Annotated in this window: 51 protein-coding genes, 15 pseudogenes and 1 CRISPR repeat array (1 of these 67 running past the window's edge); of the genes and pseudogenes, 59 read left to right on the top strand and 7 right to left on the bottom strand. The window is 39.2% G+C overall.

The window, feature by feature from the left end:
* The 21 genes and pseudogenes from mobQ to WMO38_RS12190 all read left to right on the top strand — a co-directional run.
* Positions 1-331: the final stretch of a MobQ family relaxase gene (gene mobQ / locus WMO38_RS12290; protein ID WP_112116288.1), read on the top strand. It extends 1,166 nt beyond the left edge of the window; 331 of the gene's 1,497 nt are visible here — the last part of the coding sequence; its start codon lies off the left edge, out of view; its stop codon occupies positions 329-331.
* Positions 328-2,199, top strand: a complete 1,872-nt coding sequence (locus WMO38_RS12285) for an AAA family ATPase (protein ID WP_118570783.1) — start codon at positions 328-330, stop codon at positions 2,197-2,199. Before mobQ ends, WMO38_RS12285 begins: the two co-directional genes overlap by 4 nt.
* 142 nt (positions 2,200-2,341) lie before the next feature.
* Positions 2,342-2,500 carry a transposon-encoded TnpW family protein gene (locus WMO38_RS12280; RefSeq protein ID WP_006428300.1) on the top strand — a complete coding sequence of 53 codons (159 nt, stop codon included), beginning with the start codon at positions 2,342-2,344 and terminating at the stop codon, positions 2,498-2,500.
* A 41-nt stretch (positions 2,501-2,541) separates the two neighbouring features.
* Positions 2,542-3,126: pseudogene (locus tag WMO38_RS12275) on the top strand (VirD4-like conjugal transfer protein, CD1115 family); the annotation flags it as partial.
* A pseudogene (locus WMO38_RS12270) lies at positions 3,093-3,686 on the top strand (hypothetical protein); the annotation flags it as partial. The pseudogenes WMO38_RS12275 and WMO38_RS12270, both read left to right, overlap by 34 nt.
* Positions 3,667-4,041, top strand: a complete 375-nt coding sequence (locus WMO38_RS12265; RefSeq protein WP_001129922.1) for a TnpV protein — start codon at positions 3,667-3,669, stop codon at positions 4,039-4,041. The pseudogene WMO38_RS12270 and the gene WMO38_RS12265, both read left to right, overlap by 20 nt.
* Before the next feature lie 366 nt (positions 4,042-4,407).
* Positions 4,408-6,327 carry a tetracycline resistance ribosomal protection protein Tet(O) gene (tet(O), locus tag WMO38_RS12260; protein WP_117477955.1) on the top strand — a complete coding sequence of 640 codons (1,920 nt, stop codon included), beginning with the start codon at positions 4,408-4,410 and terminating at the stop codon, positions 6,325-6,327.
* 51 nt (positions 6,328-6,378) lie between these two features.
* The gene (locus WMO38_RS12255) at positions 6,379-6,552 is read left to right on the top strand and encodes a cysteine-rich KTR domain-containing protein (RefSeq protein ID WP_002779755.1); all 174 of its coding nucleotides are present in this window, start codon (positions 6,379-6,381) and stop codon (positions 6,550-6,552) included.
* Positions 6,553-7,042: 490 nt separating this feature from the next.
* Complete coding sequence (locus tag WMO38_RS12250; RefSeq protein WP_105116765.1) at positions 7,043-7,552, top strand: sigma-70 family RNA polymerase sigma factor; 510 nt, start codon at positions 7,043-7,045, stop codon at positions 7,550-7,552.
* A gap of 94 nt (positions 7,553-7,646) precedes the next feature.
* Positions 7,647-8,072 carry an RNA polymerase sigma factor gene (locus tag WMO38_RS12245; protein ID WP_349162895.1) on the top strand — a complete coding sequence of 142 codons (426 nt, stop codon included), beginning with the start codon at positions 7,647-7,649 and terminating at the stop codon, positions 8,070-8,072.
* Positions 8,073-8,155: 83 nt separating this feature from the next.
* Positions 8,156-8,630: pseudogene (locus tag WMO38_RS12240) on the top strand (RNA polymerase sigma factor).
* A 154-nt stretch (positions 8,631-8,784) separates the two neighbouring features.
* Positions 8,785-9,817: pseudogene (locus tag WMO38_RS12235) on the top strand (AAA family ATPase).
* 517 nt (positions 9,818-10,334) lie between these two features.
* Complete coding sequence (mobV, locus tag WMO38_RS12230; protein WP_001820668.1) at positions 10,335-11,300, top strand: MobV family relaxase; 966 nt, start codon at positions 10,335-10,337, stop codon at positions 11,298-11,300.
* A gap of 8 nt (positions 11,301-11,308) precedes the next feature.
* The gene (locus tag WMO38_RS12225; RefSeq protein ID WP_000743700.1) at positions 11,309-12,163 is read left to right on the top strand and encodes a ParB/RepB/Spo0J family partition protein; all 855 of its coding nucleotides are present in this window, start codon (positions 11,309-11,311) and stop codon (positions 12,161-12,163) included.
* A 45-nt stretch (positions 12,164-12,208) separates the two neighbouring features.
* Positions 12,209-12,439 carry a YdbC family protein gene (locus tag WMO38_RS12220; RefSeq protein WP_001206986.1) on the top strand — a complete coding sequence of 77 codons (231 nt, stop codon included), beginning with the start codon at positions 12,209-12,211 and terminating at the stop codon, positions 12,437-12,439.
* A 71-nt stretch (positions 12,440-12,510) separates the two neighbouring features.
* A complete protein-coding gene (locus WMO38_RS12215) occupies positions 12,511-12,702 on the top strand; it encodes a hypothetical protein (RefSeq protein WP_001820669.1) in 192 nt (63 codons plus the stop codon).
* A gap of 54 nt (positions 12,703-12,756) precedes the next feature.
* On the top strand, positions 12,757-14,613 hold the full coding sequence (locus WMO38_RS12210) for a recombinase family protein (protein WP_001820670.1): 1,857 nt from the start codon (positions 12,757-12,759) through the stop codon (positions 14,611-14,613).
* Positions 14,606-15,553, top strand: a pseudogene (locus WMO38_RS12205) (LPD25 domain-containing protein); the annotation flags it as partial. The gene WMO38_RS12210 and the pseudogene WMO38_RS12205, both read left to right, overlap by 8 nt.
* A 59-nt stretch (positions 15,554-15,612) precedes the next feature.
* On the top strand, positions 15,613-15,960 hold the full coding sequence (locus WMO38_RS12200) for a DUF6664 family protein (protein WP_349162893.1): 348 nt from the start codon (positions 15,613-15,615) through the stop codon (positions 15,958-15,960).
* A gap of 118 nt (positions 15,961-16,078) precedes the next feature.
* On the top strand, positions 16,079-17,284 hold the full coding sequence (locus WMO38_RS12195; RefSeq protein ID WP_349162892.1) for a TRADD-N-associated membrane domain-containing protein: 1,206 nt from the start codon (positions 16,079-16,081) through the stop codon (positions 17,282-17,284).
* A gap of 142 nt (positions 17,285-17,426) precedes the next feature.
* The gene (locus tag WMO38_RS12190) at positions 17,427-18,023 is read left to right on the top strand and encodes a hypothetical protein (RefSeq protein WP_349162891.1); all 597 of its coding nucleotides are present in this window, start codon (positions 17,427-17,429) and stop codon (positions 18,021-18,023) included.
* Between the two features lie 236 nt (positions 18,024-18,259).
* Here the strand turns inward: WMO38_RS12190 and WMO38_RS12185 are convergent, their stop codons facing one another.
* The 3 genes from WMO38_RS12185 to WMO38_RS12175 form a co-directional block, all read right to left on the bottom strand.
* Positions 18,260-19,198 carry an Abi family protein gene (locus WMO38_RS12185; RefSeq protein WP_349162890.1) on the bottom strand — a complete coding sequence of 313 codons (939 nt, stop codon included), beginning with the start codon at positions 19,196-19,198 and terminating at the stop codon, positions 18,260-18,262.
* 159 nt (positions 19,199-19,357) lie between these two features.
* Positions 19,358-20,050, bottom strand: a complete 693-nt coding sequence (locus WMO38_RS12180; RefSeq protein ID WP_349162889.1) for a hypothetical protein — start codon at positions 20,048-20,050, stop codon at positions 19,358-19,360.
* Positions 20,047-20,412, bottom strand: a complete 366-nt coding sequence (locus WMO38_RS12175) for a hypothetical protein (protein WP_349162888.1) — start codon at positions 20,410-20,412, stop codon at positions 20,047-20,049. The genes WMO38_RS12180 and WMO38_RS12175 overlap by 4 nt, the downstream gene beginning before the upstream one ends.
* Before the next feature lie 460 nt (positions 20,413-20,872).
* On the opposite strand from WMO38_RS12175, the gene WMO38_RS12170 reads away from it, so the two are divergent.
* The 11 genes and pseudogenes from WMO38_RS12170 (at position 20,873) to WMO38_RS12115 (ending at position 30,380) form a co-directional block, all read left to right on the top strand.
* The gene (locus WMO38_RS12170; protein ID WP_349162887.1) at positions 20,873-21,016 is read left to right on the top strand and encodes a hypothetical protein; all 144 of its coding nucleotides are present in this window, start codon (positions 20,873-20,875) and stop codon (positions 21,014-21,016) included.
* Between the two features lie 56 nt (positions 21,017-21,072).
* Positions 21,073-22,599 (top strand): recombinase family protein, encoded by a 1,527-nt coding sequence (locus tag WMO38_RS12165; RefSeq protein ID WP_349162886.1) that lies wholly within the window; start codon positions 21,073-21,075, stop codon positions 22,597-22,599.
* A 112-nt stretch (positions 22,600-22,711) separates the two neighbouring features.
* Positions 22,712-23,065, top strand: a pseudogene (locus WMO38_RS12160) (RNA methyltransferase); the annotation flags it as partial.
* A 98-nt stretch (positions 23,066-23,163) separates the two neighbouring features.
* Positions 23,164-24,048 (top strand): DUF2971 domain-containing protein, encoded by an 885-nt coding sequence (locus WMO38_RS12155; RefSeq protein WP_025580485.1) that lies wholly within the window; start codon positions 23,164-23,166, stop codon positions 24,046-24,048.
* Positions 24,049-24,113: 65 nt separating this feature from the next.
* Positions 24,114-25,793: an ATP-dependent nuclease gene (locus tag WMO38_RS12150; RefSeq protein ID WP_349162885.1), complete on the top strand. Its 1,680-nt coding sequence runs from the start codon at positions 24,114-24,116 to the stop codon at positions 25,791-25,793.
* Positions 25,790-27,289 carry a UvrD-helicase domain-containing protein gene (locus tag WMO38_RS12145; RefSeq protein ID WP_349162884.1) on the top strand — a complete coding sequence of 500 codons (1,500 nt, stop codon included), beginning with the start codon at positions 25,790-25,792 and terminating at the stop codon, positions 27,287-27,289. The genes WMO38_RS12150 and WMO38_RS12145 overlap by 4 nt, the downstream gene beginning before the upstream one ends.
* Positions 27,290-27,328: 39 nt before the next feature.
* A pseudogene (locus WMO38_RS12140) lies at positions 27,329-27,760 on the top strand (SpaA isopeptide-forming pilin-related protein); the annotation flags it as partial.
* A 1,143-nt stretch (positions 27,761-28,903) separates the two neighbouring features.
* A complete protein-coding gene (locus WMO38_RS15300; RefSeq protein WP_435391020.1) occupies positions 28,904-29,065 on the top strand; it encodes a hypothetical protein in 162 nt (53 codons plus the stop codon).
* A gap of 74 nt (positions 29,066-29,139) precedes the next feature.
* Positions 29,140-29,433: a hypothetical protein gene (locus tag WMO38_RS12130; RefSeq protein ID WP_095906015.1), complete on the top strand. Its 294-nt coding sequence runs from the start codon at positions 29,140-29,142 to the stop codon at positions 29,431-29,433.
* Between the two features lie 225 nt (positions 29,434-29,658).
* Positions 29,659-30,009: pseudogene (locus WMO38_RS12120) on the top strand (VirD4-like conjugal transfer protein, CD1115 family); the annotation flags it as partial.
* A 14-nt stretch (positions 30,010-30,023) separates the two neighbouring features.
* Positions 30,024-30,380: a hypothetical protein gene (locus tag WMO38_RS12115; RefSeq protein ID WP_055229522.1), complete on the top strand. Its 357-nt coding sequence runs from the start codon at positions 30,024-30,026 to the stop codon at positions 30,378-30,380.
* Between the two features lie 43 nt (positions 30,381-30,423).
* Here WMO38_RS12115 and WMO38_RS12110 read toward each other — a convergent pair whose 3' ends face one another.
* On the bottom strand, positions 30,424-31,662 hold the full coding sequence (locus WMO38_RS12110; RefSeq protein WP_349162883.1) for a hypothetical protein: 1,239 nt from the start codon (positions 31,660-31,662) through the stop codon (positions 30,424-30,426).
* A gap of 177 nt (positions 31,663-31,839) precedes the next feature.
* Between WMO38_RS12110 and WMO38_RS12105 the strand changes: the two genes are divergently transcribed.
* From WMO38_RS12105 to cas2, 21 genes and pseudogenes are all read left to right on the top strand, one after another.
* The gene (locus WMO38_RS12105) at positions 31,840-32,676 is read left to right on the top strand and encodes a VirB6/TrbL-like conjugal transfer protein, CD1112 family (RefSeq protein ID WP_349162882.1); all 837 of its coding nucleotides are present in this window, start codon (positions 31,840-31,842) and stop codon (positions 32,674-32,676) included.
* 14 nt (positions 32,677-32,690) lie between these two features.
* Positions 32,691-33,140, top strand: a pseudogene (locus tag WMO38_RS15295) (PrgI family protein).
* Positions 33,124-33,474: pseudogene (locus WMO38_RS12095) on the top strand (VirB4-like conjugal transfer ATPase, CD1110 family); the annotation flags it as partial. The pseudogenes WMO38_RS15295 and WMO38_RS12095, both read left to right, overlap by 17 nt.
* The gene (locus WMO38_RS12090; RefSeq protein WP_349162881.1) at positions 33,443-33,883 is read left to right on the top strand and encodes a DNA recombinase; all 441 of its coding nucleotides are present in this window, start codon (positions 33,443-33,445) and stop codon (positions 33,881-33,883) included. The pseudogene WMO38_RS12095 and the gene WMO38_RS12090, both read left to right, overlap by 32 nt.
* A 158-nt stretch (positions 33,884-34,041) precedes the next feature.
* Positions 34,042-34,266 (top strand): helix-turn-helix domain-containing protein, encoded by a 225-nt coding sequence (locus tag WMO38_RS12085; protein WP_055200294.1) that lies wholly within the window; start codon positions 34,042-34,044, stop codon positions 34,264-34,266.
* 12 nt (positions 34,267-34,278) lie between these two features.
* Positions 34,279-34,983, top strand: coding sequence for a hypothetical protein (locus WMO38_RS12080; protein ID WP_349162880.1), 705 nt, complete (start codon positions 34,279-34,281; stop codon positions 34,981-34,983).
* An 11-nt stretch (positions 34,984-34,994) separates the two neighbouring features.
* Positions 34,995-35,600 carry a hypothetical protein gene (locus tag WMO38_RS12075; RefSeq protein ID WP_349162879.1) on the top strand — a complete coding sequence of 202 codons (606 nt, stop codon included), beginning with the start codon at positions 34,995-34,997 and terminating at the stop codon, positions 35,598-35,600.
* Between the two features lie 46 nt (positions 35,601-35,646).
* The gene (locus tag WMO38_RS12070; RefSeq protein WP_349162878.1) at positions 35,647-36,447 is read left to right on the top strand and encodes a peptide arginase family protein; all 801 of its coding nucleotides are present in this window, start codon (positions 35,647-35,649) and stop codon (positions 36,445-36,447) included.
* Positions 36,448-36,633: 186 nt separating this feature from the next.
* Positions 36,634-37,032, top strand: a pseudogene (locus WMO38_RS12065) (L-arabinose isomerase family protein); the annotation flags it as partial.
* A gap of 110 nt (positions 37,033-37,142) precedes the next feature.
* Positions 37,143-38,732 (top strand): xylulokinase, encoded by a 1,590-nt coding sequence (locus WMO38_RS12060; protein WP_022431225.1) that lies wholly within the window; start codon positions 37,143-37,145, stop codon positions 38,730-38,732.
* Between the two features lie 100 nt (positions 38,733-38,832).
* Positions 38,833-39,528 carry an L-ribulose-5-phosphate 4-epimerase gene (locus WMO38_RS12055; protein WP_349162877.1) on the top strand — a complete coding sequence of 232 codons (696 nt, stop codon included), beginning with the start codon at positions 38,833-38,835 and terminating at the stop codon, positions 39,526-39,528.
* A 46-nt stretch (positions 39,529-39,574) separates the two neighbouring features.
* Positions 39,575-39,706 (top strand): annotated as a pseudogene (locus tag WMO38_RS12050) (alpha-galactosidase); the annotation flags it as partial.
* Positions 39,707-39,806: 100 nt separating this feature from the next.
* Entirely contained in the window at positions 39,807-40,244 is a 438-nt protein-coding gene (locus tag WMO38_RS12045) for a hypothetical protein (protein ID WP_349162876.1), read from the top strand.
* 11 nt (positions 40,245-40,255) lie between these two features.
* On the top strand, positions 40,256-40,507 hold the full coding sequence (locus WMO38_RS12040; protein ID WP_349162898.1) for a CRISPR-associated endoribonuclease Cas6: 252 nt from the start codon (positions 40,256-40,258) through the stop codon (positions 40,505-40,507).
* Between the two features lie 42 nt (positions 40,508-40,549).
* Positions 40,550-42,313, top strand: a complete 1,764-nt coding sequence (locus WMO38_RS12035) for a CRISPR-associated protein (protein WP_349162875.1) — start codon at positions 40,550-40,552, stop codon at positions 42,311-42,313.
* A gap of 2 nt (positions 42,314-42,315) precedes the next feature.
* Positions 42,316-43,260 (top strand): type I CRISPR-associated protein Cas7, encoded by a 945-nt coding sequence (locus WMO38_RS12030; protein ID WP_349162874.1) that lies wholly within the window; start codon positions 42,316-42,318, stop codon positions 43,258-43,260.
* Between the two features lie 3 nt (positions 43,261-43,263).
* Positions 43,264-44,007, top strand: a complete 744-nt coding sequence (gene cas5b, locus WMO38_RS12025; protein WP_349162873.1) for a type I-B CRISPR-associated protein Cas5b — start codon at positions 43,264-43,266, stop codon at positions 44,005-44,007.
* 39 nt (positions 44,008-44,046) lie between these two features.
* A complete protein-coding gene (gene cas3, locus WMO38_RS12020) occupies positions 44,047-46,722 on the top strand; it encodes a CRISPR-associated helicase Cas3' (RefSeq protein WP_349162872.1) in 2,676 nt (891 codons plus the stop codon).
* A 184-nt stretch (positions 46,723-46,906) separates the two neighbouring features.
* Positions 46,907-48,758: direct repeats of the CRISPR family, unit length 30 nt; unit sequence GTTAAACAGTAACATAGGATGTTTTGAAAT.
* 155 nt (positions 48,759-48,913) lie between these two features.
* Complete coding sequence (locus WMO38_RS12015) at positions 48,914-49,408, top strand: CRISPR-associated protein Cas4 (protein WP_349162871.1); 495 nt, start codon at positions 48,914-48,916, stop codon at positions 49,406-49,408.
* 55 nt (positions 49,409-49,463) lie between these two features.
* Entirely contained in the window at positions 49,464-50,462 is a 999-nt protein-coding gene (gene cas1b / locus WMO38_RS12010) for a type I-B CRISPR-associated endonuclease Cas1b (RefSeq protein WP_349162870.1), read from the top strand.
* A pseudogene (cas2, locus tag WMO38_RS12005) lies at positions 50,462-50,751 on the top strand (CRISPR-associated endonuclease Cas2). The gene cas1b and the pseudogene cas2 overlap by 1 nt, the downstream one beginning before the upstream one ends.
* Before the next feature lie 233 nt (positions 50,752-50,984).
* Here the strand turns inward: cas2 and mobC are convergent.
* Positions 50,985-51,185 (bottom strand): annotated as a pseudogene (gene mobC / locus WMO38_RS12000) (plasmid mobilization relaxosome protein MobC); the annotation flags it as partial.
* Positions 51,186-51,300: 115 nt separating this feature from the next.
* On the opposite strand from mobC, the pseudogene WMO38_RS11995 reads away from it, so the two are divergent.
* A pseudogene (locus tag WMO38_RS11995) lies at positions 51,301-51,636 on the top strand (hypothetical protein); the annotation flags it as partial.
* 152 nt (positions 51,637-51,788) lie between these two features.
* Here the strand turns inward: WMO38_RS11995 and WMO38_RS11990 are convergent.
* Entirely contained in the window at positions 51,789-53,084 is a 1,296-nt protein-coding gene (locus WMO38_RS11990) for a tyrosine-type recombinase/integrase (protein WP_014080634.1), read from the bottom strand.
* An 86-nt stretch (positions 53,085-53,170) separates the two neighbouring features.
* Positions 53,171-53,800, bottom strand: coding sequence for a helix-turn-helix domain-containing protein (locus WMO38_RS11985; protein WP_003505395.1), 630 nt, complete (start codon positions 53,798-53,800; stop codon positions 53,171-53,173).
* 174 nt (positions 53,801-53,974) lie between these two features.
* On the opposite strand from WMO38_RS11985, the gene WMO38_RS11980 reads away from it, so the two are divergent.
* The 5 genes from WMO38_RS11980 (at position 53,975) to WMO38_RS11960 (ending at position 57,354) form a co-directional block, all read left to right on the top strand.
* Positions 53,975-54,205 carry a helix-turn-helix domain-containing protein gene (locus tag WMO38_RS11980; RefSeq protein WP_003505382.1) on the top strand — a complete coding sequence of 77 codons (231 nt, stop codon included), beginning with the start codon at positions 53,975-53,977 and terminating at the stop codon, positions 54,203-54,205.
* A gap of 144 nt (positions 54,206-54,349) precedes the next feature.
* On the top strand, positions 54,350-54,664 hold the full coding sequence (locus WMO38_RS11975) for a relaxasome subunit MobC (protein ID WP_015559870.1): 315 nt from the start codon (positions 54,350-54,352) through the stop codon (positions 54,662-54,664).
* Positions 54,664-54,969, top strand: a complete 306-nt coding sequence (locus WMO38_RS11970; protein ID WP_349162868.1) for a hypothetical protein — start codon at positions 54,664-54,666, stop codon at positions 54,967-54,969. Before WMO38_RS11975 ends, WMO38_RS11970 begins: the two co-directional genes overlap by 1 nt.
* On the top strand, positions 54,945-56,666 hold the full coding sequence (locus WMO38_RS11965) for a MobA/MobL family protein (RefSeq protein ID WP_117874908.1): 1,722 nt from the start codon (positions 54,945-54,947) through the stop codon (positions 56,664-56,666). The genes WMO38_RS11970 and WMO38_RS11965 overlap by 25 nt, the downstream gene beginning before the upstream one ends.
* Complete coding sequence (locus WMO38_RS11960) at positions 56,644-57,354, top strand: DUF6040 family protein (RefSeq protein WP_349162867.1); 711 nt, start codon at positions 56,644-56,646, stop codon at positions 57,352-57,354. The genes WMO38_RS11965 and WMO38_RS11960 overlap by 23 nt, the downstream gene beginning before the upstream one ends.
* Positions 57,355-57,671: the final 317 nt, after the last annotated feature.

Raw genomic sequence — 57,671 nt, 5'->3', positions numbered from 1 at the left:
GCAGAAAATCAAGTTTGAGAAGCCCAGAGCCAAGTACAAGGCAGAGCATGAAGCGGAACTGAAACAGTTCTACGCCGCCAGACGCAAGCTGACTGGGGAGTTCCCGGACGGCAAGGTGGATATGAAAAAGCTGACCGAAGAGTATGACGAGCTGGAACAGGCGCACAACACCACCTATGGCGAGTTTAAGACCGTCAGAGACGATTTACACCGCCTTTGGAAGGTCAAGTCATGTGTAGATACTGCCGCCCGATTTAACGAGCGCACAGAGGAACAAATGCTCCAAAATCGACCCCAAACACGACACAAAAAGGAGGAACTATCCCGATGAATTATACCCAAGCACAGATTGACCGGGCAAACGCCGTCAGTCTGGAAGATTTTCTCCGCACACAGGGAGAGACACTTATCAAAAGCGGACGGGAATACCGCTGGAAAGAACATGACAGCCTGACCGTCCGGGGAAACAAATGGTTTCGCCACAGCCAGAGCAAGGGCGGCTATCCCATTGATTTTGTCATGGAGTTTTACGGCAAGTCCTTTCCCGAAGCAGTCCAGCTCTTAACCGGCGAAAGCGCCGAGGGACAGAGCGAAGCCAGCACAGCACCGCCCACAGCGTTTCACTTGCCCTTGCACAACAGAACAGCCGACAGAGCAATTCAATATCTTTGCGAAAGCCGAGGTCTCAACAAAACGCTTGTTGAGGCTTTTCTTCTTTCCGGGGATATTTACGAGGACGCAAAGCGGCACAATGTTGTGTTTGTCGGCAGAGACCGAAGCGGTACGCCGAGATACGCCCATGTGCGAGGAACGGCAGACCCATTCAGGCAGGACATTGCCGGGTCTGACAAGTCCTATCCGTTCCGCTATGAGGGAAACGGCAACCAGCTCTTTGTCTTTGAAGCGCCGATTGACCTTTTGTCCTTTATCTGCCTTTATCCGCAGGACTGGCAGACAAGGAGCTACCTTGCCCTGGGCGGCGTTTCAGGCAAAGCCCTTGACCGTTTTCTTTCTGAACGCAAGGACACCCGAAAAGTGTTCCTCTGCCTTGACAGCGACACCGCAGGAAGTGAAGCCTGCACCCGGCTGGCACAGGACATTCCCGGCGAGATCGCCGTCATTCGCCTTGTCCCGGCAAGAAAAGACTGGAACGATGTTCTCCGTCAGCAAGGGGACATTCCCAGCCGCAAATTCATAGCCGAGACAATCACGCTGCGAGAGTTGCCCACCGCCCAGCCTGTCCCAATGCTCCGTATGGCAGATGTGGAGCTGACGAGCGTGGATTGGCTATGGTTTCCGTATATCCCCTTTGGAAAGCTGACGATCATACAGGGCAATCCCGGCGAGGGCAAGACCTACTTTGCCATGCGTCTTGCGGCGGCTTGCACCAACCGAAAGCCCTTGCCCGGTATGGAAACCCTTGAGCCGTTCAACATCATCTATCAAACCGCCGAGGACGGTCTGGGCGATACCGTCAAGCCCAGACTGATGGAAGCGAACGCAGACCTTGAAAGAGTGCTTGTCATTGACGATAGAGACACGCCGCTGACCCTTGCCGATGAGCGCATAGCAAGGGCAATCCGGGAAAACAACGCAAGGCTGGTTATCATTGACCCGGTGCAGGCGTTTCTGAGCGCAGATGTGGACATGAACCGGGCAAATGAAGTCCGTCCCATCTTCCGCAGTCTGGGAGACATTGCACAGGCTACCGGGTGCGCTATCGTGCTGATCGGACACCTCAACAAAGCCGCAGGAACGCAAAGCACCTACCGGGGATTGGGGTCTATCGACATTACGGCGGCAGTCCGCAGTCTGCTGTTTATTGGCAAGCTGAAGGACAGTCCGACAACGAGGGTGCTTATCCATGAGAAAAGCTCCCTTGCGCCGCCCGGACAGTCCCTTGCCTTTTCTCTGGGAGACGAGAAAGGCTTTGAATGGATAGGAGCTTATGACATTACCGCTGACGAGCTTCTTGCCGGGGCAGACACCGCCAAGACCGAGAGCAAGACCGCACAAGCACAAATGCTCATTCTGGAACTGCTGGCAGATGGAAAGCGTATGCCGAGCGCAGAGCTGGAAAAGGCAGTCAATGAGCGTGGGATTTCTTCACGCACCATGAGAACGGCGAAGAGCCGTATCGGGGACAGACTTGTGACCGAGAAAGATGGCACAGCATGGGTCTGCTATCTCCGCAACTGACAACAGGAACACGGCAAGCGTGGCAAAGACGGCAAGGTTTTTATAGATACCTTAATGTTGCCGCCTTGCCTTGTTCCCTCATACCGACGCCGCCCGATGATGAACAGTCACCGGGCATTTTTCATTTACAGGAGGATTTTGAATGAACAATACCGCAACCAACACCGCCACTTGCCCGACTGTCAGAAAGCAGATCGGCAAGACCACCTATATCGTCCGTGTGCATTTCAGCCAGACCGCAAAAGAGACGATGGAGGACAAAATCAAGCGTCTGCTCCGTGAGGAAGTCCGCAAAATGTGACTTCTTTTTGAATTTGATAAAAAAGTCCTTGACTTTTCGTCTCTGGAAAGACAGCAAGATCAATTCTGATTAGCTGTGGTGCGAGGTTAGCACCATTTGATATTAAGGAGCTGCGTGACCTTATGGAATATGACGAGCTGGAGCTTGATACTCTGGGAGAGGAAAAGACAGCATTATTCGTTATTATTTCCGATACCGATGCCACATTTAATTTTGTGGTATCAATCATGTATTCACAGATCTTTAACCTGCTTTGTGATAAAGCAGATGATGTTTATAACGGAAGGCTCCCGGTTCATGTGCGTATGCTCCTTGACGAGTTTGCGAACATCGGGCAGATTCCACAGTTTGAGAAGCTGATCGCTACAATCCGTAGCCGTGAAATATCAGCTTCTATTATTTTACAGTCAAAATCCCAGCTCAAGGCGATATATAAGGACAATGCTGACACCATAGAGGGCAACTGTGATACCACCTTATTCCTTGGAGGAAAGGAAAAGACCACGTTAAAAGAATTGGTGGAAGTATTGGGTAAAGAGACAATTGACCTTTATAATACCTCGGATACAAGAGGTACGAGCCAGTCCTACGGTCTGAATTACCAAAAGACCGGAAAAGAGCTTATACGAAGCGGGCTGAGAAAGTCAGGGCAAGGCTTGTCGAGCCGAACATCGACAATATGCTCAAGATAACCAATGACGGGCGGAAACTGGCTCTTGACCAGAGAATAATTGACCCGATGCTGCCAGATGACCCAGACAGTAAAGTCAATGCCTGCGTGGATAATGTGTACCGTATCTGGGAGGAACACGCCGATACCAAAGCGACACAGCTTGTGTTCTGTGACCTGTCCACCCCGAAAAATGACGGTATTTTCAATGTTTATGACGATATGAGGGAGAAGTTGATAGCCCGTGGTATCCCTGCAGAACAGATACGCTTTATTCACGAAGCGACCACCGATGCACAGAAAAAAGAGTTGTTCGGCAAGGTCAGAAGCGGCGAAGTCCGTGTGCTGTTCGGTTCTACTCCGAAGATGGGAGCAGGTACGAACGTGCAGGACAGGCTCATAGCAATCCATAACCTTGATTGTCCGTGGCGTCCTTCCGATGTAGGACGGATTTTGCGGACATTCAAAATAAAAAAGAATGTGGAGGTAACAGACAATGGCAAAATCATTATTTGAGGAACTGGGCGGCAAATACGAAAGGCAAGGGGATTATTTGATACCGTGCTTAACTGTACCCGCCGAAGAAGAACAGGCAATAGGCATCTGGGGGCAACGGCATTTAGATTATCTAAAACAGTACCGTAAAGTTACATACACCAATCTTCTTACAAGCGGCAGGCTAAACGCCTACCTTGCCGACATCAACAGACAGGCACAGGAACGCTTTGAAAGGCTCATAGAGGGTATGAAACAGGCACAGGGCATAACGGAACAGCTAAAGGCAGAAAACGCCTTAGAATGGACAGGATGCCTCAATAACATAAGGGCTTGTGCGAGGGAGATTGTGGAAAAGGAAATTATTTTTGCATAAACAGATGATTAGTGGCAGGGGGAAATCCTGCCGCTTTTTCTGCTTTAGTTTGTCAGCTTGACAAATAAAGGGTTAAGGAATATAATTAGATTCAGTTTTATACAAGGAGTTAATAAATATGCGGCAAGGTATTCTTAAATAAACTGTCAATTTGATAGTGGGAACAAAAAGTAGCAGTCCCGTTTCACTTTTAATATGGGGCTTAGTTTTTTGTACCCAGTTTAAGAATACTTTTATCATGTAATTTTATATGCCCGAAAACATATAAGTGTTTTGGGGCTATTGGAGTTATTTACCCAGTGATAGGAGTATTTATCACTGGGTATTTTTATGCCCTTTTTTGGGTGTTGATAGGAGGAAAATCACATGAAAATAATTAACTTAGGCATTCTGGCTCACGTTGACGCAGGAAAGACAACATTAACGGAAAGTTTATTATATACCAGTGGTGCAATTGCAGAACTAGGGAGCGTAGATGAAGGCACAACAAGGACAGATACAATGAATTTGGAGCGTCAAAGGGGAATCACTATCCAGACAGCAGTGACATCTTTTCAGTGGGAGGATGTAAAAGTCAACATTATAGATACGCCAGGCCATATGGATTTTTTGGCGGAAGTATACCGTTCTTTATCCGTTTTAGACGGAGCAGTATTATTAGTTTCTGCAAAGGATGGCATACAGGCACAGACCCGTATACTGTTTCATGCACTACAGACAATGAAGATTCCGACAATCTTTTTCATCAATAAAATTGACCAAGAGGGGATTGATTTGCCAATGGTATATCGGGAAATGAAAGCAAAGCTTTCTTCGGAAATTATAGTGAAGCAAAAGGTTGGGCAGCATCCCCATATAAATGTAACGGACAATGACGATATGGAACAGTGGGATGCGGTAATTATGGGAAACGATGAACTATTAGAGAAATATATGTCAGGGAAACCGTTTAAAATGTCAGAACTGGAACAGGAAGAAAACAGGAGATTCCAAAACGGAACGTTATTTCCCGTTTATCACGGAAGCGCTAAAAACAATCTGGGGATTCGGCAGCTTATAGAAGTGATTGCCAGTAAATTTTATTCATCAACGCCTGAAGGTCAATCTGAATTATGCGGGCAGGTTTTTAAGATTGAATATTCAGAGAAAAGGCGGCGTTTTGTTTATGTGCGTATATATAGCGGAACATTGCATTTGAGGGATGTTATTAGAATATCTGAAAAAGAGAAAATAAAAATCACAGAGATGTGTGTTCCGACAAACGGTGAATTATATCCATCCGATACAGCCTGCTCTGGTGATATTGTAATTTTACCAAATGATGTTTTGCAGCTAAACAGTATTTTGGGGAACGAAATGCTGTTGCCGCAGAGAAAATTTATTGAAAATCCTCTCCCTATGCTCCAAACAACGATTGCAGTAAAGAAACCTGAACAGCGGGAAATATTGCTTGGGGCACTTACAGAAATTTCAGATGGCGACCCTCTTTTAAAATATTATGTGGATACTACAACGCATGAGATTATACTTTCTTTTTTGGGGAATGTGCAGATGGAAGTCATTTGTGCCATCCTTGAGGAAAAATATCATGTGGAGGCAGAAATAAAAGAGCCTACTGTTATATATATGGAAAGACCGCTTAGAAAAGCAGAATATACCATCCACATAGAAGTCCCGCCAAATCCTTTCTGGGCTTCTGTCGGGTTGTCCATAGAGCCGCTCCCTATTGGAAGCGGAGTGCAGTATGAAAGCAGAGTTTCACTTGGATATTTAAATCAATCGTTCCAAAATGCGGTTATGGAGGGGGTTCTTTATGGCTGCGAGCAGGGGCTGTATGGATGGAAAGTGACAGACTGTAAAATCTGTTTTGAATATGGATTGTATTATAGTCCTGTAAGTACCCCCGCAGACTTTCGGCTGCTTTCCCCTATCGTATTGGAGCAGGCTTTAAAAAAAGCAGGGACAGAACTATTAGAGCCATATCTCCACTTTGAAATTTATGCACCGCAGGAATATCTCTCACGGGCGTATCATGATGCTCCAAGGTATTGTGCAGATATTGTAAGTACTCAGATAAAGAATGACGAGGTCATTCTGAAAGGAGAAATCCCTGCTAGATGTATTCAAGAATACAGGAACGATTTAACTTATTTCACAAATGGGCAGGGAGTCTGCTTGACAGAGTTAAAAGGATACCAGCCAGCTATTGGTAAATTTATTTGCCAACCCCGCCGCCCGAATAGCCGTATAGATAAGGTTCGGCATATGTTCCACAAGTTAGCTTAACAGCTTGCAAAAGTCATATAAAATGAGATTTGAAAGGATTAGAGACTAATTATGATGAAATGCGAATGGATATTGTGTCCTGTTTGTGGGAGCAAAACCCGTAATAAAATTAGGAAGGACACTGTTTTGGAGAATTATCCCCTTTATTGTCCAAAATGCAGACAAGAAAGATTGATTAAAGTTGACAACTTGAAGATAACTGTCATCAAAGAGCCAGACGCTTAAGACGCAGAGCCGATGAAATTGTGGAACAATTCACGAATCATCGGCTCTTTTTGTTTCGTATTTGAAAGAACAAACTCACCAAATAAAAAAAACGATATTCGGGTGGGTTATTTTGTTATACCCTAAATTACCCTCTGAATTTGTTTTTAAATTTGGAGGGATTTTTTTATGTCCTTTTTTCGGGCAGTTATCTATCTGCTCATACGAAGCAAAATTTATCAATACATAGCATATCAGAGAACGGCAGGAAACCAGTTAAAAAAATTTCTGCCAGTGCAACGGTACTTCTCACCTTGAAAGTAGAAGTACAATCTCCATACAATAGAATTACTATTTCCTATAACCGTAAAGGTCACAGAGCCTTTGCGGTTTTTCTTTTGTCGATTTTTGTTGGAAAGTGCCGTAGGGCTGTTTCTGATATGCGGTGTCGTTCTCCGCCTCTCCATCTGGATTTTTTACATTTCAAAAATTCAGATGGGAGGTATTTATGGTGAAATATGCACCAAGAAAGGTATATATCAGAGAAAGTGGCGGCTATGTGGAATTATCCTACACGGAGTTCTGCCGTTGCAGGGAATCCGACCAGACCTATATGGACAAGCTGTTTATCCCCATTCAAGGCTGTCTGCTTGAAGTCGTGAGGGAGCAATACACAGACTTCTACCGTGACAAGGAACGGTGGCGTTATCTGCAAAAATTAGATACAAAGAATAGACTGCTATCTCTCGACGGATTTACGGACAGCGAGGGGAATCCTCTGGACTTTATCACTGATGAAGCGGTGGACATTGCAGAAACCGTTGTCAATGCGGTCATGGTGGACAGGCTGAAAGCCGCCCTGCCTTTGCTGTCGGATAGTGAACAGGAGCTGATACAGGCAATCTTTTTTGACGGACTTTCCGAGCGTGAAGTCGGGGCGAGGTTGGGCATAACCCAGAGCGTTGTAAACAAACGCAAAGCCAGAATCCTAATAAAACTAAGAAAGATAATAGAAAATTAAAATTTAAGGCGTTCAGCCCCCTTGTTTTTTCCTTTGGGAAGATGAGGGGGCTTTTCTCTGCCCTCTCAATCAATTCTGATTGGAGGAAGTAAGAATGGCATACAACCACGGACGGGAGGACAGGAAATGGCGTATCTGGAAAGAAGCGGAGGAAAAGCTGCTGCGTGAGTGCGGCGTTGATGAAGCGACCATTGAGCAGATACGCATGGCGGACAGGGCAGACTTCAATTCCAACATGCGGTTTTACCGATGGACGAATGACGTTGCGGAATATCTTGAGGACATGGCAGGCAGGGAGCGGCAGGCGGAAGTGGGTACGGTTGCGGAGTTACTGGAAGAGATTGAGAGCGAAAATCTCTATCAAGTATTAGTCACGGTGGACGGGCGTACCTTGAAAATCGTCCTGCTGAAAATGCAGGGGTATTCCACAAAGGAGATTGCCCCGCTTGTGCATTTGACGACTGGTGCCATCTATGCGAGGTTAGACCATCTGCGGAAGAAGCTGCGGAAAATTTTATAGCTTCTAAAACAGCCTGCCATCCTGCGGGCTACTGGGTGAGGGATGGAAATCCCCTCACTCATTTTTTGCAGGAGGACAACAGGATGGCATACAGGGTTAAGGCATACACGCTTCGGGAGGAATCCACGGAAAGCGGCACAAGGTATTTTATCAGCTTTAAGGACGGGCAGGGCAAATCCCACGAGTTGGAAGTGTCGGAACAGTTCTTTATGGAGTTTCGGCAGATGGAGCGCAGGAACAGGAATCTTTTCTAATGGGACGAGCGGCACAGGGAGTTTAACGAGGTATGGGACGAAACCCTTTACAGACGGGCGTTGCGTGTGCCTAAGAGCCTTGATGAACGCATGGTTGAGGAAGAACGGAATGAAACGCTCTATAAGGCGGTTGGGAGCCTTCCAGAGATACAAAGGCGGCGTTTCCTGCTCTACTACGAGTATGAGTTCAATTTTTACCAAATCGCCGCTATGGAGCATTGCACCGCTTCGGCAATACAGAAATCTGTTGCGATTGCAAAGGAGAAAGTAAAGGCGGAAATTGAAGAAATATCTCCAACCGTGACCGACACCGCCCGAAAAAGAAATCTGTTTTTTATTTGTGTGGGATTGGCGGCATTACATACTCTCACTTTTTTCCGTGGGAGTAAATCTATTTTTAAGGAGGTCAACGCCTATGTGCAACGAAAACAAAGACACCGCCCGAAAGGAGGAAAGCCATGCAGAAGTTACAGACAGTCAACGCCGAAACGCTCCTTTATGAACCGCTTGAGAAACCATCCTTTGTGGTGGACAGCCTTATCCCGACAGGCTTATCGCTGTTCTGCGGCTCACAGAAGATAGGCAAAAGCTGGCTCATGCTGAAGCTATGCTTATGCGTGTCGCAGGGAATCCCTTTATGGGATATGCCGACAATGGAGGGCGATGTGCTTTACCTCTGCCTTGAGGACACGTTCTGCCGCATACAGGACAGGTTATTTCGTTTGACGGACGAAGCAAGCGGGCGGCTCCACTTTGCCGTGGCAAGCTGCAAGCTGTCAGACGGTCTTATCGTGCAGCTTGAAGATTATCTGAAAGATTACCCAGACAGCAGGCTCATTGTCATTGATACCTTGCAGAAAGTCCGTACAGCTTCAAAAGACAATGCCTATGCAAGCGACTATGGGGACATCTCCCTCATCAAAGACTTTGCCGACAGGCACTCTCTGGCGGTCATTGTCGTACACCACATCCGAAAGCAGAATGACAGCGACGTGTTCAACAAGGTGTCTGGGACGACAGGATTAACGGGGAGTGCGGACGCTACCTTTGTTCTGGAAAAGGAGAAACGTGCGTCTGACACCGCCAAGCTGTATGTGACGGGCAGGGACACGCCTTATCAGGAATACACGCTGCGTTTCCGTGATTGCCGTTGGGAGCTTGTGGAGCGGAAAACGCAGGAGCAGCTTGCGAAAGAAACGATACCAGATGTCCTTTTTCGGTTGGTGGATTTTATGAGGGATAAGGAAGAATGGATAGGCACGGCAACGGAACTGTTAGCCGCTATGGGGGAAACGGAAACCATACCCACGGTGATTACGAAATGGCTGAATGAATACCGCACCACATTTTTAAGCGAGAACCGTATCTGCTACCAGTACAGCCGCAGGAAAGACGGCAGGCGGATTGCCCTTGCAAGGAGGGCGGGTGACAGCGGTGATGGTGGTGACAGCGATATTAGGATACCCCCCTGTTACTGTCATTGACGCTTAAAGCCATGTAAAGCTGGCGGCTCTGCCCTGCGGGTGACAGCAGTGACGGTGGTGACAGTGATTTTAGGATACCCTGCCGCTGTCATCCCTACGGGAGAACACCCCGTAAACGCAAAATGCAGGCGTGAGATTTACTCGCCCTTTTCGGTCGTGTAAAACCACCCCTGCGGTCAGAAAAATCATTCCGATTTTTCCGACTGCGTTTACAGGGTGTAACACACTACACTTTGCCCTGCAAAGTCGTGTGCCAGACGTTCCCTCTGGACTCCCTTAAGGCAGGGCTGTGCCCTGCTATCCTACGCCTTACGGCTTCGGATAAAAGAATGGCGGCATGACGGTGACGGCTCTTGCGAGGGGGGTATCCCAAAAACACCGTCATCATCGACATGACCGTCATGCAGGGGGTGAGGGTGACAGTTGCGGCAGTCGGCAGGGGGTATCCCAAAACTGCTGTCACCACCGTCACCGCTGTCACCCCAAAGGACGGTCACCCGCCGAAAGAAAGGAGGAATCCGCCTATGCCTTATGCAATCCTGCGTTTCCAGAAACGAAAAGCGGGCGGCGTTGCGGCTTGTGAACGCCACAACGAGCGGAAGAAAGAAGCCTACAAAAGCAACCCAGATATAGATATGGAACGCTCTAAAAACAATTACCATCTCATAGCACCACCAAAGTACACCTACAAGAAAGAGATTAACCGCATGGTAGCCGAAGCGGGGTGCAGGACAAGGAAAGACAGCGTGATGATGGTGGAAACGCTCATCACAGCTTCACCAGAATTTATGAACCAGTTACCGCCCGAAGAACAAAAAGCGTATTTCCAGACGGCTCTTGACTTCATTTCGGAGCGTGTTGGAAAGCAGAATATCCTCTCCGCTGTCGTCCATATGGACGAGAGAACGCCCCATATGCACCTCTGCTTTGTGCCGATTACGCCAGACAATAAGCTGTCAGCGAAAGCTATCTTAGGCAACCAGAAATCATTATCCGAGTGGCAGACCGCCTACCATGAGCGGATGTCCTCACGGTGGAATCAGCTTGAACGGGGGCAGTCCTCAATGGAAACCAAGCGGAAACACGTCCCCACATGGCTCTATAAATTAGGCGGCAGGCTTGATAAACAGTATGAAGAAATCGTGTCTGCCCTATCCGACATCAACGCCTTTAACGCAGGGAAGAAAAGGGATAAAGCGTTAGATTTACTCTCTGCATGGCTGCCAGACGTGGAGAAATTCTCTAAGGAAATCGGGAAACAGCAGGCGTATATCGACAGTTTGAAAGAGAGAATTGGGCAGGAATCAGACTATGCGGGGCGTATGCGTGATGAAAAGTACGAGCAGGAACTAAAGGTGCAGAAAGCGAATCAGAAGATATTTGAATTGCAGAGAACCAACGAGCAGATGGGGCGGCTGCTGTCAAAAATACCGCCCGAAGTGTTGGAAGAATTGCAGAAAAATCATAGAAGCAGAGCGAAAGAAAGGTAGATATGTGAATGAAGAAACAGGATTTTAAGGTGTTAAAGACCAAAGACTTGTACCCGTTCCCCGACAATCCGTTTCATGTGGCAGAAGATGAAACACTGTCAGAGTTAGCGGAAAGCATCAAGGAATTTGGCATTGTCACGCCGATAATCACACGCCCGAAAGAGGACGGGGACGGTTATGAAGTGATTGCAGGACAGCGGCGTGTCCGTGCTTCTGAACTTGCAGGGATAAATACCGTGCCTGCGTTTGTCCTGCCCTTAGACCGTGACCGAGCCATCATCACCCTTGTAGACAGCAATTTGCAGCGTGAGAATATCCTGCCATCGGAGCGGGCGTTTGCTTACAAGATGAAATCCGAAGCCATGAAGCGGCAGGGTTTCCGCACAGACTTAACCTCGTCACAAGTTGTGACGAAGTTGCGGACGGACGACAAGGTGGCACAGGGCTTCGGCGTGGGCAGGATGACCGTGCAGCGTTTTATCCGCCTGACGGAACTGATACCGCCGATTTTGCAGATGGTGGACGAGGGGAAAATCGCCCTCACGCCTGCGGTGGAACTGTCCTTCTTGAAGAAAGACGAGCAGGAAAACCTCTTTGCCACGATGGAGAGCGAAGAAGCAACGCCCTCACTCTCACAGGCACAGCGGATGAAACAGTTAAGCCAGAGCGGGCGGCTTGACATGGATACGATATTTGCGATTATGACGGAGGAAAAGGGCAACCAGAAAGAAACCTTGAAAATCAACACAAGCAAGCTGAAAAAATACTTTCCGAAGAACACAACGCCGAAGCAGATGGAGGAAACCATCATCAAACTTTTGGAGCGTGAGTTGCAGAGGAAACGCAACCGTGACAGCCGCTAATCTTCTTTTTTCGGGAAGTAAATACAGAGAGTTGAGGTATGGAGAATGAGAGAAATCCAGTATGAAATCGTAAAGGAAATCGCAGTATTGTCTACGGGCGACAGTGGCTACACAAAGGAAATCAATCTCATTTCATGGAATGGGAAAGAGCCGAAGTATGACATCCGCAGCTTTTCCCCGAACCGTGAAAAGTGCGGCAAGGGAATCACGCTGAACGCTGATGAAGCGGCGGCACTCCTTAAAGCATTACAGAAAGAATTAAACAGCGAGGATTAATGGTATCTGATTGGCAGGGCGGGGACATTTCCAAACTCTTCCCTGCCCTGTCTGGAAAGGAAGATTTAAGTATGGGCGAGGATAAGAAAGCAGATAAAAAGAGAAAGCGTATCGTGCCAAAAGCACCAGTGCAGATGATAATCAGCCGTGAATATGTCGGCACACAGACCGTTACAGAAGCGTTTGTCCCGATTATCTCCGAGGATATTCGGAAGAAGATTGCCGAGGGCGACACCTTCGACAATGAGGGGCTGTCCGCTTAGAATGTACGCAATGGGACATGAAAACAGATAGGACAGATACGGAGGTTTTACAGTATGGCAGGAATCAAAGAAGAAAAGAAAATCTATTTAGTCGGCATTTATTGCCGCTTATCTAAAGACGATGGTACGGATAACGAGAGTGCGAGCATTGCGACACAGAAATCCATCCTCACGGATTATGTGAAAAAGCAGGGATGGCACATAGCAAAAACGTATGTGGACGATGGTTATTCTGGTACAAATTTCCAAAGACCAAGTTTCCAGAATATGATAAAAGACATTGAAAGCGGTCTGATAAACTGCGTGATTACGAAAGATTTATCCCGTCTGGGGAGAAACTATCTTGATTGTGGGTTATATCTGGAAGTTTTCTTCCCAGAGCATAACGTGAGGTATATAGCGGTCAATGACGGCGTAGATACCTTGAATAAATCTGCTATGGACATCACGCCTTTCCGCAACATTTTAAACGAAATGTATGCCGCTGACATATCTGTTAAGATAAAATCGGCATATCGGGCGAGGTTTCAACAGGGGAAATTCATGGGAACTACCGCCCCTTATGGCTATATCAAAGACCCTGCCGACCACAACCATCTGCTGATAGATGATAAAGTGGCACATGTTGTAAAAGAGATATTCGACCTTGCATTAAAAGGGAATGGAGTTGCCAAAATTTGCAGACATCTTAATAAACAGCATATCCTACGCCCTGCCGCTTATGCGGCGGAGCGTGGCGAAACAGGCTTTGAACGTCATTTTGAGGGGAACGAGGACAAACGCTATATTTGGAGTGGGAACAGCGTGAGGAGCATTTTAAGAAGCCCGATATATGCGGGAAATCTTGTAGGCTACAAACGGATTGCCGCCAATATGAAAAGCAAGAAACGCCCCTCTAAGCTGCCCGAAGAATGGGAAGTGATACCCAATACCCATGAGGGAATAGTCACGCAGGAGGAATTTGATATTGTCCAACAGCTTATTACAAGTCGTAGGCTTCCACAGAACAAGGGAGGATTTGTAAATATTTTTGCAGGCGTTATCAAGTGTGTGGACTGCGGATGTGCTCTGCGGGCAATGAACGTACACAGGAGGAAACGCCCAGAGATTATCGACTGTGTACAGTATTCATGTAATAATTATGCAAGAAACGGAAGAAGCGAGTGTAGTGCCCACAATATAGAAGCAAGGGATTTATTCAATGCCGTTCTTGCCGACATCAACTGTTTTGCGGATATGGCAGTGAATGATGAAAAGGCGGTCAGGGCCATAGAAAAGCGGCTCACGGAAACAGACCAGAGCAGGGCGAAAGCATTAGAGAAAGAACGTAAGAAGCTGAACAAACGCCTTGCGGAACTGGACAGGCTGTTTTCCTCTCTCTACGAGGATAAGGTCATGGAGCGTATTACCGAGCGGAATTTTGAGATGATGTCGGGGAAATACCAGAAAGAGCAGCTTGAAATTGAAGCAAGGCTGAAAGAGGTGACGGAAACTCTTAATGAAAGCTACGAGAAATCACGGGGAATCCGTGACTTCCTCGCCCTTATCCGAAATTATCAAGGCTTAAAAGAACTGGATGCAACAGTTATAAACGCACTCATAGACAAGATACTTGTTTCGGAGCGTGAGAAGATGGCAGACGGAACAGTGAAGCAGGAAATCAAGATTTACTATAAATTCATCGGCTTTGTCGATGAATTACATATCATACCTACAAAACGGTGGGCAGCAATGCCCGCTAAAAATTGTACGGTGTGCGGCGTTGAATATGTCCCGGGCTCTGGTGCATCAAGGTATTGTCCTGCTTGTGCCAAGAAGATACGGAGGGAGAAATCAAACGAGAGCAAACGCAGGAGCAGAGAACAGAAAAGGATAGCATGTATGAACTGTCCGCAAAAAATGACCGACTGACCTTGAACAAAGGCAGGGGCGTATTGAACGGCAGGGAAATATGTTCCCAGAGGTGGAGGTTTACCGCTATGTGACCGAGCAGACTTTTGATGCTTACCTCTATCAGTTGGTGGAGAGCAAACAGAAATTTATCAGCCAGATAATGACGAGCAAAAGCCCTGTCCGTTCTGCCGAAGATGTGGACGAGGTTGCTCTGTCCTTTGCCGAGGTTAAAATGCTTGCCACAGGCGATGCATGTTTTAAGGAAAAGATGGATTTGGATATACAGGTTTCCAAGCTCCGAGTGTTAAAGCAGAGTTATCTTTCCGAGCATTACGACCTTGAGGACAGAGTGCTGAAATACTATCCCCAGACTATTAAAGAGTATGAGGAACGCATTGCAGGCTATGAAAATGATGCAGCTCTTGCCGAGCAGCACAAGCCGCAGGGCGAGGATAAGTTCTGCCCGATGACCCTAAAAGGCGTGACCTACACCGAAAAGGCAGCCGCAGGCGAAATGCTTCTTGCAATCTGCAAGGATTATCCGATGTCTGCACCTACCGATATTGGCAGATACCGAGGTTTCCGAATGGAGATTTATTATGACACCGTCAATGCCCATTACTGTATGAACCTCTGCGGAAAGGCAAAGCATAAGGTGGATTTAGGTGCTGATGCCTTCGGAAATCTGACCCGAATTGAAAACGAGCTGTCAAAGCTCCCTGCCAGACTGGAAGTTGCCAAGATCAAAAAGGCGGAAACTATCGCACAGCTTGAAACCGCAAAGGAGGAAATCAAGAAGCCTTTTGCCTTTGAAGATGAGCTGAAAGAAAAAACAGAACGGCTGAACGCTCTTAACATTGAGCTGAATCTAAATGAAAAAGATACTTCCGTTATGGATACCGAGCCAGAGCAGACAGAAGAACAGCCCGAAAGAAAATGTGCAAGTTGGGAGAGATAATGTGGTTTGCATATTTGTATTGCTGATTTCTGGGAAGTATAAGAGGTGTAGATTAGTAAATGTCGGAGGTGAAAGGTGTGCTTGATAATTTCAGATTTGAAACCTTTGTTGATGTGCATAGCAACATCTTTGCTGAATATCTAAGCTCCGTTATCGCAAAGCTGCCCAAAGAAAATCCAGAATACCGTTCTATAGAGGAAAGGATAGAGGAACTCTACAAAGAGTATCCAAAAGTTATGGTAGTTCTGGATACGGAAAAGCCGAGCGATTTGTCCGAGCAGGAGTGTAAGGTTTTGATAGAAGTTTTGGAGCTTCGGAACAGGCTCAGCGATATGCAGCAGGAAGCAATCTATTTCAGAGGGTGCTATGACAGCGTTGGGTATCTCAAAAAGGCAGGAATTTTATAACCAAGAACGGCGGCATTGGCGTTGAGCTGATGCCGTCTTTTGCATAGCGGCACAGGTAGAAAAATATGTCGTAATATGCTATAATATAATACAAGGTTTGGTCGAAAGGATTGTGAATATGAAAGTTTATATCTTAGCTTCGCTTGATAATATCTCATTTGCAGAAAAACTTTTAAGCAATATAAGAAATGCAAAGATTATTTCAAAGCCATCAATAAATGAAATTGGTTCAAATATTAATGTAGCTCTAAAACGAAAAATGGAGAGTGCAGATGTCGTTTTAGCGATAATAGATGAAAAATTCTCTGATAGTGTATCTCTTAATTTGGAGTTGCAGTTGGCACAAATGTCAGTACGAGAAAATAGAAATAAAGTGTTAATTCCAGTTGTTTTGAATAAGGCAGATGTTCCTAAATGTATAGAAGGAACATTATATATCGACTGCATTTCTGATTCTGAGCAAGATTTATGCAAAACACAATTGATGATAGAAAAGGTGTTGACACATAGAAAATATATTATAAGAAAGGGCAATCTAAAGGGAAAAAACAGTAGAACATCTTCTATGATAATTATGACTCTTGCTATTGAAATGTTTGCAATGCTTTTCATTGTTCTATTATTTAAGGAAAATCCTTTTCAAATGGGAAGTATTGGGGACGAGAGTATTATTACTATAACATTCGGAATAGCCTCTGTGATGTTAGCTTTTGTAGCTCTTTTAACGAGCTATTTATCAATTATGAAAAGACGATGGCAAGAAGATGATGAAGAAGAATTAGAGTCTTATTCAAGACGATTAAAACGGGCTATAGTTCCAGAAGAAATAAAACAAGAGGAAAAAAAGAGTTCTGGAAATGAAGGTAAGAAAAAGGAAATTGATGCTTTAGAGCGTATGATGATTAACCTTGAGGATATTAAAGAGTTTTATACTTGGAGTCAAAAGCAGGCTAAAGCATCATTCATTTTAGCTGTAATAATGTGTATTTCTGGATTTGGTTTAATGATAGTTGCAATACTGATACCTATTGTATTCAGATTGAGTTTTCAGATGTCAATTATCCCAGCTATTGGAGGAGTTATAACAGAGTTAATTGCAGGAACAGCACTGGTAGTATATCGTAATTCGTTATCACAACTCAATCACTATCATAAAGCCTTACACGAGGACGAGCGTTTTTTATCAAGTGTAAATTTGCTTGGAAAATTCAGTTCAGTTGAGGCACAAGATGATATGTTACGAGAAATAATAAGAAGTGAAATACAAATGAATTTAGCCGAATTGCAAGAAAATGAAAATAGGGAAGCAGGCAATTCAAAATAGTATTTTAAAGTGTCTAATTGCAGAAAGAACATATTAAAGTGGTATTTGTTGGTATCTAATGTTTCCTCATGGTTGTATGGGGAATAATTAGTAATTATGTGATATGATTTTCAGTGGGATTTTTCAATTGAGAGGAAAAGATATGTCTGATTTTAATAAAATAATGGCATTTCAACAAATGATGCCATATCTAAATAAAGAGCAGCAAGATAATTTAGCAACGACTCTTGGAATGGAGTTACAGGAAATTGAAAGACGGTTGGTGGGAAAAAATAAGGAAGATGAATTTATTTTAATTCTTCTTTTTATGGAAGTGTGTAAAAGTATTACTGCATTTGATGAGGGGGTATCTCAATTATTAAAGACGGCAACCTCCGATTTACTTGTAGAGTTACAGAATGAAAAGAAGTTCATGTTGGAGATAAAGCATACTGGCAAAGAACGGTATTCTATTAGTATGGGAAATCTCCAAAAAAGAATTGATTATGCGAGTAAATATGGATTGGAAATGTTTTTTGCCATCTCAATTAAAGGATATTGGATGCTGTTTAATGCGGAATATTTGAAAGAGGAAAAAGGAAAGATAGATATTTCTGATTTAATGAAATCTAAATTGGATGAAATGCTTGATTGTATTAGCTATGTCTTTCCAAAAGGGTTGAGGATAAAAAGTGTTTATTGCTTGATAGGAATATTAATGTATATAAAAATAAATTATCTGGTTTTGAGGCGAAATTGAGAGTTACAGAGCAGGAGAACACAGAAATAAAATCAAGTTTTTGGTACAAGCTATTTGGTAAAAAGTAAATAAAGGATGATATAAAATAAGGTTTGCCCCACAATTTAGGGCAAACCTCAACTTTTACAAATTCTATAATAGAGCGGAGTTCACGCATGAAGCTCCATCGGCCGTGCACCTCGCAAGCAACGCAACACAACCATACATACTGTAAATCATAAATGACGCAAAAGCAACTATTTTTTATAGCAAACAATTTTTTCCCAGTTTTCAGGAAAACCCATTTTGGAAAATAGCAGTTCCTGGCTGATGTGTGGGCAGTTCTTGAGAATGGAATGAATCAATCGTTTGAGCTCAGCTTTAAATTGTTTAAATTCCTGATTGTCAATAAGATAACGCAAAGCAATCACTACTGCAAATAAATCCTTCTTTCCAATAGCATATTGTCCTTTTTTCTGTGGTAGTTGTAATTTGCTATGTAAAACAGTATCAGGGATTGCTTCATTTACTTGAAATGAATAAAGTCTTTCGTTGTGAGCACATACATTCCTACAGCTTGCAAGGATACGGATGAGCTGATGCAACTGAACCTCTGACATATTGGCAAAATTCAGACTAATCTTGGTGCGGATATCAGAAGTCGTATATTGATACATTTTTGAAATTTGTCCAAACGTAAGTGCATTGGTTGCTACCCATAAAGGGACATTTCCATACACTGTTGCATGATGAGTGATATAACTATAGTTGCTTGGCAAGGCGATAGTTTTACTTAAGGTAGTAATCAGGCGATTTATTTTGCTTTGATTTCTGCGAGTATAGTTATAATTACCTGCAGTTAAATATGCCGTCTGTTGTTCTCCATATTTTTCGCAAAAGTAATAGGAAAGCATGGATTTCAACTGTCTTTCCACATGTAAGATATATTTTAGAAAGAGCGTTCTTAATTCTTCATCAAAGTAATAGAAAGCGGTAATTTCTTCAAAAGTAACACCATGTAGATAATTACCGGATGGTTTATGTTTAAATAAATCCTTATAACCGCCGATTAATGAAAAATAGCTTAACTTTTGTAAAGTGGTTTTGGCAAATTCAGGATCAGAAATAACAAGCTGTTTTTCTTTTTCCAGCTTTTCAATTTGCTCATCATATGTGAAAAATGTTTTATTAGCCATCTCTGAATCCTCCTTTATTTTGGCATAAAAAAAGTGGAGCCCACGCATGGAACTCCACTGGCTGCGGGCATCGCAAGTTTCCGCAGCGCAACCACTAGAGATACTATACCATTGATATCTAGCGATGTCAAACAGTATTTTTTTAGTGGCATTAATAGTTTATGCGTTTCTGTGTGTGATATTCTTATTTTGTTGATTTCTGGCATTCAGCCATTTTTCTTTATATTTCTGTGCTTTCTCAGGCTTGTGCCATCTGGCATACAGATTATTCAGATATCCGTATACAGATTTTAGATAGCCATTCTTAGAAACATAATTATCATATGATGAAATAGCAGTATCAGACGAAGCTGAATCAGAATCACTGGTATCCATAGCAGCATTGATAATACTCTCTGCTGCCAGTAGATTCTTTTCTGCTTCTATTGGTATACCTTCCTTTAATGCAATTATTCCGGCGGCAAGCCGGCAGTAGCCATAATCCAAAGTGCTGTTGCCTTCGTTATCTGTCACAAGAGTATCATATTGATTAAGGACAAGCCGTGCAAGCTCTAAATCACCAGCAAGTATTAGCATATTTACAAGGTTAAGCATCTGTTGAAGCATATCGTGCGTTTCAATTATGCCGGTGTCAGCATATGAAATTCTTATCTCAAATGCCTTGTGTAAGGCTTCGGTCGCTTTATCAGCTTTTTTAAGTGCAAGATATACATTGGACAGATTGTTGTAAAGATTTGAGAGTAGATTGATATAGCGTTTCTGATTCATGGTGTTCATAGTGTCATCTTCATTTTCAAGCAGGTGTATAGCTTTTTCACGCTTTTTTACAGCCACATCATAATCCTTTCTCATGTATGCAAGCTCTGCTTTATGCCAATTATTTTTCGGCTGTTATTAATCATATCTTCCATTAAATATCTTGCATTAGAAACATTTATAAGATTAGGAATAATCTTATTTTCAAAGTCCGTAATCATCTGATTATGCCCGGTATCATTTTTGTATTCATTCAGAATATCCACAGGAACAGGCCTTGCTCCATTACACCAGCGGCTGAATGTGATGTTATCTTCTGAGACTTCACCATAGTCTGAGGCTTCATCCGAAAGGCAGAGCGAAAAAAGGTCACGCACGAGCCGGTGTTGCGGGTAAGTCTTTATTTTATTGTCAAGTAATGCACCTGTCACATGTGCAAATGTCAATTGATTTTTCATACTTTCTCCATGTCTATGTCAACTTCCAGTCAACATGTTGTCAATGTGTTTCGTTCTCAAAATTCACTATCATTATCACAACAAAACATAGCCAGCAGACATCAGAAGATATCTGAAATGGCTATAAATATTATAACATAGAACAAACATATGTTCTACAACTTTTTTGTACATTGAAAACTAAATGAGCTTTATTATATGCCAACAGAACCAGCGAAGATGTTTCCGGTAGGAAACGGAGCGGGTGAAGACACTTCCGTCAAGGGTGGGAAACGGACTCGAACAGGAGTAGCCTACAGGTCACGAAGAGATTCGTGGGACTAAAGGTCAGTTGTGAGACTGACAGCATGTGGTATGTAGAAAGCCAAATGAAATATCTTTCAACAGTATGATTATCACAATTGAGATTTCGGTAAAAGAAGGTGATATGTTTAGTATTTTAAGAAGGGGGTGTTTACACATGGCAAAAGAATTAGAATTAGCCAAGAAGCTGGCTGTACTTGGGTGGATTTTCCGCAAGGGACTGATTACCGAAGATGAGTACAGTAGAACAAGAATTCATATTATAAGTGAATATGATGTTATAACTTTTATGACAGTATAGCCACACGTTCGTTAACATTTATATTTTGAATTATAGTGTAGGCAGTAGCAGAAATGATGTTACTGCCAATTTATTTTATACAGACAGATTTTAGGAAAGTAGTGTTTTGTATAGAAGAAAAACAGGTAGAAGTAATAAAGAAAGTGGATGGTCCTGTTATCAGAGACCGCAGAAAGATGGGCAAGCCACTTACCATTACAAGAAAAAGAGTGGCAGCATATGTCCGTGTCAGTACGAATGGAGAGGAGCAGATACAGAGCTTTAATTCACAGAAGCAGTACTATCAGGATAAGATAGATTCCAATAAAGAGTGGGTTATGGTTGGGATATACGCTGATGAGGGTATCACAGGAACCAAAACAACGAAAAGAGAGCAGTTTCTTAAGATGATTGATGATTGTATGAATGGTCTTATAGATATTGTAATTACGAAGTCAGTATCAAGATTTTCACGAAATCTTGTTGATACACTGCAATATACAAACAAGAGTATAACTATCAATGAGGCAGAAGCAGAGACTGTCCGCCTGATTTATGATTTGTATCTGCAGGGATATGGTGCATATAGAATTGCGAAGGAGCTTACGAGACTTGGCAAGGTCAATAAAAAGGGCAATGTTAAGTGGACAGACAGCGGTGTCAGGGGAATTCTTAAGAATGAAAAGTACAAGGGCGATTTACTTATGGGAAAAACTTACACAGTAGACCCGATATCAAAGCGGCGTCTGGATAATCATGGTGAATCCAACAAGTATTATACAAAGAATCATCATGAAGCCATTATTTCAGAGGAAGAGTGGGATAAAGTTCAGGATATTTTAAAAAGCAGATATCGTACTAATGAAAATGTATCAGATGCGGAGAGAATCAAGTTTGCAAGAAAATACGCTTTTAGCAGTATGTGTCAGTGTGGCTTTTGTGGAACTAATCTCACCAGGCGTTCCCATAATCAGGATACAAAGCATAAAAAGCCGGTATGGAAATGCCGGACGGCAACGAATAGGGGAATTGCAAACTGCCCACATAGCAAAGCTGTAGATGAAGTGGTTATCGAAAATGCGTTTCTTGAGATGTTTAAGCTTCTTGCAGAGAATTTTGATGATGTACTTGAATCTGTGTTGTCATCAGTGGAAGAAACATTATCCAAAGACGACAGTACAGAAAAATTGAAGCGTATTGAAAAAGAGATTTCCTCTCTTGAAAAGAAGAGAAAGAAATTGACCGATATGTATCTGGATGATAAAATTTCTAAAGAAGCCTATGACGATAAATATAGTGAGCTTGGCAATAAGCTAGATAAATGCGAAGAAGAAAAGCATTTATTTTCTGATTGTGCATTATCACAGAAGAATATTGCTGATAAGATGAAACTCATTAGGCAGAAGATTAAAGGGGCTGATGTACTTGATGAATTTGACAGAGTAGTATTTGAAAGTATTGTGGAGAAAGTAGTTGTCGGTGATATGGAAGAGGATGGCACAGCTGATCCGTATAAGCTGACATTTGTACTAAAGGGTATGGATGATAGAAGCATACCATATGCCAGAGACCGATATATGAATTTTCGTGAAAAGGCTGTGTAGACAACAAGGAGGAGCTTAAAAATGAGCGATAATCATGACTTGTTGAATGATAAAGATGTGTGTTCTTTTGAAGAACACGAGGCAGAAAATGTGTGTTCCAACAAAGATGCCGTTGCATGTGGAGACGGTAGTACTGCTTTCCCACAAAAAGCCAGACGGACATATCAACGTAAAAGTTGAGTTTGGTGAGGGTGAGGGAAAAGTTCCGCTTGATAATATCGCAAAAAGAGCCGAAACATACAAGCCCAAAGAGCGAGTGACCTACAAAATGATAAAGGAGTACATAGAAGCTAAATACGGCTTCAAAGTACATACCGCATATATTGCAGAGGTAAAGAGAGATTTAGGCTTGCCGATGTACGATGCTCCTAATGCGGTAGAGGAATTGAAACAGCCGAGGAAGCATCCGACTCCAGAGAAGGTTGAAGCAATAAAGGATGCATTGAAACATTTTGAGGTGATTTAATGACAAAGCCGCTTGCTTATTGAATGGGTAAGCGGCTGCTTTATTATAATTAGTGTAATATAATAAAGCTTGTTCGAGAGTAAAGGGAGAGGATACGTATGAGAAGAACATTATTCAGGTACAGGTCATTTAATACCGAAAAACTGAATGATTATAGCTATATTCATCAGAGGATAATTAACATTGAAAAATGGAAGTTTGAAGCTTTTGAAGGATTAGTATATCCATCATCACCACTTTATTTCAACGACCCCTATGATTGTGAATTTTGCTTTCAGTCAGATGCATTGGAAGGTGTACTTGATAGAGAAACATATATACATCTTTTGGAAAGAAGATTTTCACTTAAACAGGAAGAAAAAAATAGAATTCTTTATTCTGACAATATTGAAAGGGCGATGCAAATAGTTTTGCAGGCTCATGGAGGAAGGCTTTCTGACTCTTGGATGAATATTTTGCAAAATGGATTAAATGATTGTATGAGTACAATCAAGGATGCTGTAAGAGTTGTCTGTTTATCTGAGGTGTATGACTCTATGCTTATGTGGAGCCATTATGCTCAGAATCATACTGGATTTTGTATAGAGTATGATTTTAAAGAAAGTGATATGCTTTATAAACATTTATACCCAGTAATATATACAAAGGATAGATATGCTGTTTCTAAAGCAGATATGTTAAGTGAAAATACAGAATGGATTTATAAGACGACTTGTCGTAAATCCGATGTTTGGTCGTACGAGAAAGAATGGCGAATTGTGACGGCTAATTTCAATAAAGTAATGCCAGAAAAATTGAAATGTCCAAATGGAAAATATGTCTTGGATTTGAAAGAAAATATAAAAGCGTTTTATTTAGGAGCGAAAATCTCTGAGAATTTTAAAGAAGAGATAATTCAATTTGGAAAAAAGAATAGTATTGATATTTATCAGATGGTTTTATCACCCAGTACATATGAGCTAAATGCAAAGAAAATCATATGATTAATTATGGAATAATGGTATAATTTTCTTATTATACAAACAAGATGGATGGTGAAAGAACATATATGAAATTTGAAAAAGTAGTTATTAAAAATTTTAGAAATTTTGATAATGTTGAACTTGACTTATCAAATAAAAACATATTTTTTGGTCTAAATGATGTGGGGAAAACAAATTTCTTGTACGCTCTACGATATGTATTTGATAAAGATATTCGTAAACAAAACCTTTTAGATTCGGATTTTCATAATAAGCAGCTTGATAAACCAATTGAGATTGTTGTTACTATAGATATTAGTGATGTTGCTGACAGCGATTGTCAAAAACTCCGTGCACAGCTAAAAGGTGCATTGCTAAGTGAGCATAATAAGGTATGTATAAAGCTTTTTGCAGAATATAGCAAAACAGAAATGCTCGCTCTACCGATATTATCGTGGGGTGGCGATGTTAATCATCTTTACGAAATGAAGCAAAGAGGATATCTATATGAAATAGACTATGTATTTAATGTCATTTATATTGACTCTTATGTTGATTTGTATTCCCTATTTAAAAAGAATGTGAGCCAGCTTGTCAGAAATGAAAAGGACGAAGATAAAGATATTCTGGCAAAAATTCAAAATACAGTTGATGATTTGAATGGTCATATTGCTTCTCTGTCTGGAATTAAAGAATTTGAGGATAAACTTACGCCAGAATATCAAAAATTCCATGATGAAGGGATATCTGTTTCAATAAAATCCGAAATCGCAGTAAAGGGATTGTACTCAAATATTATCCCATATATTAAACAAGATAATGATGATAATTTATATCCTACTGCTGGGGAAGGTAGGAAAAAGTTATTGGCATATTCAATATACGACATACTGTCAGATGAAAATGCGGAAAAGAAAATCAATTTGTTTTTAATTGAGGAGCCTGAAAACCATCTTCATAAGTCTATGCAGATTGCATTATCACAAATACTTTTTACCGATAGCAAATACACATACTTGTTTGTAACAACTCATTCGCCTTTTGTTCTTTATGAAATGGATAATGTAAATTTAGTTCGAATATATAGTGAGCGAAAAATCAATAGTATTAGCACATTTTATAAAGTGCCTGATGCTTATGAGAAAAACAGGAAAATGTTAAACCGTTGTTTGTCAGAAGCAATCTTTGCTAACAAAGTACTTTTGGTTGAAGGACCATCTGAATATATGCTATTTAGCAAAGTCCTTTCAGTAGTGCATCCTTTTTATGAAGTAGATGGAATATATATTTTACCAGTTGATGGTGTGGGATTTGAAACATATTTTTCTATCCTGGATGAACTTGAAATTTTTAATGTGGTAAAAACTGACAATGATTTGAGAGCGGTAACAGGAAAAGGTACATATAGCGTTTTAGGCTTTTCACGCTGTAATAATTATATTGGGGAAAAGCGTCTGCCTACTAAACAAATTCAAGAGAATTCTGTTTCTGCCAAGAGGAGTTTATATAATTCAAATATAAATACTTTGGATAAAATACGAAGTGACTTTCATATTTTCTTATCAAAAGTGGATTTAGAAAATGATTTAGACGAGTTTTTGCATGATAGATTATCAGCTTTATTGGATAATGATAATCCTGTTAAATATTTACAAGATGCAAAGCACTATCATATGGTGGAGTTGATTGAGAAACTTTCGGATACAGATTGCAGAACAATCTATAATCATTACAACTTTGCATGTTTGAAGGAGGTTGCCGAATGAAACTATCTCCAATTCAAGAGAAAATAGTAGAAACTCCCGGTAACTTAATAGTAAGGGCAAGTGCAGGAACAGGAAAAACCCATACAATGGTTAATAAAATTGCTAAGGAAATTGATGATAATCATACACATAAAGTTATTGCTGCAATTACTTTTACAATAAAAGCAGCACAAGAAATAAAGGATAGATTGTCTGTCGATGTAGTTCAACACTTCATTGGAACAAATAACAGTTTCGTTATTGAGGAAGTTATAAAGCCTTTTATGAAGGATGTCTATGGTGCTGATTTCGATTTGGACATGAGTACGGACTATTCAGCTAAAGTTGATACTTTTCAAGAAGCTATTGAAAAAATAAGGAATGAAGGTATCCTCTGCTCGTATCGAGATAATAAAAGGAACTTTGTTTTTGATTTGGCTCAAGAAATTGTAGAAAATTCTTCGGCTTGTAGGCTTTATCTTCAAGCAAAATATTTTAAAATATATATCGATGAATATCAAGATTGCGACAAATCAATGCATAAATTCTTTATGTATTTATGTGATGAATTGAATATCGAAACCTTTGTTGTGGGAGATGAAAAACAATCGATTTATATATGGAGGGGTGCTTATCCAGAGGCTTTTAAAAGCATCTGGAACAAACCCAATTTTAAAAAGATATTTATGGGAGATAATTTTCGCTCTTGTCAACAAATACAGAATTACTCTAATCTATTATGTGATGAGACAAGAAGTCTTTACAATCCTACGGAAAATATAGATAATATTGTGTGGCTTTCTCCTACAAAGGCAAATTGGGCAACAGAAGTATTGTCTAATATTGTTCCCGATAAAAAGTCAGCATTATTGCGGTTTTCTAATGATAACGCACGAATAGGAGCAAGCGAATTAACAACAAACGGTTTAGAGTATGTTTATATCCCACAGACTCCTATTGCTGATATTACAACAGATACAGCGTGGCTTTATACAGCAATTGCTAAATACCTTATAATTGAAAAGTATTCTGCATATGATGTAATTTCAGAAATACCTGTTGAAGGAAATGAAAGTCGCAAAACAGTATCCACCGTAAAAAGATTACTCAAAAGAATTGAAGAGACTATAGATGATGAGCAGTCTTTCGGCTCGTGTGTCACAGCATTGGCTGAATATCTTGGATATGATACTCGCCCTGATCACATAAACAAATTATTCAAAACAATTTCTGATACCAGTTTTCATGTGGCATTTGAAGCGGATAAATACAAACACATCGCAATTACATTCCACTCTTCAAAGGGATTGGAGTTTGAACAGGTAATTGTATTTGCAGAGGATTATCGATTGTCTGATATGTCGAGTATATACAACCATTATGTAGCGGTTACACGTGCAAAAAGCAAATTGATTATCGTTAAGTTAAACAATTACAATGCGAATTGTTTTCAGAATAATTTACAAAAGATATTTTCTGAAAGCGGTCATAATATAGAAGATGTCGTTTTATTTTGAACAGAATAGATTATTTATAAACCAATAATACAGGCAGCTATTACGAATGGCGACCCGAACTTGCAGGACTTGGTAACAGGTGTGGAGAATGCTGATACCGTGTCTGCATATATCAATATCGAAACGCCGACAGGCACGATTGCCCTCAAAAAGACTTCGGAGGACGGAGTTGTGGAGGGCATTTCTTTTACAATCAAAGGTGATAACTTCAATAAGACAGTTAAGACAGGAAAGGACGGCTCTGTCTCCGTGGAGGGATTATTCCCTGGCACTTATACTGTCACAGAACAGTCCATTGACCGTTATGAGCCGCAGAAAACCCAGACCGTGCCCCTTATTGGAGGAAAATCCTCTACTGTGACCTTCAGCAATACTTTGAAGCGTGGCAGTCTGGAAATCGTCAAGACTTCCAAGGACAATCTGGTGGAGGGAATGAAATTCCACCTTTACGGCACATCTTTAAGCGGCTTGTGTGGTATAATCAAAAAAAACAAGGAAGTAAATCATATGGAATATAAAATCATTGCGGTAAATCGAGATGAAACTATAGATACTATCGTGGAAACTTTATCAGAAGATGAATACATAGAGATAATGAATAACATACATAAGCTGCAAACTTCAATGTTAAGTAAGGATTATTATATTGTAGTTAGAGATAATATTCGTGAATTACTTCGTTTTTTACCTACCATTGATATAAGAGATAAACACACCTTCGCAACGATTAACCGTTATACATATAATGTTTTGGGGGCGTTTTATGCTTGGATTGAATATTATGAAAGTAATTATAAAGCAATATTTGCTCCTATTAAAAAGAAATACTATGATAAATATTTTGAATATCGTATGATGTATAACCTGAGAATATATATGACACATTGCGAAATGGCGGTTACCCAAGTACAGCTTAAATTTGATGAGGGCGAAATGTTTATATATATTGAACCATCTAAGTTGTTAGAGAATACAGGTAGATTGCAAAAAGTCTTTATTCCAGAATTGCAACAAATGTATGACGATGGTAAAAGAATTGATTTATATGAGCTGATGGAAGAATTTGAGAAGATGTTTTCTTTAATGCACAAAGAACTTTTAAAAGGAATAGAGCCAGAAATTCAAAACATCATAAATCAAATAACATCGTACCTTCGTTTTGTTGATGAAAAAGCTCAGTCGTGTTACATATATGAAAAAGAAACTGACAAGTATATATTCAGCTTAACTTCATTTATGGGATTGTTTGTAAATAAGATGTGTAATCCCTACTGATACAAAGAAAATTATACATAGCCGAGAGGTTTTCATTTAACGAAAGCCCCTCGGCTTTTTTTATTTCTGGAGGTGATTTTATCCATTGAGAACTAACCGACCCTATGTGCAGATTGACCCAAAAGTGCTTGAACGGGTACGACAGATTGACCTGTTATCCTATCTGCGTGAGTTTGAGCCGAGGGCAAGGACTACAAATCGGAAAGCCTGCTTTCTCTTTCGGGCGTGTATCAGCCAAAGAAAGAGATGAAGGACAGCAAAATCCCTATAGCTCTCACAACTTTTTTGAGTGCCAATCCACAAATTAAGACCATAGTTCTGCATCTGGATAATGATAAGGTGGGCAGGCTTTGTACCTCTACTTTGAAAGAACTGTTGCAGAAAGAATACAAAATCGTTGATGATCCACCGCCTGTCGGCAAGGACTTCAACGATTTTTTGTTGTCCTATCTGGGAATTGCAAGACATATGCCCAAGCGTGAAAGGAGTGATGCCCATTGATTGTATAGCCGTTTTTCCCTAGAAAGACACCGAAACCAAATCAAAATTTAATGCTGAAAGCGAGGAATGAACCATTGAAAAAGTATGATGTAACCCTTACTGCCCATTACCGAAAGACCGTTTGCGTCTATGCGGAAAGCCCCGAACAGGCAAAGGAAAAGACAAAAATTATCCTGTTCGATACCGACCTTATCAACTTTACCGATGCTGATTTTGTCTGCGGCGAAGCCGATATTACCGAGCAGAGCGAGGACGGTCTTGACGGTACGGGCGAGAATATACTACAGGAAAATGAGGATTGTTCGGACTGTCCGTACTTCTGCCCCGTGTGCGGTGAGTGTATGTATGAGGAGTACTGCGAAGAATGAGATGTCTTACCAAGCACTGAATTTGGTTAGCCAAATTCGCTTGTTAGGGGTCAGCCCCTAATACCCCGTGAGAACAGAAAGGAGTTCAAGAATGAGTGAGTTCTTATTTTTTTATTATCGGCACAATGCTCGGCGGTCTGTTCGGCGTTGTGTGTATGTGCTGCTTGCAGATAAACAGACTTTCCGAGAGAAAGGAAGAGGACAATGCGAAAAAAAATGTGCAGATACGGGAAAAGCTCTGGGCGGAGTGGTAACTATTCAACAAATTATCAGATTTCGGGGCATGAGTTGATGACCCCAGACGAAGTGCGTATGCTTGATAACCGATACGCACTTCTTTTTGTGCGTGGAGAACGCCCCGTTATGGACTTCAAGTATGACATCTTGAAGCACCCGAATGTGAAGCTGACGGCTGACGGAGGGCAACCGCCGTATATCCACGGAGAGCCTACGCAGGCTGTCGCAACCATTGTGTTTGACAGTGATATTCCAGATAACGCCGTGAGCGTAAAAACTGTCAGCACTTCCTATGAGCTTCTGTCCGATGAGGACTTGGAAGAAATATTCAATTTATAAGGAGAATTTACCCTATGAAACTTTTTAAGAAGAATGAGAACAAGAAAACCACGAAGCTGCCGATGACTGGAAAGGTTAAGAAAAGCTTCCGCTATTACTGTATGGCTGTTATGGCAATGACCTTTGTGCTTGGTACTTCCGTAACCGCCTTTGCTGCCAATGACCCCATTCAGGTAGTCAACAACCTGTCCGATTTCATTTTCGGTCTGGTGAGGGCTGTCGGTATGATTATGCTCGGCTTTGGTATCGTGCAGATTGGTCTTTCTCTCAAATCCCACGACCCGTCCCAGAGGGCGAACGGCTTCCTCACTCTTGCAGGCGGCGTTGTCATTACCTTTGCAAAGGAGATTTTAACCCTAATCACAGGCTAAAAAATAGCCGTATCCATAATAGGATACGGCATATACATAAAGATTACTTATATTTATCAAGAATTTGTTCAAAAGACAATTCCTTTCGTCTGGTTTTAAGAGCAAAAGCCTTACTGAATTTATAAATATATGTTTCAATATCAATTGTATATTCAATGGTTTTTAATACAGTATCGGCAGCAAGATAATTGCCAGAGTCTAAAAGCTCATTAAGTTTTATGATTTTGCTTTCATCATCAAAATTGCTATTTGTTATAAATTCGGTAATATGTTCAGGGTATAGTTCATACAAACTTTTGATGAATTCTTCACAAAGCAAATGGTTTATATCGTTTTCTTTAATGGCACGTGAAATATCAAACCCTTGTAATCCGCGAACATATTTATTGATTGCTGATGTATTATAAAAAGGATTTGTATTTTTAAATTCTTCTATTCTTATTTTCATTTTGTTTAAAATATCAGCAATATTTTTATAACCATACGTTCCTGCGTTTAAAGGAGAGTATAAGTTTTGACATTCTTTCTTTTTGAAACTGCGATGAACTGAATCGAATTCAAAAGAAGGGAATTTTTCGGTGATGCTCATATGTATGTGATAGATTATTCCATTTTCTTTCAGAGTATCAAAAAAATGATTTATATTAAAACACAAGGTATTACGAAGAGTAATAAAATCCATGAAGAGCTCTTTATGGGTTATGATTATGTTTTTCAATTCTTCATCATGAATTTCTGAAATAATCTTGTTTGTAAATCTGTCTTTTAAGACTTCATATACAAGAAATACTACGCCAAAAGTAGTTAGTAGCATCCATTTGTTTTCGGAGATAAAAGTCAATATATTTTTAGCGATTTGTTCATCAAGAAACCATAAATAGGCTTTTTTAAATATATTAATGTTATTCAAAACGAAGTTGATTACCATAGTGATTCCAAGACAAATCAATATACTTATAATATTTCTTTTAGATTTTGTTGTACAAAGCCTAGGATGAAAAGTTTCGGAAGACTCATAACTTTTAAATTGAAAAGGTCTTATTCGTACAAAAAATGAGATAATTATTTTATGGATTTTATAGAAAATGATTATTAATTTGCTAATAATCAGTTTGTTTGAACTACTAGAATTAACAATTAAAATATTTTGAATCCAAAAATAAAAAGTTATGCTGCTAGTAATTATTAATTCGCAAATAATGCTAAAAAGAAATGTTGCAAACAGAATTAAAAAAAAAGGTATCAGAATACCACTCTTAAAAAAATTTATTAAAATATCCATAGAAATTCCACCTTTACAAATTACATAGCTTTTTGGTTTTGCATATATATGTGAGCTAAAAAACTATTTTATATTGTAACATTTTTATGTTACTTTTCAACCTGTTTTGATAAATAAAACTGAAAGGAGGTCAAAGATGCAGAAAACAAATTATTCAATGAAAGGAGGTCGTGAACAGTGTCAGATAACTGGGTCGTACAAAATTTGGAGAACGCCTTAAACACTTGGAATGAGAAATTAGCCGAGATATGGCAGCTCATTACCCAATCCCCAGAGAACTTTAAGGGCGGCACGATATGGAATGTCATCGTGGATATTCACGGTGCGGTGCAGGCTATCGGACTTGCCATGCTCGTGCTGTTCTTTGTTGTGGGTGTGATGCGTACCTGCGGAAATTTTGCAGAAGTCAAGCGACCAGAGCAGGCTTTGAAGCTGTTTATCCGCTTTGCCATTGCCAAAGGTGCAGTGACCTACGGATTAGAACTGATGATGGCACTGTTTAAGATTGTGCAGGGTATGATTTCCACGATTATGAATGCCGCAGGATTTGGCTCGGCACAGCAGACGGTGTTGCCGCAGGAAATCGTGACAGCCGTTGAAGACTGCGGATTTTTTGAGAGTATCCCGCTATGGGCGGTCACGCTGATAGGCGGACTGTTTATTACGGTGCTGTCATTCATAATGATTATGTCGGTATATGGCAGGTTTTTCAAGCTGTATATCTATACTGCCATAGCACCCGTACCCCTTTCCACTTTTGCTGGAGAGCCGAGCCAAAGCGTCGGCAAGAGCTTCATTAAGAGCTATGCCGCTGTATGCCTTGAAGGTGCGGTTATCGTGCTTGCCTGCATTATCTTTTTCCTATTTGCTTCTTCTCCGCCTGTGGTCAATCCCGATGCGGCGGCGGTTACAATGGTATGGAGCTATATCGGGGAGCTTGTGTTCAATATGCTCGTCCTTGTCGGTGCGGTCAAAATGGCAGACCGTGTTGTAAGAGAAATGATGGGCTTGTAAGGGAGGTGCTATGATTGGAAGTCAAGATAAATAAGGGAATCCGTAATTATACGGAGAGTATGTTTTTTGGACTGTCCCTCAGACAGTTCATTTTTTCTGTCCTTGCCTGCGGCGTGGCGGTGGGTTTGTATTTTCTTCTCCGTCCACGGTTTGGTACGGAAACCCTCAGTTGGGTTTTGTATCTTAGGTGCGTTCCCCTTTGCGGCAATGGGATTTATCAAATACAACGGTATGACCGCAGAGCAATTTGTCTGGGCGTGGATTAAATCGGAATTTCTGATGCCGAAATGATGTTCCTGCCAGATAATCTCTATTACGAAACGATGAAGCCGACCATTGAAGCCCATGAAAAAGGGTTGCCGACAGTACGGAAAAAGCAGAAAGGCAGGACACCGAAACCAAAGAAAACGAAAAAGAAAAAAGCGAAACGCAGCAAGGAGGTAAACAATGCTGAGAACTCTTAAAAATCTGTTCAAGCAGGACAGGGAAAAGTTTGTTGTGCCGAAGTCGGTACAGAATGTTATCCCGATTAAGACAATCTGGGATGACGGCATATTCCTTGTCGGCAGGAACAAGTACGCAAAGACCTTTAAATTTGAGGATATAAACTATGCCGTGGCAAGCCGTGAGGATAAGGAAGCAATGTTCCTTGAATACTCGGAGCTTCTTAATTCCCTTGACAGCGGTGCGACCACGAAAATCACTATCAACAACCGTCGCTTGAACAAAGCTGATTTTGAACAGACTATTTTAATCCCAATGGCTGATGACGGTCTGGATAAGTACCGCAAGAGCTATTAATAAGACTCTTAGCGGACGAGAACAGTTCCTGATTCAGTTGCAGCATAATATCGAGGAAGTGCTAAACGGGGACTCTACTGCAACACTTGAGTACATTGACCAAAGGATGGCAGAACTTCAGGAAAAGCTTGTAATGTGCGTGAACAAGAATGCTGAGTACGATGTTATTGCAAATGAGATTGATGCTTTAAGGGAAAAGAAGGCAGCAGTTGTAACCAAGGATGCCGAGCAGGAAATGTTAAAAAAGCGAATCGAAGAGATGCGACAGTTCCTGCAGACACAGTCAAGCCGAGTGACTGAATACGATGAACAGATGGTAAGAAGACTCATTGAGAAGATTACAGTCTTTGATAACAAGCTTATCTTTGAATTTAAGTCTGGAATGACGCTTGAGCTAAAGAGATAATCGTAGAAATAACAAGATACGGACACCTTGCAGCGATGCAGGGTGTTTTTTTCGTTCATAGAAAATTTACAAAGTGTAACTGTGTCAGGATTGAAAATATCAACCATTTGGTTTATAATATAACAAGTTGAGGTGCATTTTAGACATGGAGGATTAAGATGAAAACATCTGATATGATTAAAGAACTATGTAATAAAAAGAATATAAGCGTTTCAGAACTTGCCAGACGGATAGGTCAGACTCCACAGAACTTTGGTAAGAAACTGAAACGAGATACTGTGACTCTTGAGGAGTTAAAGCTGATAGCTGATGTGATGGAGGTTACCTTTGAGCAGTCATTTATCTTCCCGGATGGAGAACAGATAAAAACAAGTAACGAATAGGCGGTGAGTAGCATGGATACTGTGGATTTGATTATTAAATCATCAACAGAATTTTATAATGATTTGAAGGTTGATGAGAATGGTCGATATCGTTCTTGGGAACACTGCTATTCACATTTCATAAAAGCACGAGGGAGCCAAGAGATTGATTATGATTATTTGAGTTTGCAATTGGCCTTTTATTTGGCTAGTTGGGGAATGTATCGTGGTTCATCCTTTTTATTGCAAAAGGATTATAAAGTACATATTCCAGTAGTGGAAGAACTGTTAAGTGAGAAGTATGATGTGCTGGCTGGAATTGAGTGTGTTAGCTTTAGAGAAAAAAGCAATCAACAATTACTTCTAGATATAAATTCGTTTTTAGGGCAGTATTACGATAAAATCAGACGAGAAGTAAAAGAGCAAGAATTAAAAAATCAATTGTCCTTTACACTAATCACTAAAATACTTATGGGAACTCTTGGTTGCGTTCCTGCATACGATAGATATTTTATAGCGGGCATTAAAAATCAGAAGGTCGCAACCGGTAATTACAACTTGAAATCTATTATGCAGCTTGTCGATTTTTACGAAAAAAATTCTGCTCGATTTGAACCAGTTAGAGAGAAAATGGAAGTTGAAGGTATGCCGTATCCACAGATGAAGATGATTGATATGGGATTTTGGCAGGTTGGTTTGGAGTTGGATACAAATAAGGGAATACAGACAGCTCACTAGGAGGTAGAAACATGGAATATACACCAATGGAAAAGGATGTTCTTGCTATGATGCAGAGAACTGATTTTAAGAATATATCAAAAGGTGATGTGATTAGTTTTGCATCAAAGATAGGCGAACTTCGTCCTGAAGTGGCTAAAGAAGTGCTTGCACAGTTTCCTGAATTTGTTGGATTAATGAAATCTTCATTAACTGAATACAAGGGGATGCTTGATACAATTGTAAGTAGTGATGATGCAAGTATTAAGGAGTATTACGGTGTAGCAAACAAAGAAATGGATCAGGCTGCAGATAGTAGAAAACAGTTTTATGCTTTTGTAAAACAAGTGCAAGCTGATTGCAGTAAACTTCTCGATAATCCCAACCTTCCTCCTGAGATGATGATTGAGATATTAAACAGAGAGGCTGAACTTGTAAAAATGGCGAATGAAAAAGATACAGAGATTCGTCAGCAAGAAAAAGAAATCGAAGACAAGGTAAATAAAAAGGACTCTGAAAAGAGAGAGTTCAACTGGAAACTTGTCGGAGGTATCAGCTTTGCTTTGATGACTGTAGCTGGAATTAGTGCTGGGGTTCTTGGCGGAAAATTCGATCTTAAGTTTCCTAAAAAAAGCTAATCGTGAACTAAAAGGTGATTGAATACTGAAACTTGGAGGTGCTGACATGAGAGTGTTGGATTTGGATATGGATTATTTCATGACAGAAATAGCTAACACACCATTTTCTTGTAAGGAAAGACTTGCTGAAGAGGATTATGGAAATTCAGTATGGTCTGCAGAAGAAATTCGACAATTCTTAGAGCAAAATTTAGGATTGTCAAAAACACACAAAATACCGGGAAGAATTGTAAGTGGGCATAATGAATCACTATTCTTTTGGGAAGAACTTATTAATTGCAAAAAGCTTTCAGATTCCTTTGATGTTGTTCATGTTGATTCTCATGCTGATTTAGGCTTGGGAGATGCATCATGGAGTTTTTTGCAAAGTGAGTTTCTTACACTTCCGATTGATTCAAGAAGAAAAATAAGCGAGTATGAATTTTGCAATAAAATAAAAAGAATTAGTATTGGTGACTATTTGCTTTGGGCAGTTGCATATAGAATGGTTTCATCTATTACATATTGTGCAAATCCTCATAGTGACAAGAACGATTATGTACTTGACACGTTAAAGGATTTTCATGAAGAGTACATTTGGGATAAACCTGTAAAAAATTATATACAGTTAAAGTATAATAAAACGATGGAAATGCCTGATTATGATTCGTCTGACGCATATAAGAAAAAATATCTCGAGGGTGCAATAAAAGATCCAGAAGTGGAACTGTTAATAATTCCAACGATTGAGGATGTGAAATTTGACGGAAACTTTGATTATGCAGTTATGGCACAATCGCCCAACTACACCCCGGCAAGTGCAGATTTCATACTGGATATTTTCAGAGAATATATCGAAGAAATATAATTAGCTGCTAATTTGCCTATACAAATTATAGGGCAATTCAAGGTTATCATAGGCTCGAAACCCTAGATTTTAAGGAAAAAAGTGCGTTCCAACATTTCCTTGTACAATAGGGGTTGAGTATGTTTTTCGTTGAACAACCGAGCCATGTCGAGACGGTTGTCTTGCTTTCCAAGGGAATGGTCGATAGCAGAAAAGATTGCATCCTGGATGCGTACCGCAGTGGGCATTGTAGAAAGCAGCCATATCCGTGTGATGCGTGTTGCAGACAATATGCGTAACGTTGCTGTTACCGAAGGTAATAAGGTAGAAGCACAGATTAAGTTCGGTTGGGAAGTGGATGTTTATCCGGTTGATGAGATTGCCCAGTCTGTAGATGCGGTGTCTTAAGCAGATGTAAATACTCTGGTAGAAGAGTATTATGATAGGTATGAGATTTTACTGGAAGGCAGAGATGAGAAGGAATTCCGTAAGCATGTAGCGGTGCAGGCACAGATTGAAATCGGCTTTGAACGTTTCTTAGAGGAAAAGAACTATCAGGCCATCGTGACTCATTTCGGAGATCTTGGTGCCTTGAAGCAGCTTCCGTGACTTTAAACGTGACATGATGCTTGGCGAGGTATTCTATAAGTAAGCACTAAGAAAAACAAGCGACTGCGAAGCAGGCATTTGTGTCAAAATTACAAGGAGGTATTACAATGGACGCAGCACAATTAATTATTGAGGGAAAGGGTTACTTAGGTATTGAGTTTGGGTCTACCAGAATTAAAGCCGTTCTGGTGGATAAGTCAGGAAATGTATTGGCATCCGGTGGACACAGCTGGGAAAACCGTTATGAAGATGGTGTCTGGACCTATTCTCTGAACGATATCTGGGATGGCTTACAGGATTGTTACAAGGATCTTAAGGAGAATGTGAAGAAGGAGTACGGTGTTACCTTAAAGCACTTAGATGCCATCGGATTCTCTGCGATGATGCATGGTTATCTGGCGTTTGATGAGAATGATACCATTCTGGTTCCGTTCCGTACCTGGAGAAATACGATTACAGAGGAAGCAGCTTCAAAGCTTACTGCAGAATTTAACTATAACATTCCGCAGAGATGGAGCATTGCACATCTTTATCAGGCAATCCTGAACGGGGAAGAGCATGTTCCCTATGTGGATTTCTTTACAACACTGGCAGGCTATGTTCATTGGAGACTGACCGGAAGAAAGGTACTTGGAGTCGGTGATGCATCGGGAATGTTCCCGATTGACATTCACACCGGGGATTATGATCAGGCGATGATTCAGAAGTTTGATAAGCTGGTTGCGGATCAGAATTATCGTTGGAATCTCCGTGATATTCTTCCGAGGGTGTTAGCAGCAGGAGAGGAAGCAGGTGTGCTGACCGAAGAAGGAGCTTCCCTTCTTGATCCGAGTGGGGATCTGCAGGCAGGCATTCCGCTCTGTCCCCCGGAGGGTGATGCAGGAACCGGTATGGTCGCAACGAACAGCGTTGCGAAACGAACCGGTAATATCTCTGCAGGAACCTCCATATTTGCCATGGTAGTTCTGGAAAAGGAGCTTTCCAAGGTATATCCGCAGATCGACCTTGTAACTACGCCGGATGGTGCACTGGTTGGTATGGTACACTGTAATAATTGTACTTCAGATATCAATGCGTGGGTGAATCTGTTCAGGGAATTCGGTGAAATGTATGGTTTAACCTTTGATATGAATGATCTGTTTACAAAGCTTTACAGTGTTGCATTAAAGGGTGATCCGGACTGTGGCGGAATGATTTCCTATAATTACTTTTCCGGAGAGCCGGTTACCGGTTTTGATGCCGGTGCACCGTTGTTTGTACGTGATGCCGAGAGTAAGTTTACACTGGCGAATACCATGAGAATGCATCTGTATTCTGCACTTGCAGCTTTAAAATCCGGTATGGATCTGATGCTGAAGGAAGAGGGTGTCCAGGTAGACCAGTTATTTGGACATGGCGGCTATTTCAAAACAAAAGGTGTCGGACAGAGAATTGCGGCAGCAGCTATGAATGCACCGGTATCGGTTATGGAAACAGCCGGTGAGGGCGGTGCCTGGGGTATTGCTGTTCTGGCTGCATTCCTTGCTAAGAAGAAGGACGGCCAGAGCCTTGGCGAGTTCTTGAATGAGGAGATTTTTGCCGGAAACAAAGGTGTTAAGATGGATCCTATGGCAGAGGATGTCGAGGGCTTTGAGAAGTTCATGGAGAAGTATATGAAGAATCTCCCGGCTGAGAAGGCTGCTGTTGAGGCACTGTAGACATATTTTAAAAACATGTAAATGTTGATAAAGATTTAAGAATAACTATAAGATAAACATCTTAAAGTAAGAGATAAATATTTGGAAGGAAGGTTATGTCATGTTAGAAGAATTAAAACAGAAGGTATACGAAGCAAATATGCTTCTTCCGAAATATGGTCTGGTAACATTTACCTGGGGTAATGTGAGTGCTATTGACCGTGAAACCGGATATTTTGTGATTAAGCCAAGTGGTGTGGATTATGAAATTATGAAGCCGGAAGATATGGTGGTTATGGATCTTGAAGGAAACCGTGTGGAAGGAAGGTATAAGCCATCCTCCGATACACCGACCCATCTGGAGCTGTATAAGGCGTTTCCGGAAATAGGTGGAATTGTACATACCCATTCTTCCTATGCAACGAGCTGGGCACAGACCGGAAGAAGTATTCCCTGTTATGGTACGACTCATGCGGATTATTTCTACGGAGAAATCCCCTGTGTGAGATGTCTGACGAAGGAAGAGATTAACTCTGCTTACGAAGAAAATACCGGACACCTGATTGTTTCGGAATTTAAACGTATGAAGAAGGATGTAATGGCAGTTCCTGCAGTGTTGTGCAAGAATCATGGTCCTTTTTCCTGGGGCAAGGATGCAAAGGAGGCCGTCCATAATGCGGTGGTTCTTGAAGAGGTTGCCAAGATGGCATATCGAACCGAGCTGATTCATCCGCAGGTAGCACCTGCCCCGCAGGAATTACAGGATAAGCATTATTTCCGTAAGCATGGTGCAAATGCATATTACGGACAGAATTAACAGGATATCGAGAGGGTATAAAACAGATGAAGATAAAACAGCACCTATGGGGTGGAACAGCTTGGATTGTTATGGAGCGGCTGTTACAGAAGATATTGTACGACGGAACGCTGAATTTATGGCTGAGCATCTGAAGGAGTACGGTTGGGAATATGTTGTGGTGGATATCCAATGGTATGAGCCTTATGCTGCAACCAATTATCTGAGATGTATTATACAAATATAATAAGTTTGAAAATAAATTTATTTGAATGATTAAAGAAAGGAGGCAGCAGAGTATGAAAATACATGTATATGAAATGAGATTGAAGTTATATGTATTAAAAGATATAACATATCAGGATATGCTTTCGTCAGAGGCGGCATTTATTGATTCGGCTCTTGCTAAAGATGAGAAGTGGGGCAGATTCCACGAATGTAATTGTTTTAAATTATACGTTTACAATGGAATGCATCCGCTGGAAAAAGAAGGTGTGTATAAAAAGGATAATATATATACAATTATTATCAGAACAGTTAATCCTGAACTTGCATCATATTTTTCAAAAGTATTAAGAAATCATTATACCGATAAGTTAAAAGGGCTTACTGTTGAAAACAGAATAATTCATAAAAAAATGATAGCGGAATTATACGCTTTGACACCGGTAATAATGAAAAGCGATGAGGGGTATTGGAAAAACAAAATATCGTTAGATGATACGAAAGGCTTTTAAAAGAGAATCTCATAAAGAAATATAATGAGTTTACTAATCAGAAGCTGGACGAGAACTTTGAACTTTATACCCATATAAAATTTATTAACAAGAAACCGATAGCTAATCTGTATAAAGGAAAGATTAAACTTTTAGGCGACAAGATTAGTATTAAAATCGCTGACAACAGTACAGCACAAGAGTTGGCATATTTTGCATTGGGAAGTGGACTGGCAACTTCCAATTCGAGAGGATTTGGATTTTGCAATTATGTACCAATGTAATTAACGTAAATGCACTTAAATAAAATTGGGGAGGTGAATGTAGTGTTACAGGAATGTATAGAAATATTTAAAGAACAGATGGAAAAAGAAGCCAAGGCAGGAAGAGATATAATATTAGATGAATACAGACCTGCTGAAGGTGATTATATAATTGTAAAAAAAGACGGCTCATTGATGTCATGTTCTATAAAAGAAGATAAGAAAAAAAAGACGCTGGAAGGAATTAACGAATCAGATTTCTTATATAGAGATATATGTTTTTATGATTATCATAGCCGGCTTATAAGCATGGATAAACCGCAGGACTCTAAAAAGATAGTACATTCTAATAATTATATGTCGTTTTGGGTGAAATACGAAAGCTTCGATAACGGTAAATTAGATGTTCAGGCAATAGACAGGTATTTTGACGTGCTTATTAATCCAAGAGAAAAGTATAAAAATGCTGACCGTGTTATGTATGATTTTATTTATCAGCAGATAGGTGATGTTGATACACAACAGTTGGAAAGCAACAGAAAATGGATAAAAGAGAATATATTTCAGCTTGATAAAACGGAATTGAATTTACAAAAAAAGAAGTATCTTAAAATATTTTTTGAAGATGACAGGGATACATATATTAGAGAAGAAAAAAGATATGTTATGACTAAGATTTATAATAAAAATGATTATAACATAGAAATTAATAATAATATGTACGGACTGCCTAATGATAATTTGGGACTTAATTCAAAGAAACCGTATCTTGAGCATAAAACAAGAAAATTACCTGTGCCTAATCTGATAGATGTAAAACAGGTATTATTGCAGAGAAAGTTTTTTGATTTTTTGGCAAACAAGGCAAATGCCGGGCTTACGAATGTTTTCTTTGAGAATGAAAGCAGGGAAATTACGGCATACCCGAACGGTGAATTTGAAAAGGGGGATTTTTCGGGATATTTTTTGCAGATTCAAAAGGGAAAATCTGTATTGATTAAATATCAGGACACAATAGTTGATTACAGATATAATCTTCAGAAAAATTTTGTTTTAAAGAAAATATTAAACTGGACGCCAAACAAGAATTCAACTCAAAGTAATAATGTATATGAAAATTACTATGATACTTATACGGATAAAAATAAAATATTTACGGTTTTGGATGACGTATTATTTTTTAAATGTTTAAAAAGAAATCTTTTTAATGATGTGGAAGATATTATGGTTGATAATCCGTGTATTAAAAGAAATATAATTATGTCAAGAGATATAATATTTGCATGGATTTATAAGGGGCAGAAAAACGGTGCTCAAAATGTTATAAAAAATGTCGGTATTGATATAATTAAAAACTCAATAAATGCGGGGTATATGGGGAAAGCAGTATTACAGTTTAATATGCTGGCTTCTTTTGAAGAATATTTTGGAGGAGAAGATATGAAGAATAAATATAGTGAGATTCGTTCAAGTATTAAAACAAAAATCAACAGTAACGATTATCAGGTATGTGAAAGCGATGATGAATATTTATATGCGGTGGGACAACTTATAAGATATTTTGTATCACTTAGCAAGATAAAAGACAAGGCACATTCGCTTGCAAATCCTTTTTTGAGTTGTACTGACAGTAAACAGTTGGCAAAGAAGCTTGAGCATTATTTTAAAAAATATAATTATAACTATAAAGTCAGTGACAAGAGAAGCAATAAATTGTATACATTGGTTTCAAATTATGAATATGACAAAAAGATAGACACGACAATGGTTATTGCCGGATATATAAGCGATAATCTGGTATATGAATCTGACAAGGAGGAAAATTGATTATGGATAAAAGAGTTTATGGTGTATTGGGAATTTCGTCAATAATGGCAAATTGGAATGCAGATTTTTCGGGAAATCCAAAGACAGTTGAAAACGGAGATATATACGGAAGCGATAAGGCATTAAAATATCCGATGAAAAAGATGTGGAATGATGAAGGAAAGAAAGTCTTGTACATTAAGAGCATGAGATTTTCTGATGGGGCATTGATTCCTAAGACGTTAAAAGAACGCTATGAAGAATTATTTGAAGTTGATGATTTAAAGGATTGCAAGGATTCAAAAGAGGTGCTTGGCAATTTGATGTCAGCGGTTGATGTTAAAAATTTCGGTGCGACATTTGCGGAAGCGAAGAATAATTTTTCAATTACGGGAGCTGTTCAGTTTGGACAGGGATTTAACAAATATAGTGATACAAGCATAGAAGAGCAGAATATATTATCACCGTTCAGAGATGGAAAGAAAAAAGAGGGGGATAACGGTAAGAGTGAAGAGGCAAGAAATACCACATTGGGAACTAAGATAGTTTGTGATGAGGCACATTATTTTTATCCGTTTGTAATTAATCCGCTTGCATATAAAGAAATGCAGGAACTTGGAATAAAAAATTCCGAGTATACACAAGAAGATTATGAGAATTTTAAGCGAACAGCGATTGTATCGGCAACAGCATTTGCAACTAATTCAAAAGAAGGGTGTGAAAATGAATTTGCAATTTTTGTTGAGACCGATGCAAAGTTGTATCTTCCTAATTTTACAGAGTATATAACATTTGAAAAAGGTGAAGAACTTAATATAATTAATATAAGTAAGTTGTCAGAGATTCTTAATGAAGTTGCAGATAGGATAAAAGACGTTGAGATATATTACAATCCATATACAACTGAATTGATTTCAGGAATCAATAACGAGAAAAGGTATAATATAGTTACGCAAAAAGAGGTGTAATATATGGAAACTTTAAAATTTACACTTGCTGGACAGAATGCTTTTTTTAAAAAACCCGATGTTAATGAGTATTGTTATTTTACTTACGGACATATACATAAGGTTGCATTGCTTGGAATGTTGGGGGCAATAGCTGGATATAAAGGATATGGCTCAAAGTATGAGACTGTGAAAAAAAGCAAAATACTTAGTGAAGATTATCCGGAATTTTATGAAAAATTAAAACAAATTAAGATAGCTGTAGTACCTAAGAATGAAAACGGATATATTCAAAAAAAAATTCATACATTTAATAATTCCGTGGGTTATGCAAATAAAGATGGTAATCTTATTGTAAAAGAACAATGGCTTGAAAAGCCTGTGTGGGATATATATATATTGCTTGACTGCAATGAGTCAGAGCACATAGCGGAGCTTCTTCAAAGCAGAAATTGTGTATATTTTCCGTATCTTGGAAAAAATGATCATCCGGCAGATATTAAAGATGTAAAAAGATTAGCTTTAAGAAATATAACAGATAAGGAAATCGTGATCTCAAGTCTGTTTTTAAAAAATACGGGTGAAATGGCGGAATTAGATGAAGATGACGATACGGGAATAGTCAGATATTGTGAAAAACTTCCGGTCGCACTTAATGCGTATACTAATCTTTATGAGTATGATGATTTTTGCTATACAAATGTACCTGTTATTGTTAAAAACGGTGAATTGTATAAATGTGAAAATGACATATTACAATTTTTTTAAAATAAAATAAATTTTCAAATATAAAATAAGGAGCAGGGGATGAATTGGGGAAAAATAATGTTGTCTGTTGATGAATTTATAAATTATTCAGACAAATATTATGCACATATAATACAAGAAACATCGGAAGAAATATCAAGAACAGAAACATTAACAGAGCATACGAAACTTTGTCAGAAATATTTTATTATGCTTGCCGAGGACAAGAAGTTTGATAAAATAATAAAAATATTTGAAAATGAATATTTACTGAATTTTAGCGAAAAAGCACTGGAATTATTTGAATATATGAGTGTTAATATTCCTACGCTGCACGATATGGGAAAGATAAATCCGCGGTTTCAGAAAGATAAGATGCGTAATAAACTTTACTTTAAAATTGAGGCAGATGAATACGGAAATATAAAGAGTAATCATTCTATTATTTCATCAATATTTTATCTTGATTATTTTATAGAAAAAATTGCATCAGAGGAAGACAAGGAAAATATCAGCAAAGAAGAAATGTTGGTATTAAAAGATTTTGCTTACATATATTCATTTATTATATCGCGACATCACGGAAATGTAATTGATTTTCAGAATTATATGATTAGTTTTAAACCGGATTATTCCGATAATATCGGATACCGGGCATATGAATGGTATAAGTTATGGAAACAAGGGATTAGGTCAGAAAATGTTGATAAAAACATTGAGAAAAATAAATTATATAATGAAAATTTTAAAATGAATGATGTTGTTAAACTGACAAAACAATACAGTTCTTCGGATAAAAGTAAAATGTATAAAAGAATTTCCAAAGATGAAAATAAAAAGAGCGTGTATCTGTATGGCTGGACAAGATTTCTGTATTCATTACTGGTAGCAAGTGATTATTATGCAACATCAGAGTTTATGAATGGTGTTAAGATAACGGAATTTGGAGGAATTGAAAGTATAGATTGTATTTATAAAGAATACACGAACGGAAAAGTTCAAAAAAGTATAGAAAATTATAAATATAATATATATCCGATGTCATCAGAACAATTAAAAAAGACAAAAAATATTAATAATTTAAGAACTGAAATGTATCTGGATGCCGAAAATGAATTGTCGGATAATATAGATAAGAATATTTTTTATCTGGAAGCACCGACGGGAAGCGGTAAGAGCAATACATCAATGAATCTTAGTTTTAATCTTGTGAAACAGTGTGCGGATATAAATAAAATATTTTACATATATCCATATAATACATTGGTTGAGCAGAATATAGCTTGTATTGAAAAATTATTTGAGAATAACAACAGAATAATGTCACAAGTAGCTGTTGTTAATTCAATTACTCCGTATAAAAATAAATCGGATAATTTCAATGAAGAAAAATTAATTGATAAGGATTATCAGAGAATACTTTTGGACAGACAGTTTTTTAATTATCCGATAGTTTTATCGACACATGTAACTCTTTTTAATATGTTATTCGGTGACAGAAAAGAAGATTTATTCGGATTTCATCAAATATGTAATTCGGTGATAGTGCTGGACGAGATTCATACATATAAAAATTCTTTGTGGGGAGAGATTATAACATTTTTGAGTGCGTATGCAGATTTGTTTAATGTTAAAATAATAATTATGTCTGCTACGCTTCCAAATTTGGATAATCTTATAAATAATAATGAAGCAAGTGTGAGGCTCATAAAAAATAGGGAAAAATATTTTGCTAATCCTATTTTTAAAAACAGAGTTATACCAGATTATTCATTGTTGAAACAAGGAAACAAAAAGATAACATTAGAAGAGTTAAAGGTTCATGTGTTAAAAAATCAGCATAAACGTATAATTGTTGAATTTATTAAAAAGAAAACGGCACAGGAATTTTATAGGTTAATAAAAAATGACACAGAAGAAGGGGTTACTGTAAGATTAATGACAGGCAACAGTAATATTCAGGAAAGAAAAGATATTATAAATGAAATTAAGGAATTAGAGTCTGTGATTCTTGTGGCAACACAGGTTATAGAAGCAGGGGTTGATATAGATATGGATATAGGTTATAAGGATATATCGAGGCTTGACAGTGAAGAGCAGTTTATGGGGAGAATTAACAGATCGTGTAAAAAAGAAAATTGTATAGTATATTTTTTCAATTATGATGATGCAGGAAAAATATATATAAACGACGCCCGTCTAAATACAGGAAGAACACTTGAAGATGATAATATTCGATTAATGCTTGAAAGTAAAGAATTTGACAGTTTTTATAAGTCGGTTTTTGAAGATTTATCATATGTGTACGGGAAATATGGTGAAAATAACCTGAACGATTTTTTTAAAAAGAACGCAGGACATCTTGATATGAAAAATGTATCAGAACACATGAAATTGATTGATGACAATTCTGTAAAGATGTATTTGTATCTTAATATAGAAAAGCCCGGACTTGATTATACGGCAGCGGAGCTTTGGGAAGAATACAGGTCATTGCTTGAGGATACACAGCTTGCTAATAACAGGTATCCCGAGAAAAAAGTAAAATTGCAGGATGTCAGAAGCAAAATGAATACTTTTATGTATCAGGTCCGGCCAAATTTACAATGGGTTAAATGCGGCGATTATGAACAGATAGGTGATATATATTATATTGATAACGGACAGGATTATCTTGATGAGTATGGAATGATTGATTTAGACCTGATTGAGGATAATGAAGAATTATTTTTATAAATGCCGTAAAAATTACCAACCGCTTACTACTGGGAATATCGAGTAAACATAGTAAAATTCTAAGATTAAAGTTTATATAAAGACGCACTTGAAAAGATGATTGGCTGGCTGGTAATTTTGAATAAGATAGTGTAATATGGGCGTATATAAAGATTTAAGTTGTGAAAACGGCTTAAATACGTTGGTTAAACAGTAACATAGGATGTTTTGAAATAAGGAAAGCAAAACGGAGGTAAGAAACAATGAGAAAGTTAAACAGTAACATAGGATGTTTTGAAATTATTTAATTTCGTAAAGAGAAAGTTTCCTGGCTAGTTAAACAGTAACATAGGATGTTTTGAAATGTTGATGCTATTTCTGCTTGCAAACATATTAATAGTTAAACAGTAACATAGGATGTTTTGAAATACGTACCAATCTGTTATCACAAGCTCGTTTTTTCTGTTAAACAGTAACATAGGATGTTTTGAAATAGGGTCTATTACTGTGGTAGTGATGCCTAAAACGGGTTAAACAGTAACATAGGATGTTTTGAAATCATGATACTAGGTAATTACTACCTTTTGTAACTTAGTTAAACAGTAACATAGGATGTTTTGAAATAAGGACGAAAAAACAAAGAAATAATAGGCGAATACGTTAAACAGTAACATAGGATGTTTTGAAATTATATTTCCATGATTGTGGAAATATCGAGGTTGATGTTAAACAGTAACATAGGATGTTTTGAAATAGGATTCAAATATATATTATACCGTCATCCTCATGCGTTAAACAGTAACATAGGATGTTTTGAAATGTATAATTTATTTCTTTTTCTTTAAGTTTTATTGCGTTAAACAGTAACATAGGATGTTTTGAAATGTCTTTCATGTTTTTTCTTCTGTCTCCTGTTCATAGTTAAACAGTAACATAGGATGTTTTGAAATTATTCCGCCGGTGAGGTCGGGCTTGGAAACGTAGGAGTTAAACAGTAACATAGGATGTTTTGAAATGATGAACAGTCAGATGTCGTTAAAAGAAAGCATGAGTTAAACAGTAACATAGGATGTTTTGAAATCCGATATTCGCAACAATGCTGTTGCTAAATTCTGTGTTAAACAGTAACATAGGATGTTTTGAAATATCAGTGTCGACGGTTCTGAACCCATCCGCAAAAGTTAAACAGTAACATAGGATGTTTTGAAATCCAAGACCACCTTTTGATGACCTTGTACGGAATTCGTTAAACAGTAACATAGGATGTTTTGAAATTTGGAAGACGCAGGAGATAAAGATTCAAGCTGTGATGTTAAACAGTAACATAGGATGTTTTGAAATATTTCATATTTGATATATCTCAAGTGCGGCTCTTCCAGTTAAACAGTAACATAGGATGTTTTGAAATGTTGTACGATACGGCTAGTAAGTTGTGGGCGGAAGTTAAACAGTAACATAGGATGTTTTGAAATGGATATAAGCGGAAAGCTTGACAATACAGCAACAGGGTTAAACAGTAACATAGGATGTTTTGAAATGTATAAAGACGACATTTTCGGTGAGGATAACAAGACGTTAAACAGTAACATAGGATGTTTTGAAATTGTATATTACAAGGTCACTCCTATATTTAAGAATGAGTTAAACAGTAACATAGGATGTTTTGAAATATACCCTCTATCGGAAAACCGAAAGTTTTCCATTTCTTAAACAGTAACATAGGATGTTTTGAAATCTTGTAATGTCTAATATGACATTTACGCCGCGAGGTTAAACAGTAACATAGGATGTTTTGAAATAATGGTAGTCAGATAAAATAAGAATCCAGCATTTGTTAAACAGTAACATAGGATGTTTTGAAATTTGCCTGTTCAAACGGAGACAGTCCGCCTTTTACGTTAAACAGTAACATAGGATGTTTTGAAATTTATCAAGTTTGTCGGTAAAACCATTTGACAAGTTTGTTAAACAATAATATTGGATATTTTGAAATGTGACAGTTGCGGCAAACTTTGAACAGCAAATGTATTAAACAATAACATAAAATGTTTTGAAACGATGTTGAGAGTGGGCATGCAACTACCACAACAGTTTAAACAGCAACATAAGATGTACTATAATTTAATTTATTTTGTTAATGTCACAGCAACATAAACAGGCATTAAAAATAAAATCATTAAATTAAATATTAAAGTGTGAACGGAGGGATGATATGAATATTAACGGAACAATAATTAATTATTATTTCCACTGTAAAAGGCAATGTTATTTACATGGTAACAGGCTTAATATGGAAGATAATAGCGAACAGGTGAAAATTGGAAAAGCTATACATGAAGAAAGGGCAGAAAATAAAAACAATACGGAAATAGCCATAGATAATATCAGATTGGATAAGCTTACAAAAGAGTATCTTACAGAAGTTAAAAAGTCAGATGCCGACGCAGAAGCCGCAAAATGGCAGTTGTTATATTATTTAAAAGTATTGAAAACTAAAGGTGTTATAAGAAAAGGCAAGTTGGAATTTGTTGAAAAAAATAAAAAAGACAAAAAGATTATAATAATAGAACTTACGGATGAAGTAGAGAAGGAACTGGACAAATATATTGATGAAATAGAACAATTATTAAATCAAGATAGGATTCCTGAATGTATCAACAAGTCAACTTGTAAAAAGTGTGCATATTATGAATATTGTTATATTTAATAAAATATAATGCCAATTATTTACTGAAAAATACATCTATGAAACGGAGGTTTATATGGGGAGTACAAGGTATATTATGTCGATGGGGGAACTTACGAGAAAAGATAACTCGTTATGTTTTAGAAAAGACGGTAAGAATGTATATATTCCGGTGGAAAATACCAAAGAAATATTTTGCTTTAATGAAGTGAGCATAAATACAAAATTATTGGATTTTTTATCACAAAATAATATTATAATACATTTTTATAATTATTATGGCGGATATAGTGGTACATATTATCCGAGAGACCATTATCTTAGCGGAAAACTGCTTGTCAAGCAGGTAAATAAATATAATGAAGACAGGATGAGTATAGCAAGACCTATTGTAAAAGGAATAGGATTAAATATATATGAAATATTGTACCATTATTATAAACATGATAAAAAAGAGGTAAAAGAAACAATCGACTGGATTAAGAAGAATTTTATTCCATCTGTTGACAATGCAAAAGACGTAAAAGAATTAATGTCTTATGAGGGCGAAGTATGGATGAAATTTTATGCCGATTTTAAATATTTTCTCCCGGAACATTTTGTAATGAATAAAAGAGTTAAGAGACCGCCGGATAATCCTATTAATGCACTTATATCATTTGGTAATACTTTATTATATACCAAAACAATATCGGCAATATATCAGACGCATCTTGACCAAAGAATAAGTTTTTTACATGAACCGTCTGAGGGAAGATTTTCGCTGAGTCTTGATATAAGTGAAGCGTTTAAACCTGTTATAGTGTTCAGGACAATATTTGATTTGGTTAATAATCGTAAATTGCAAGTTGAAAAACATTTTGAGAAAAACGTGAATTATTGTATTTTGAACGAAGAGGGAAGAAAAATATTTATTCAGGCATTTGAGGAAAGGCTTGAAAATGTTTTTTTACATCCGTCGTTAAAAAGAAGGGTCAGTTATAGAACAGCAATTAAACTTGATTGCTATAAGCTTATAAAAAGTATTTTGGAAGAAAGAGAATTTATTCCATTTTCGTTGAAAGAAGGGTTATAGTGAAAAGAGAAAAAAATTACAACTATGCATTTTTGTTTTATGATGTAGGAGAAAAGCGTGTGCAAAAAGTATTTAAAATATGCAAAAAATATTTATCACACTACCAGAAATCTGTATTCAGAGGGGATATGACACCGTCGAAATTAATATCCTTGAGAAATGAATTAAAAAAAGTTATAAATGATGATGAAGATTTGTGTGTATAGTAAAATTAATGAATGATAACGTATTTGGAGAGGAAGTGCTTGGAAATGCAGCTCATGAAACGGGAGAGGATTTGATTATATAAATAATAAAAATAATAAAACGTTGCTTATGTAATATCGCAGGCACTACAGCAATTATATGCTATAGTGCCTGCAAAATATGTATAAAAAGAGTAAAGTGGAGGGCTTGGTTAAGGTATAATGATGGTAATAATTCCGTCGGTAGTGTTCAGCTTTCTGTCAGTAAGCTGCTCGGTTGTTATCAAATAATAATAAGTTGAGCAATGGCTTCACATTGCCACTTCTTATATGTAATCTATTGCTTTATCAACGGTTGCTTTGATAGCATGGATTTTTGTGTATGCCATACTTCATTCATCAACTCCTTTACTTCATTCATATCGTCCTGATAGATGTTTCCGGTACTGTTTATCCGTTTTGTAATCTGATTCAGACTTGAGCTGATTTGTCCAAGCTCTGTATTATAATTTCGCAGATAACTGTAATCGGTTTGCCATTGTGTCACGTCCTTTCTAAATTTGGGTACAAAAAACTGCTGTAAAATGTTCGATTTTTACAACAGACGGTTTCGTATTTTATTCAATTTTGGGTGTAACTACACATAGCAAAATGATAATGTGGATATAACATCTGCAGAGACTAAGGCAACATATGATGAGATAAAGAAGTATGTGGCGGAACATAATGCCGGCATGAAGGTTTCCAATCTGTATATCTCACAGGTAAAGAGAAAATGCGGAATTGAAGTTGGAAAGAATTTGTGCGTTGCAACGAGGAGAATGGACTGCTTGCAGGGCAATTCGACGACTGCCGCGACAGACTTGGAAATTGTTCCAAGTCCTAATTTACCTAAAAATGAAGATAGCAGGCAGCCACAGTGTCCAGAAGATAAAGAGAGCGCAATTGTGGAGGCATTGAAGTATTTTAAGATGATTCAGCAGAAATAAAAAGTGTTTGATAAATCGGGATTTGTGGAGAGATTTCTTGAACTTTCCTTATTTTACGGGCTTTCCAGCCCCTTAAATAGTGAAATGATATGTATTTTCCCTTATTTTTGACCTTATGCGGAATCAGCAAGGGAAATAAGGGAATTTTTTATTTAGTCGTTGCCTGCCACTTTATCAAGAAGTCTGGCGGAGTTCCGCTTTGCCTTTCTTGTAGAGTGGGCGTAGACATTCATTGTGGTACTGACATCAGAGTGCCCTAACAGTTCCTGCACATCTTTTGGGGCAGCTCCGTTTGAGAGGAGGTTGCTTGTGTAGGTGTGTCGCAACTGGTGGAAATGGAAATTCTCAAATCCGTCCAGCCTTTTTGCAACTGATCGGCAGGCAATGCTGAGTGTGCTTGGCAGTTCCAGACATCCGTCCGGTCTCAGGCAGACAAAGGAGATTTCCTTGTAATCTACCGGGATTTCTTCGGTTCCGTCCAGATGATAATATTCATAATACACTCTGTTTTTGTCCTGTGCTTCCTTGTAGAAATTGCGGTGGTAAAGTTCACCATACTGCATCCGGCTTTTAAGCTGTTTTTTTCTGGCGGTTTTCAGTATTTCAGTCAGAGTATCGCCAAAATCAACAATCCTTACTTTCTTTCGCTTGGTCGGTCCGATGATGTTTTTATGTTTTGTGCCATCATAGCGGATACTTCTTTTAATGGTCAGGCATTGTTCTTCAAGATTGATGTCCTGCCATGTCAATCCGCAAACTTCACCGATACGAAGTCCCGCATAGTATGCGATCTGGATTGGCAGGATTGCAGGTGGATTCTTTACTTTGAGGTATTCTATCAGTCTCTCATAATCTTCATGGGAAATAGGCTGTATGCCTTCTTCTACCTCATCATCTGAGAATAAATCCACATCCTCTGCCTGTTTTTTCAGCTTAATATACTGCATAGGATTAAAAGTAATCAACTGTTTTGGAAATACTGCAAACCGGAAAGCCTGTTGTAATACTGCTGAAAAGGAATGGATGTAATCTTTACTGTATCCTTTTCTCACTTTTCCATCTGGAAATTCCCCACCGAATGTAAGCAGATCGAGAAATGCCTGTAAATGTTCAGCAGTAACGGTTTTTAATTTGCGTTCTGCAATCGGATGTTTCTTGATACAACGGATTGCACCAAGATAATTTTCCACTGTACCATTGCTGAGTGTTCCGACTTTCAGTTCTTCTTCCGCCCACATATCAAGAAGTTCTCCTACAGTAAGATTATCTGTCTTTGCGACAAATTTCTTGCTTTCGTAATCATCCATTGCCTGACGGAGCAGTTTTTCCGTTTCACTTTTACTTTCTGTTCCAGCGTATTCTTTCTGAACCAGATTGCCGCTTGCATCTTCTACATAGAAGCGGTAGTACCATTTCTTTCCTTTTTTTCTTACAGATCCTTTTGCCATAATCGTGTGTCTCCTTTCGATATCAGACAATCGGAACTGATGAAATGCTTCTTGCGTGTAAGTATATCATAACTCCGGTTGTCGTTCTATACCGAATCGGAATCCTCATACAAAACTTCTGATAAAAGATTTTCAAGCCTTTGTTCTGCCATTTCCGGTTTCTTGGAATAAAGCCTTACGATATCTGCCATGTCGTTAAAGGCATTAACAGTGTGGGTGATCTCCCGGAGAAACATAATCTCGTTATATTCATCATTCGATTCAAACCCCATTACTTTTGCAATATCAGCTTCATTCGTGTTGCCCTTGTAATTCTTGCAGGCAAACTGGAATGATTCCAGAAACAGGTTATATTGCTTTAACATCAACAGCAGTAAATCTTTGGAAAAAGCATCTTCCTTTTTACTAAGGTCGAGAGGTAACTGTTTGAGAATATCGCCCATTGCATCACGAATCTGTAATTCTTTCTTATCCGTAATATCGGTTTCGTATTCATCGGTTTCCCCTCTGAGCCATTCAATAGATACATGAAGTGCTTCCGAAAGACCTTCCAGCACCATCTTTTTGGTATTGTCAATCGAACCATTCTCATAACGCAGGATTGTGGAAGCGGTAACTCCCATCTTCTCTGCAACATAAGGCTGTGTCAGATTTAATTCCAGACGACGCTGTTTTGCCCTGCTGCCTATCAGCTTGCGTAGTTCTTTATCTTTCATGCTGATTGCCTCCTTTTTCGGTATGTATGAATTATAGCATGTACCTCACGTAATTGCAATATGCAATATAATAATTATTTTTAAAATTTCATAACGCTTGACAACACAATATAAAACCGCTATACTAACAGCACAACAAAAATTGCATAATGCAATTTATAAGGAGGTGACAAGATGACGGAAAGAAAGATTGCATTATCCATCGAGGAAGCAGCCGACTATACAGGAATTGGCAGAAACACTTTGAGAAAGCTGGTTGAATGGAAGAAGCTTCCGGTATTAAAAGTCGGAAGAAAAGTCCTTATTAAAACTGACATTCTGGAAAAGTTCATGGAAGCCAACGAGGGGCGAGATCTGAGGGATAAAGGAAATGTAAAAGCTGTCACAAGAAATGTGGCAACTTAAAAAGGCGGCTTCCTAAGAAACCGCCAAAGGTTCTATCAGACCGAAGCCATGATATACCTACACGCAAGAGGATTATACCATGTGCTTCTCCTGATATGCAACCGGGAACTGTTGTTTATCGGAAAAAGAAAGGATGAAGACGATATGGCGAAATCAACAAAGACTTATGAAGAAAGAATACGTGCATTAGAGAAAAAGGAACAGGAAAGCATCGAAGCTACCAAAAAGCTCATTGCACAGCGAAAGGAACTGGAAAAGAGAAAGAAAGCCGAGGAAAGTAAAAAACGAACCCACAGGCTCTGTCAGATTGGCGGTGCGGTGGAATCGGTTCTTGGCTGTCCGATTGAAGAGGAAGATTTACCAAAGCTGATAGGCTTCTTAAAAAGGCAGGAAACAAACGGAAAGTTTTTCTCAAAGGCGATGCAAAAAGAACCATTTACAGACATGGAGGAAGTGTGATGGCAGATGGAGTGGGTTTTCCATTCCCTTCATTGCTTTTGAATGAAGGGCGCACTTATGGACAACCAGAGGTCGTCCTTATAAGTTTGCCACAAGTGGCAACCGGTCTGCGCTTACGCTTGCCGGGCTCGTTCCGTCGGCGGGGCTTTCAGCCAGACCTGCTCATGCCGCAGGGGGCACTCTTGCGCAGAGGGCGTTCCGACAGCTTCACTTCTGCCAAACCAGAAGAAGATGCTGTCGGAAATCAATGCCGGATACGGCAGAAAGGGGGAATCGTATCATGGCGATATTTCACTTTACAGTAAAGATTGTCGGGCGCAGTAAAGGAAAATCTGTCATATCCGCATCGGCATATCTTAATGGAGATGTGATGAAGAATGAGGAAACAGGCAGAATCAGTTACTATACTTCCAAAAAGGAAGTCGTCTACACCAGTCTGATGATGTGCGAAAATGCACCTCCTGAATGGCTGCATGTACCGGAAGAAAATATAAAAAGGTTTCAACAGTCTATCCGTTATAAAAGAGCGGATGATAAAGATGCCGCACTGGAAAAGTTTAAAATCACATTTCAGAAACAGCGTCTATGGAATGAGGTATTGAAGATAGAAAAAAATGCAGATGCACAGCTTGGACGCTCATTTGAATTTTCCCTGCCGAAAGAATGGAGCAGACAGGAACAGATTGATTATACAACCGAATATATTCAAAAGACTTTCGTGGACGAGGGAATGTGTGCCGACTGGAGCATACACGATAAGGGCGACGGGAACCCACATGTGCATTTACTTGTAACCATGCGACCATTCAATCCAGACCACTCATGGGGCAACAAGGAAGTCAAGGACTGGGATTTTGTCAGAGATACTGACGGAAATATCGTGGTTGATGAATCCCACCCGGACTGGTGGCAGGATAAGAAAAATCCAGACCGTCATGGAATCCGTATTCCGGTACTTGATGAAAACGGAGTACAGAAAGTCGGGGCAAGAAACAGAAAACAATGGAAAAGGGTTCTGACTGACGCTACAGGCTGGAACAATCCAAAGAATTGTGAGTTATGGCGAAGCGAATGGGCAAAGATGTGTAACCGGCATTTATCCATAGACAATCTGATTGACCACCGCTCTTATGAAAGACAGGGCAAATTGAAAGTCCCTACGATTCATGAGGGTGCAGATGCAAGGAAGATTGAGGAAAAATATCTCACCGGGCAGATAAGGAAAGGTTCATGGAAGGTCGAGGAAAACCAGATGATAAAAAAACAAAATGCACTGCTGCAAAAGGTAATTGCAACCTTTGGTAAGGTATCCGGTGCATTGTCGATGTGGAGGGAGTGGTTGAATGACATTAGAAGAAAGCAAAGAAGTAATTCCCATGATGGAAGCAATGATTACACAGATAGAGGAACAGCAGAATATCATGGCAGAGATGCTTCAGGAGATACAGGAAAAGGACGAGAAGCTGATGTGCTTTCAGGAGCAGGAAGAACGATTGCAGCAATTAGAGAAAGAATTGTCAGAGCTGCTACAAATCTTACCGGATACAGAAGAACTGTTGATGCTTCTGGAAGAAAAGACAGACCAGATACAGAAACTCACAGACGAAAATCAGCAATGGCAGGAATTGGCACAGAAATTAAACAGCGAGAACCGGCTATTGCAGAAACAGAACAGCGAATTACTGAACTTGAACAGCAATTAGAGAAAGGAAGGTTGATTGATGAACGAATTAAGAAACTCAAAGAGCGACGATCAACTGGAAGAGTTGCTTCTGCTGACAGAGCAGATGCAGGAAGAACTCGACCAGAAAGACCGTACTATCAGGGAACTGAAAGTGCAGCTCGACGAATCGCTGACCTTGAACGAGAAGTTAAACAGCGAGAACAAAACAGAGAACATTCAAGCCTTAAAGAACGACTTGAGGAAAACAAAAGAATTGTTGCAGAGCGAGAAAGAGAAAACACACACCGTCCAAGCCATGATAGAGGAATGTCGAGATAAGCAGAGACAGGCAGAACAGGAACGGGATTATGCACTCTCCCATCAGAAAAAAGTAGAGATACCGGTTGAAAAGCCGGTACTCTATCAAAAGTGCGGGAATTGTAAACAGACAGCTTATCTGAAAGCCAAGGAAAAGTATGATATGCAGAGGGAAAAACTGGCAGGCAGATATAAAACAAAAACAGCCATGTATGAAGCATTGATGTTTCTGCTGATATGGTATTCCGTATCAACTACTCTTTTTCAGATGATACGGTCAAAAATATTTATTTCTGATTGCGTGGTATTCTTTGATACAATCGCAACTTTCACACAGACCATTGCTGGCTGGGTTGTACTGGCAGGAAAGAACGTGGCACAGATTAGTGATGGAATATCCAATCCTGTCGTTGCCGGAATTATAAACTGGCTGATAAGAATATTGATTTGCGGTGGATGTCTGGTGGGTGTGGGAATACTTTTGGCATTCATCGAAATAAAGATTGCAGGGCTATATAAGAAATACTGTTGGGATATGATTACCATAATGGTGATACTTGTAAGTATGGCAATAGCTATCTACTTTGGGGATTGGATAAAGGAAGTATTGCCAATCAATCTGCTATTTCTCTTATTATTCGTGCAACTGGTATATGTTGGAATCAGGTGGTATGTAAAGGGATGGTGGGAAAACAGAGGTTATGTTTAAAAATAAAAAAATTGTCTGAGACGCAGCGAAGTAAATAAAATGAGTAGTATTATAGGAAGTCAGCAGTGCGTGAATAAACTGCTGGCTTCTTTTTTGATAGATACAGTCACTCTCAGAGAGTGTGCTGGATAGTAAAGTTATAATATCAACATGACGATATAGAAAATGCAGGGAAGCATTGTATTTCAAAGAGTTTGAGATACAGAGCTTCTACTAAGGCAGTGGTCATCTTGTAAAAATATGGTCTTTGTGTGCGTAATATGGTCGTTTGATGATATGGGACTAGGAGAACAGGTTATTTTATCCGATAAAGAAAG

Origin of the sequence: Lachnospira hominis (ex Hitch et al. 2025) (assembly GCF_040096395.1) — a bacterium.
In the GTDB taxonomy this organism is placed as follows: domain Bacteria; phylum Bacillota; class Clostridia; order Lachnospirales; family Lachnospiraceae; genus Lachnospira; species Lachnospira hominis.
The sequence above is the reverse complement of the archived record's forward strand: the minus strand, read 5'-3'. Positions and strand labels throughout refer to the sequence as shown.

Coding starts and splice junctions, on each gene's coding strand:
- WMO38_RS12200 (WP_349162893.1), top strand. CDS start 15,613: ATGTCGGAGGTGAAAGGTGTGCTTGATAATTTCAGATTTGAAACCTTT.
- WMO38_RS12210 (WP_001820670.1), top strand. CDS start 12,757: ATGGCAGGAATCAAAGAAGAAAAGAAAATCTATTTAGTCGGCATTTAT.
- cas3 (WP_349162872.1), top strand. CDS start 44,047: ATGAATTGGGGAAAAATAATGTTGTCTGTTGATGAATTTATAAATTAT.
- WMO38_RS11990 (WP_014080634.1), bottom strand. CDS start 53,084: ATGGCAAAAGGATCTGTAAGAAAAAAAGGAAAGAAATGGTACTACCGC.
- WMO38_RS12155 (WP_025580485.1), top strand. CDS start 23,164: ATGAGAAGAACATTATTCAGGTACAGGTCATTTAATACCGAAAAACTG.
- WMO38_RS12220 (WP_001206986.1), top strand. CDS start 12,209: ATGAGAGAAATCCAGTATGAAATCGTAAAGGAAATCGCAGTATTGTCT.
- WMO38_RS11975 (WP_015559870.1), top strand. CDS start 54,350: ATGGCGAAATCAACAAAGACTTATGAAGAAAGAATACGTGCATTAGAG.
- WMO38_RS12165 (WP_349162886.1), top strand. CDS start 21,073: ATGTTACTGCCAATTTATTTTATACAGACAGATTTTAGGAAAGTAGTG.
- WMO38_RS11985 (WP_003505395.1), bottom strand. CDS start 53,800: ATGAAAGATAAAGAACTACGCAAGCTGATAGGCAGCAGGGCAAAACAG.
- WMO38_RS12030 (WP_349162874.1), top strand. CDS start 42,316: ATGGATAAAAGAGTTTATGGTGTATTGGGAATTTCGTCAATAATGGCA.
- WMO38_RS12080 (WP_349162880.1), top strand. CDS start 34,279: ATGGATACTGTGGATTTGATTATTAAATCATCAACAGAATTTTATAAT.
- WMO38_RS12215 (WP_001820669.1), top strand. CDS start 12,511: ATGGGCGAGGATAAGAAAGCAGATAAAAAGAGAAAGCGTATCGTGCCA.
- WMO38_RS12075 (WP_349162879.1), top strand. CDS start 34,995: ATGGAATATACACCAATGGAAAAGGATGTTCTTGCTATGATGCAGAGA.
- WMO38_RS12175 (WP_349162888.1), bottom strand. CDS start 20,412: ATGAAAAATCAATTGACATTTGCACATGTGACAGGTGCATTACTTGAC.
- WMO38_RS12150 (WP_349162885.1), top strand. CDS start 24,114: ATGAAATTTGAAAAAGTAGTTATTAAAAATTTTAGAAATTTTGATAAT.
- WMO38_RS12070 (WP_349162878.1), top strand. CDS start 35,647: ATGAGAGTGTTGGATTTGGATATGGATTATTTCATGACAGAAATAGCT.
- WMO38_RS12180 (WP_349162889.1), bottom strand. CDS start 20,050: ATGAGAAAGGATTATGATGTGGCTGTAAAAAAGCGTGAAAAAGCTATA.
- WMO38_RS12015 (WP_349162871.1), top strand. CDS start 48,914: ATGAATATTAACGGAACAATAATTAATTATTATTTCCACTGTAAAAGG.
- WMO38_RS12245 (WP_349162895.1), top strand. CDS start 7,647: ATGGCATACAACCACGGACGGGAGGACAGGAAATGGCGTATCTGGAAA.
- WMO38_RS11970 (WP_349162868.1), top strand. CDS start 54,664: ATGGCAGATGGAGTGGGTTTTCCATTCCCTTCATTGCTTTTGAATGAA.
- cas5b (WP_349162873.1), top strand. CDS start 43,264: ATGGAAACTTTAAAATTTACACTTGCTGGACAGAATGCTTTTTTTAAA.
- WMO38_RS12145 (WP_349162884.1), top strand. CDS start 25,790: ATGAAACTATCTCCAATTCAAGAGAAAATAGTAGAAACTCCCGGTAAC.
- WMO38_RS11980 (WP_003505382.1), top strand. CDS start 53,975: ATGACGGAAAGAAAGATTGCATTATCCATCGAGGAAGCAGCCGACTAT.
- WMO38_RS12190 (WP_349162891.1), top strand. CDS start 17,427: ATGTCTGATTTTAATAAAATAATGGCATTTCAACAAATGATGCCATAT.
- cas1b (WP_349162870.1), top strand. CDS start 49,464: ATGGGGAGTACAAGGTATATTATGTCGATGGGGGAACTTACGAGAAAA.
- WMO38_RS12265 (WP_001129922.1), top strand. CDS start 3,667: ATGGCAAAATCATTATTTGAGGAACTGGGCGGCAAATACGAAAGGCAA.
- WMO38_RS12045 (WP_349162876.1), top strand. CDS start 39,807: ATGAAAATACATGTATATGAAATGAGATTGAAGTTATATGTATTAAAA.
- WMO38_RS12090 (WP_349162881.1), top strand. CDS start 33,443: ATGACGGTCTGGATAAGTACCGCAAGAGCTATTAATAAGACTCTTAGC.
- WMO38_RS12170 (WP_349162887.1), top strand. CDS start 20,873: ATGGCAAAAGAATTAGAATTAGCCAAGAAGCTGGCTGTACTTGGGTGG.
- WMO38_RS12110 (WP_349162883.1), bottom strand. CDS start 31,662: ATGGATATTTTAATAAATTTTTTTAAGAGTGGTATTCTGATACCTTTT.
- WMO38_RS12280 (WP_006428300.1), top strand. CDS start 2,342: ATGAACAATACCGCAACCAACACCGCCACTTGCCCGACTGTCAGAAAG.
- WMO38_RS12195 (WP_349162892.1), top strand. CDS start 16,079: ATGAAAGTTTATATCTTAGCTTCGCTTGATAATATCTCATTTGCAGAA.
- WMO38_RS12285 (WP_118570783.1), top strand. CDS start 328: ATGAATTATACCCAAGCACAGATTGACCGGGCAAACGCCGTCAGTCTG.
- WMO38_RS12085 (WP_055200294.1), top strand. CDS start 34,042: ATGAAAACATCTGATATGATTAAAGAACTATGTAATAAAAAGAATATA.
- WMO38_RS12115 (WP_055229522.1), top strand. CDS start 30,024: ATGAAACTTTTTAAGAAGAATGAGAACAAGAAAACCACGAAGCTGCCG.
- WMO38_RS11960 (WP_349162867.1), top strand. CDS start 56,644: ATGATAGAGGAATGTCGAGATAAGCAGAGACAGGCAGAACAGGAACGG.
- WMO38_RS12055 (WP_349162877.1), top strand. CDS start 38,833: ATGTTAGAAGAATTAAAACAGAAGGTATACGAAGCAAATATGCTTCTT.
- mobV (WP_001820668.1), top strand. CDS start 10,335: ATGCCTTATGCAATCCTGCGTTTCCAGAAACGAAAAGCGGGCGGCGTT.
- WMO38_RS11965 (WP_117874908.1), top strand. CDS start 54,945: ATGGCGATATTTCACTTTACAGTAAAGATTGTCGGGCGCAGTAAAGGA.
- WMO38_RS12185 (WP_349162890.1), bottom strand. CDS start 19,198: ATGGCTAATAAAACATTTTTCACATATGATGAGCAAATTGAAAAGCTG.
- WMO38_RS12225 (WP_000743700.1), top strand. CDS start 11,309: ATGAAGAAACAGGATTTTAAGGTGTTAAAGACCAAAGACTTGTACCCG.
- WMO38_RS12255 (WP_002779755.1), top strand. CDS start 6,379: ATGATGAAATGCGAATGGATATTGTGTCCTGTTTGTGGGAGCAAAACC.
- WMO38_RS12060 (WP_022431225.1), top strand. CDS start 37,143: ATGGACGCAGCACAATTAATTATTGAGGGAAAGGGTTACTTAGGTATT.